General features: G+C 37.0%; 57 protein-coding genes (2 of these 57 cut by a window edge). 21 read left to right on the top strand and 36 right to left on the bottom strand.

What is annotated here, in order from left to right:
- Both JOE44_RS12175 and JOE44_RS12170 read right to left on the bottom strand, forming a co-directional pair.
- A protein-coding gene (locus tag JOE44_RS12175; protein WP_209785795.1) for a pitrilysin family protein crosses the window boundary here: on the bottom strand, nt 1-933 show its 5' end (the start). Its footprint begins 1,113 nt before the window's first position; only the first 933 of its 2,046 coding nucleotides appear in the window; it begins with the start codon at nt 931-933; its stop codon lies beyond the left edge, outside the window.
- Nucleotides 934-985: 52 nt separating this feature from the next.
- Nucleotides 986-2,299 (bottom strand): pitrilysin family protein, encoded by a 1,314-nt coding sequence (locus JOE44_RS12170; RefSeq protein WP_209785794.1) that lies wholly within the window; start codon nt 2,297-2,299, stop codon nt 986-988.
- Between the two features lie 342 nt (nt 2,300-2,641).
- On the opposite strand from JOE44_RS12170, the gene JOE44_RS12165 reads away from it, so the two are divergent.
- Together JOE44_RS12165 and JOE44_RS12160 are read left to right on the top strand one after the other, a co-directional pair.
- On the top strand, nt 2,642-4,972 hold the full coding sequence (locus JOE44_RS12165) for a UvrD-helicase domain-containing protein (protein ID WP_209785793.1): 2,331 nt from the start codon (nt 2,642-2,644) through the stop codon (nt 4,970-4,972).
- A gap of 414 nt (nt 4,973-5,386) precedes the next feature.
- A complete protein-coding gene (locus JOE44_RS12160) occupies nt 5,387-8,155 on the top strand; it encodes a TonB-dependent receptor (RefSeq protein WP_209785792.1) in 2,769 nt (922 codons plus the stop codon).
- 224 nt (nt 8,156-8,379) lie between these two features.
- On the opposite strand, the gene JOE44_RS12155 is transcribed toward JOE44_RS12160, so the two are convergent.
- The 5 genes from JOE44_RS12155 to JOE44_RS12135 form a co-directional block, all read right to left on the bottom strand.
- Nucleotides 8,380-10,221: a carbon starvation protein A gene (locus tag JOE44_RS12155; RefSeq protein ID WP_245169770.1), complete on the bottom strand. Its 1,842-nt coding sequence runs from the start codon at nt 10,219-10,221 to the stop codon at nt 8,380-8,382.
- A 194-nt stretch (nt 10,222-10,415) separates the two neighbouring features.
- Nucleotides 10,416-11,450: an alpha/beta hydrolase gene (locus tag JOE44_RS12150; RefSeq protein WP_209785791.1), complete on the bottom strand. Its 1,035-nt coding sequence runs from the start codon at nt 11,448-11,450 to the stop codon at nt 10,416-10,418.
- 20 nt (nt 11,451-11,470) lie between these two features.
- Nucleotides 11,471-11,854 (bottom strand): DUF3037 domain-containing protein, encoded by a 384-nt coding sequence (locus tag JOE44_RS12145; protein ID WP_209785790.1) that lies wholly within the window; start codon nt 11,852-11,854, stop codon nt 11,471-11,473.
- Nucleotides 11,841-12,614: a HipA family kinase gene (locus JOE44_RS12140; protein WP_209785789.1), complete on the bottom strand. Its 774-nt coding sequence runs from the start codon at nt 12,612-12,614 to the stop codon at nt 11,841-11,843. The genes JOE44_RS12145 and JOE44_RS12140 overlap by 14 nt, the downstream gene beginning before the upstream one ends.
- Before the next feature lie 15 nt (nt 12,615-12,629).
- The gene (locus JOE44_RS12135) at nt 12,630-13,886 is read right to left on the bottom strand and encodes a PKD domain-containing protein (protein WP_209785788.1); all 1,257 of its coding nucleotides are present in this window, start codon (nt 13,884-13,886) and stop codon (nt 12,630-12,632) included.
- 61 nt (nt 13,887-13,947) lie between these two features.
- Between JOE44_RS12135 and JOE44_RS12130 the strand changes: the two genes are divergently transcribed.
- Together JOE44_RS12130 and JOE44_RS12125 are read left to right on the top strand one after the other, a co-directional pair.
- Nucleotides 13,948-14,790, top strand: a complete 843-nt coding sequence (locus tag JOE44_RS12130; protein WP_209785787.1) for an alpha/beta fold hydrolase — start codon at nt 13,948-13,950, stop codon at nt 14,788-14,790.
- Nucleotides 14,791-14,839: 49 nt separating this feature from the next.
- Nucleotides 14,840-15,343, top strand: coding sequence for a hypothetical protein (locus JOE44_RS12125; RefSeq protein WP_209785786.1), 504 nt, complete (start codon nt 14,840-14,842; stop codon nt 15,341-15,343).
- 144 nt (nt 15,344-15,487) lie between these two features.
- On the opposite strand, the gene JOE44_RS12120 is transcribed toward JOE44_RS12125, so the two are convergent.
- The 10 genes from JOE44_RS12120 to JOE44_RS12075 form a co-directional block, all read right to left on the bottom strand.
- Nucleotides 15,488-16,312, bottom strand: coding sequence for a flavin reductase family protein (locus JOE44_RS12120; RefSeq protein ID WP_209785785.1), 825 nt, complete (start codon nt 16,310-16,312; stop codon nt 15,488-15,490).
- A gap of 60 nt (nt 16,313-16,372) precedes the next feature.
- Nucleotides 16,373-16,780: a GxxExxY protein gene (locus JOE44_RS12115; RefSeq protein WP_209785784.1), complete on the bottom strand. Its 408-nt coding sequence runs from the start codon at nt 16,778-16,780 to the stop codon at nt 16,373-16,375.
- 30 nt (nt 16,781-16,810) lie between these two features.
- Complete coding sequence (gene fahA / locus JOE44_RS12110; protein WP_209785783.1) at nt 16,811-18,058, bottom strand: fumarylacetoacetase; 1,248 nt, start codon at nt 18,056-18,058, stop codon at nt 16,811-16,813.
- A 53-nt stretch (nt 18,059-18,111) separates the two neighbouring features.
- The gene (locus JOE44_RS12105) at nt 18,112-18,573 is read right to left on the bottom strand and encodes a hypothetical protein (protein WP_209785782.1); all 462 of its coding nucleotides are present in this window, start codon (nt 18,571-18,573) and stop codon (nt 18,112-18,114) included.
- 71 nt (nt 18,574-18,644) lie between these two features.
- A complete protein-coding gene (gene hppD / locus JOE44_RS12100; RefSeq protein WP_105684476.1) occupies nt 18,645-19,775 on the bottom strand; it encodes a 4-hydroxyphenylpyruvate dioxygenase in 1,131 nt (376 codons plus the stop codon).
- Nucleotides 19,776-20,011: 236 nt separating this feature from the next.
- Nucleotides 20,012-20,803, bottom strand: coding sequence for a hypothetical protein (locus JOE44_RS12095; protein ID WP_209785781.1), 792 nt, complete (start codon nt 20,801-20,803; stop codon nt 20,012-20,014).
- Between the two features lie 139 nt (nt 20,804-20,942).
- Complete coding sequence (locus JOE44_RS12090; protein ID WP_209785780.1) at nt 20,943-22,217, bottom strand: acetyl-CoA hydrolase/transferase family protein; 1,275 nt, start codon at nt 22,215-22,217, stop codon at nt 20,943-20,945.
- Nucleotides 22,218-22,477: 260 nt separating this feature from the next.
- Entirely contained in the window at nt 22,478-22,645 is a 168-nt protein-coding gene (locus tag JOE44_RS12085; protein WP_209785779.1) for a hypothetical protein, read from the bottom strand.
- 215 nt (nt 22,646-22,860) lie between these two features.
- The gene (locus JOE44_RS12080; protein ID WP_209785778.1) at nt 22,861-24,372 is read right to left on the bottom strand and encodes a succinate CoA transferase; all 1,512 of its coding nucleotides are present in this window, start codon (nt 24,370-24,372) and stop codon (nt 22,861-22,863) included.
- Between the two features lie 172 nt (nt 24,373-24,544).
- Nucleotides 24,545-25,696 (bottom strand): homogentisate 1,2-dioxygenase, encoded by a 1,152-nt coding sequence (locus JOE44_RS12075; RefSeq protein WP_209785777.1) that lies wholly within the window; start codon nt 25,694-25,696, stop codon nt 24,545-24,547.
- Nucleotides 25,697-25,818: 122 nt separating this feature from the next.
- On the opposite strand from JOE44_RS12075, the gene JOE44_RS12070 reads away from it, so the two are divergent.
- Both JOE44_RS12070 and JOE44_RS12065 read left to right on the top strand, forming a co-directional pair.
- Entirely contained in the window at nt 25,819-27,888 is a 2,070-nt protein-coding gene (locus JOE44_RS12070; protein WP_209785776.1) for a TonB-dependent receptor, read from the top strand.
- A complete protein-coding gene (locus tag JOE44_RS12065) occupies nt 27,885-28,346 on the top strand; it encodes a thioredoxin fold domain-containing protein (protein WP_209785775.1) in 462 nt (153 codons plus the stop codon). The genes JOE44_RS12070 and JOE44_RS12065 overlap by 4 nt, the downstream gene beginning before the upstream one ends.
- Before the next feature lie 318 nt (nt 28,347-28,664).
- Here JOE44_RS12065 and JOE44_RS12060 read toward each other — a convergent pair whose 3' ends face one another.
- Nucleotides 28,665-29,135, bottom strand: a complete 471-nt coding sequence (locus JOE44_RS12060) for a cupin domain-containing protein (RefSeq protein ID WP_209785774.1) — start codon at nt 29,133-29,135, stop codon at nt 28,665-28,667.
- A 3-nt stretch (nt 29,136-29,138) separates the two neighbouring features.
- A complete protein-coding gene (locus JOE44_RS12055) occupies nt 29,139-30,128 on the bottom strand; it encodes an NADP-dependent oxidoreductase (protein ID WP_209785773.1) in 990 nt (329 codons plus the stop codon).
- Between the two features lie 92 nt (nt 30,129-30,220).
- On the opposite strand from JOE44_RS12055, the gene JOE44_RS12050 reads away from it, so the two are divergent.
- A complete protein-coding gene (locus JOE44_RS12050) occupies nt 30,221-30,598 on the top strand; it encodes a helix-turn-helix domain-containing protein (RefSeq protein WP_105684557.1) in 378 nt (125 codons plus the stop codon).
- Between the two features lie 307 nt (nt 30,599-30,905).
- Here the strand turns inward: JOE44_RS12050 and JOE44_RS12045 are convergent, their stop codons facing one another.
- From JOE44_RS12045 to JOE44_RS12030, 4 genes are all read right to left on the bottom strand, one after another.
- Nucleotides 30,906-31,760 carry a glycine betaine ABC transporter substrate-binding protein gene (locus JOE44_RS12045; RefSeq protein ID WP_209785772.1) on the bottom strand — a complete coding sequence of 285 codons (855 nt, stop codon included), beginning with the start codon at nt 31,758-31,760 and terminating at the stop codon, nt 30,906-30,908.
- A 1-nt stretch (nt 31,761) separates the two neighbouring features.
- Nucleotides 31,762-32,589, bottom strand: coding sequence for a proline/glycine betaine ABC transporter permease (locus tag JOE44_RS12040; RefSeq protein ID WP_209785771.1), 828 nt, complete (start codon nt 32,587-32,589; stop codon nt 31,762-31,764).
- 1 nt (nt 32,590) lies between these two features.
- Nucleotides 32,591-33,841, bottom strand: a complete 1,251-nt coding sequence (locus JOE44_RS12035; RefSeq protein ID WP_209785770.1) for a glycine betaine/L-proline ABC transporter ATP-binding protein — start codon at nt 33,839-33,841, stop codon at nt 32,591-32,593.
- Between the two features lie 530 nt (nt 33,842-34,371).
- Entirely contained in the window at nt 34,372-34,737 is a 366-nt protein-coding gene (locus JOE44_RS12030) for a DUF1304 domain-containing protein (RefSeq protein WP_105684465.1), read from the bottom strand.
- Nucleotides 34,738-34,800: 63 nt separating this feature from the next.
- Between JOE44_RS12030 and JOE44_RS12025 the strand changes: the two genes are divergently transcribed.
- The 3 genes from JOE44_RS12025 to JOE44_RS12015 all read left to right on the top strand — a co-directional run bounded on the left by JOE44_RS12025 (nt 34,801) and on the right by JOE44_RS12015 (nt 36,319).
- The gene (locus JOE44_RS12025) at nt 34,801-35,373 is read left to right on the top strand and encodes a Crp/Fnr family transcriptional regulator (protein WP_105684464.1); all 573 of its coding nucleotides are present in this window, start codon (nt 34,801-34,803) and stop codon (nt 35,371-35,373) included.
- 63 nt (nt 35,374-35,436) lie between these two features.
- Nucleotides 35,437-35,868, top strand: coding sequence for a DoxX family protein (locus JOE44_RS12020; protein ID WP_245169769.1), 432 nt, complete (start codon nt 35,437-35,439; stop codon nt 35,866-35,868).
- Nucleotides 35,869-35,875: 7 nt separating this feature from the next.
- Entirely contained in the window at nt 35,876-36,319 is a 444-nt protein-coding gene (locus tag JOE44_RS12015; RefSeq protein ID WP_105684462.1) for a carboxymuconolactone decarboxylase family protein, read from the top strand.
- 485 nt (nt 36,320-36,804) lie between these two features.
- Here the strand turns inward: JOE44_RS12015 and JOE44_RS12010 are convergent, their stop codons facing one another.
- The 6 genes from JOE44_RS12010 to JOE44_RS11985 all read right to left on the bottom strand — a co-directional run bounded on the left by JOE44_RS12010 (nt 36,805) and on the right by JOE44_RS11985 (nt 41,739).
- Nucleotides 36,805-37,773 (bottom strand): cyclase family protein, encoded by a 969-nt coding sequence (locus JOE44_RS12010; protein ID WP_209785768.1) that lies wholly within the window; start codon nt 37,771-37,773, stop codon nt 36,805-36,807.
- Nucleotides 37,774-37,990: 217 nt separating this feature from the next.
- Nucleotides 37,991-38,974, bottom strand: a complete 984-nt coding sequence (locus JOE44_RS12005; RefSeq protein WP_209785767.1) for an aldo/keto reductase — start codon at nt 38,972-38,974, stop codon at nt 37,991-37,993.
- A gap of 212 nt (nt 38,975-39,186) precedes the next feature.
- On the bottom strand, nt 39,187-39,942 hold the full coding sequence (locus JOE44_RS12000) for a type 1 glutamine amidotransferase domain-containing protein (RefSeq protein ID WP_209785766.1): 756 nt from the start codon (nt 39,940-39,942) through the stop codon (nt 39,187-39,189).
- Between the two features lie 2 nt (nt 39,943-39,944).
- Nucleotides 39,945-40,238: a putative quinol monooxygenase gene (locus JOE44_RS11995; RefSeq protein ID WP_209785765.1), complete on the bottom strand. Its 294-nt coding sequence runs from the start codon at nt 40,236-40,238 to the stop codon at nt 39,945-39,947.
- Between the two features lie 2 nt (nt 40,239-40,240).
- Complete coding sequence (locus JOE44_RS11990; RefSeq protein WP_209785764.1) at nt 40,241-41,125, bottom strand: NAD-dependent epimerase/dehydratase family protein; 885 nt, start codon at nt 41,123-41,125, stop codon at nt 40,241-40,243.
- A complete protein-coding gene (locus tag JOE44_RS11985; RefSeq protein WP_105684457.1) occupies nt 41,122-41,739 on the bottom strand; it encodes an NAD(P)H-dependent oxidoreductase in 618 nt (205 codons plus the stop codon). The genes JOE44_RS11990 and JOE44_RS11985 overlap by 4 nt, the downstream gene beginning before the upstream one ends.
- Nucleotides 41,740-42,443: 704 nt before the next feature.
- Here JOE44_RS11985 and JOE44_RS11980 point away from each other — a divergent pair.
- Both JOE44_RS11980 and JOE44_RS11975 read left to right on the top strand, forming a co-directional pair.
- Nucleotides 42,444-43,190 carry a metallophosphoesterase gene (locus tag JOE44_RS11980; protein ID WP_209785763.1) on the top strand — a complete coding sequence of 249 codons (747 nt, stop codon included), beginning with the start codon at nt 42,444-42,446 and terminating at the stop codon, nt 43,188-43,190.
- 40 nt (nt 43,191-43,230) lie between these two features.
- Nucleotides 43,231-44,127, top strand: a complete 897-nt coding sequence (locus tag JOE44_RS11975) for a LysR family transcriptional regulator (protein WP_209785762.1) — start codon at nt 43,231-43,233, stop codon at nt 44,125-44,127.
- Here the strand turns inward: JOE44_RS11975 and JOE44_RS11970 are convergent.
- Entirely contained in the window at nt 44,104-44,571 is a 468-nt protein-coding gene (locus tag JOE44_RS11970; protein WP_209785761.1) for a GNAT family N-acetyltransferase, read from the bottom strand. The two genes, JOE44_RS11975 and JOE44_RS11970, sit on opposite strands and share 24 nt — an antisense overlap.
- Nucleotides 44,572-45,006, bottom strand: coding sequence for a GNAT family N-acetyltransferase (locus tag JOE44_RS11965; RefSeq protein ID WP_209785760.1), 435 nt, complete (start codon nt 45,004-45,006; stop codon nt 44,572-44,574).
- A gap of 305 nt (nt 45,007-45,311) precedes the next feature.
- On the opposite strand from JOE44_RS11965, the gene JOE44_RS11960 reads away from it, so the two are divergent.
- The 3 genes from JOE44_RS11960 (at nt 45,312) to JOE44_RS11950 (ending at nt 48,128) form a co-directional block, all read left to right on the top strand.
- On the top strand, nt 45,312-46,187 hold the full coding sequence (locus JOE44_RS11960; RefSeq protein WP_209785759.1) for an aldo/keto reductase: 876 nt from the start codon (nt 45,312-45,314) through the stop codon (nt 46,185-46,187).
- A 172-nt stretch (nt 46,188-46,359) separates the two neighbouring features.
- Nucleotides 46,360-47,418, top strand: a complete 1,059-nt coding sequence (locus tag JOE44_RS11955; protein WP_209785758.1) for a nitronate monooxygenase — start codon at nt 46,360-46,362, stop codon at nt 47,416-47,418.
- Between the two features lie 95 nt (nt 47,419-47,513).
- Nucleotides 47,514-48,128 carry a hypothetical protein gene (locus JOE44_RS11950; RefSeq protein WP_105684449.1) on the top strand — a complete coding sequence of 205 codons (615 nt, stop codon included), beginning with the start codon at nt 47,514-47,516 and terminating at the stop codon, nt 48,126-48,128.
- A gap of 50 nt (nt 48,129-48,178) precedes the next feature.
- Here the strand turns inward: JOE44_RS11950 and JOE44_RS11945 are convergent, their stop codons facing one another.
- Genes JOE44_RS11945 through JOE44_RS11930 form a run of 4 tightly spaced genes read right to left on the bottom strand, consistent with a single transcriptional unit; the run spans nt 48,179 to nt 51,439 of the window.
- On the bottom strand, nt 48,179-49,516 hold the full coding sequence (locus tag JOE44_RS11945) for a Mur ligase family protein (protein ID WP_209785757.1): 1,338 nt from the start codon (nt 49,514-49,516) through the stop codon (nt 48,179-48,181).
- A 6-nt stretch (nt 49,517-49,522) separates the two neighbouring features.
- The gene (locus JOE44_RS11940) at nt 49,523-49,960 is read right to left on the bottom strand and encodes a hypothetical protein (RefSeq protein WP_105684447.1); all 438 of its coding nucleotides are present in this window, start codon (nt 49,958-49,960) and stop codon (nt 49,523-49,525) included.
- Between the two features lie 15 nt (nt 49,961-49,975).
- Complete coding sequence (locus JOE44_RS11935) at nt 49,976-50,782, bottom strand: lysophospholipid acyltransferase family protein (protein WP_105684446.1); 807 nt, start codon at nt 50,780-50,782, stop codon at nt 49,976-49,978.
- Nucleotides 50,783-50,809: 27 nt separating this feature from the next.
- Nucleotides 50,810-51,439 carry a CoA pyrophosphatase gene (locus JOE44_RS11930; protein ID WP_105684445.1) on the bottom strand — a complete coding sequence of 210 codons (630 nt, stop codon included), beginning with the start codon at nt 51,437-51,439 and terminating at the stop codon, nt 50,810-50,812.
- A gap of 480 nt (nt 51,440-51,919) precedes the next feature.
- Here JOE44_RS11930 and JOE44_RS11925 point away from each other — a divergent pair, with 480 nt between their 5' ends.
- The 6 genes from JOE44_RS11925 to JOE44_RS11900 all read left to right on the top strand — a co-directional run bounded on the left by JOE44_RS11925 (nt 51,920) and on the right by JOE44_RS11900 (nt 57,331).
- A complete protein-coding gene (locus JOE44_RS11925) occupies nt 51,920-52,738 on the top strand; it encodes a hypothetical protein (RefSeq protein WP_209785756.1) in 819 nt (272 codons plus the stop codon).
- Between the two features lie 118 nt (nt 52,739-52,856).
- Nucleotides 52,857-53,255, top strand: coding sequence for a hypothetical protein (locus JOE44_RS11920; RefSeq protein WP_209785755.1), 399 nt, complete (start codon nt 52,857-52,859; stop codon nt 53,253-53,255).
- A gap of 7 nt (nt 53,256-53,262) precedes the next feature.
- On the top strand, nt 53,263-53,997 hold the full coding sequence (locus JOE44_RS11915; RefSeq protein WP_245169768.1) for a curli production assembly/transport protein CsgE: 735 nt from the start codon (nt 53,263-53,265) through the stop codon (nt 53,995-53,997).
- A gap of 11 nt (nt 53,998-54,008) precedes the next feature.
- The gene (locus JOE44_RS11910) at nt 54,009-54,419 is read left to right on the top strand and encodes a curli production assembly/transport component CsgF (protein WP_209785754.1); all 411 of its coding nucleotides are present in this window, start codon (nt 54,009-54,011) and stop codon (nt 54,417-54,419) included.
- 24 nt (nt 54,420-54,443) lie between these two features.
- On the top strand, nt 54,444-55,808 hold the full coding sequence (locus tag JOE44_RS11905) for a CsgG/HfaB family protein (RefSeq protein ID WP_209785753.1): 1,365 nt from the start codon (nt 54,444-54,446) through the stop codon (nt 55,806-55,808).
- 11 nt (nt 55,809-55,819) lie between these two features.
- Nucleotides 55,820-57,331: a carboxypeptidase-like regulatory domain-containing protein gene (locus JOE44_RS11900; RefSeq protein WP_209785752.1), complete on the top strand. Its 1,512-nt coding sequence runs from the start codon at nt 55,820-55,822 to the stop codon at nt 57,329-57,331.
- A gap of 293 nt (nt 57,332-57,624) precedes the next feature.
- Here the strand turns inward: JOE44_RS11900 and JOE44_RS11895 are convergent, their stop codons facing one another.
- Nucleotides 57,625-57,671, bottom strand: partial view of a response regulator transcription factor gene (locus JOE44_RS11895; protein WP_245169767.1) — the end only. 604 nt of this gene lie beyond the right edge of the window; only the last 47 of its 651 coding nucleotides appear in the window; the start codon falls outside the window, past its right edge; it ends in the stop codon at nt 57,625-57,627.

Genomic DNA, 57,671 nt, shown 5'->3' with positions numbered 1-57,671 from the left:
CATGAAAAGTCTTGCTTCACCACCTCCACCAAGGATATAGTTGGCAATGGTAGCCGGGAAGTAGTTGGCATCTTTCATTTTCAGGGTGTTCAGGTTGTTTAATGAAACAACAGACTGTACTGCTGAAGGAACGTCCACTACATTGATCTCTGTTTTAGCAACATTCGAAGCCGGCTCTAATTGAGCGATAGGAGTGTTTGCTTTTTTCCAGCCGCTGAAAGCTTTTTCGATCAAAGGTTTTACCTGATCAAATTTTACATCTCCAACGATTACTAAGTAAGCATTATCCGGAGCGTAGTATTTTTTATAAATATTTTGAACGTCAGCTAACTGAATTTTATTGATTGATTCAACGGTTTCAAACTCACCTCTTGAAGTATTTTTTCCGTACATCAAAGCTTTAGAAACTTTTTGTGCGATAGAAGAAGCATTTTTTTCTTCAGATTTTAATCCTTCAACAGCTCTTTCTTTAGAGTTTTGAATTTCTTCAGCAGAGAATTTAGGATTAATGATCGCATCAGCCATCAAATTTAAAATTTCAGGGAAATATTTTGAAAGAGAATTGGCAGAAGCTCCTCCCGAAGAAAAATTAAGATTTGCGCCAAGGTAGTCTACTTTTTTGTTGAAATCATCTTTGCTGATGTTGGTGGTTCCATTTTCGAACTGTTCAGCCATAATTTCGCTTACTCCGGTTACAGCTCCTTCATGGTATGGAGGTCTGTCCATAGAAAGGCTTGCACTTACTCTTGGCAGTTTGTTGTTCTCTACTACCATTACCGTAAGACCGTTGCTTAGCTGGAAAGTTTTTGGCTTCGCTATGTTAATCGCAGGAGTAGGTCCTGGTTTTGGCATGGCATTAAGATCTATTTTTTGTGCTGAAACCATTCCTGTAAAGAAAAACGCTGCAGCTATATATGTTAATTGCTTTTTCATTTGTAAAAATTTAATTTTTGATAATCATATGGTAACCTAAAAGTTGAAATAATTACTTTTTCTCAGGTACGTAATTAATGATTATTCTTTGGTTGGAATTAAGATACTTTTTAGCTGCATTTTGAAGATCCTGTCTGGTGATAGATCTGTAAATGTCGATTTCTTTGTTGATCAAATTCGTATCACCCATCAATACGTGGTTGGTTGCCAATGAAGCAGCGATTCCCTGAATGCTTGAATTAGCATTTACAAATTGGTTTTCGTATTGGTTTTGAAGTTTTTGGTAATCTTCCTCAGAAATTAAAGTAGTCTGAAGCTTTTTGATTTCAGCATCAATATCAGTCTGTAAAGCCTGTTTCGTAGTTTGTCCCATTGGAATCGCGAAGAAGGCAAAAATACTGTAATCTTCAAGACCCTGGTTGAAAGCAGCTACCTGAAGTGCTTTTTTATCCTGGTCTACTAATTTTTTATATAAAACGGATGACTTACCACTGCTTAAATAAGAAGAAAGCATATCTAAAACATACACATCTTTTTCTTTGTTAGCCGGAGTTCTGTATGCGAAAACATAAGCCGGAAGCTGGATATTCGGATCCGTAGCAGTAACCTCTTTTTCCTGTGTGATAGGAGTTTCTTTCGGGTAATCTTTTGGATAAAGTGTTCCTTTTGGAATCCCTCCGTAATACGTTTCAATCCATTTTTTAGTCTGCTCAGGTTTGATGTCTCCTGCTACAACTAAAGTTGCGTTATTCGGAACGTAATACTTTTTGTAGAATGCCTGGAATTCCTCCAGTTTCGCTGAGTTCAAATCTTCCATAGAACCAATTGTTGGCCAGTTGTATGGGTGATTGGTAAATAAATTTTTCTGAATTGTTGTGAAAAGATTTCCATAAGGCTGGTTATCCATTCTCAATCTTTTCTCTTCTTTTACAACTTCTCTCTGTGTATCCACCCCAATCTGGTTGATTACAGCCTGACGCATTCTTTCAGCCTCCATCCAAAGTCCTAGTTGCTCATTGTTGGAAGGGAATGTTTCATAATAATACGTTCTGTCATTAGTGGTATTGGCGTTGTTTTGCCCTCCGTTTGAAGAAACGATTTTGAACCATTCTCCTCTCTTGATGTTAGGAGTTCCTTCGAATAAAAGGTGTTCAAAGAAGTGAGCAAAACCAGTTCTGCCTTTTACTTCATCTTTTGCACCTACATGGTACATTACACCTGTTGTTACCACCGGCGCCGAGTTATCCTGATGAAGAATTACGTGAAGACCATTGGGAAGGTCATACTCTTCGAATTTGATTTGCTGTGCATTCAGCATTAGCCCGAAGAAAGCTACGGCAGCAGCAGAAAGAAGTCGCTTTTTCATAAAATTTAGAAATTGTTTACCAATTAGTATGAAAAGTGAATTAAATGTTACAAAATGAATAGAAATAGATAGGTAAATGTGAGTGGTGAATGGTGAATTTGCTTCGCTTGTGAATTTTTTGTTACGGGATTCGGGTTGTGAGATTTAAGGTTGCCAATAATTATTGTAGAGAAATTTTTTAATCAATGGGTAATCATTCACGATTCACTTGCGAAGCAAAATTGACCATTGACAAATAATCCCACGATCCAATCCTGGTACTCAAAATTTTGAACTTTTCTATGAAAGTTTGAATTCTGCTCTGAATACCTTAATTTTGTGTTCCCAAAAATTTTTTGCTGTATGGACTATTTGAAAGGACTCAACGAATCACAATATGAAGCCGTTACCTCTTTACAAGGACCTTTGATGGTGCTTGCCGGAGCAGGTTCCGGGAAAACGCGTGTATTGACTATGCGTATCGCCCATTTAATTCACAATGGAATAGACCCTTTCAATATCCTGGCGCTTACCTTTACCAATAAAGCGGCACGTGAAATGAAAGACCGTATCGCAAAAGTAGTAGGAGACAGCAATGCAAGAAGTCTTTGGATGGGAACTTTTCACTCCGTTTTTGCCAGAATTTTAAGAATTGAAGCCCACTATCTGGGATATCCTTCCAACTTTACCATTTATGATCAGCAGGATGCCCTTAATGTGATCAAAAAAGTATTGAAGGATATGAATATTGATGCTGATCTTTATAAACCTAAAAAAGTTCAGGCCAGAATTTCAACGTATAAGAATAACCTTATTACAGTAAAAGCTTACTTCAACAATCCGGAACTGATGGAAGCAGATGAGAAGGCGAACATGAAATTCATCGGACAGATTTATCAGAAATATGTGGATCAGTGTTTCAGAAACGGATCTATGGATTTTGATGACCTGTTGCTGAAAACCAATGAATTATTGACCCGTTTTCCTGAAGTGCTGGCAAAATATCAGGATAGATTCCGATACATCATGGTAGATGAGTACCAGGATACCAACCACTCTCAGTATCTTATCGTAAAAGCTTTAGCTTCAAAATTTGAGAATATCTGCGTGGTGGGAGATGATGCACAGTCTATTTATTCCTTCCGTGGTGCGAATATCTATAATATCTTAAACTTTAAAAAAGATTATACTGATGCCAAAACGGTATCATTGGAACAGAATTACCGCTCTACACAGAATATTGTAAATGCGGCTAATGTAGTCATTGCAAAAAACTTACAGCAGTTTAAGAAAAATGTATTCAGTGATAATGAAGAAGGAGATAAGATTAAAATATACCGATCTCTTTCCGATGCTGATGAAGCCAATTTCGTAGCAGGAAATATCTGGGAACTTCGTAACCGTGACCAGAGAAAGTACAGCGATTTTGCCATTTTATACAGAACGAACTCTCAGACCCGTGCTTTTGAAGATGCGCTGAGACGTAAAAATATCCCCTATAAAGTGTATGGAGGACTTTCTTTCTACCAAAGGAAAGAAGTAAAAGACCTTATTGGTTATCTTCGTCTTCTGATCAATGAAAATGATTCTGAAGCTTTAATGAGGATTATCAATTATCCTGCAAGAGGAATTGGGGAAACCACTCAGAATAAGCTGATCGTTTTTGCGGATGCTCACAATATTGCGGTTTCAAAAGTTTTGGATAATCTTCCGATGTACGCACCTCAGTTAGGTCTTAACAACGGAGTTTTAAACAAACTGAATGACTTTTGGTCAATGATCAAGGCTTTTCAGGTATTGCTGAAAACAGAAACGGCTTACAGTGTTGCGATGGAAGTGGCAAAAAGAAGCGGTTTAATCAAATTTTTAAAAGATGATCAGACTCCTGAAGGAATTTCCAGAGTAGAAAACGTACAGGAATTGATGAACTCTATGCAGGGATTCATTGAAGAACAGATGCAGCTGGAGGATGGAGATCCTAGCCTTTCTAATTTCCTTGAGAACATTGCTCTTTCCGCAGATACTCAGGATAAAAACCTGGAAGATGATATGGTTTCTTTGATGACGATTCACCTTTCAAAAGGGTTGGAATTCCCGGTAGTACATTTGGTTGGGCTTGAAGAAAACCTGTTTCCTAGTTTTATGAGTTCTGCTACCAGAGAAGATCTGGAAGAAGAGAGAAGATTATTTTATGTAGCATTGACAAGAGCTGAAAAACAAGTATTCTTTTCATATGCTGTTTCGCGTTTCCAATGGGGAAAAATTACCGATGCAGAGCCTTCAAGATTCTTAAGTGAAATTGATGATGAATATATTGAATTCCTTAATCCTGCTTTGGAAAAAAGGTTTATTAATAATTCAGGAGTAAGATCCAATATCTTTGATGAGCATCCTTCCGAAATGAAATCTTTCAAAAAGGTTGAGAAAAAATCAATTGACAGAGGAGATACATCGAAACCGGCACCGGAAGTCAGAAAGTTGAAACCCGTAAGCACTGCTAAAATTATCAATCCAAGCGGAGCTTCTTCTCAGGATATTGAAGTAGGAGATAAAGTGAGACATGACCGTTTTGGGATAGGGGAAGTTAGTTTTCTGGATGGAACAGATCCTCAGAATATCAAAGCAAAAGTTATTTTCATCCATGAAGGAGAGAAAAACCTGATCCTGAAATATGCGAAACTGACTAAGATTTAATTTCAGAACAAAACAATATAAAACGAACGGATTCAATTTTTGGATCCGTTTTTTATTTAAACGTGAAGTTCGCAATGTTGCTCTCACACTATGTATATTTTTCATTCACGAAAGCGTTTCACTTAGCAGAGATGATTTTCCTTGCTGAACGAAGTGCCGTTGCGATCGTAAAATAATCACTAAATAAGAATTTCTTTGCGCTCATAGCGTTTTTTCAATATTTATTTTACCGTTAACCTTCCATAAAACAATGTTTTTTATGAATGTTTCCTTAAATTATCATAACTTTAAGTGAGGGATAGAAAGAAACAATAATAGTTTTTTACAAAAACAAAGTCTATCTATTTTGTAGACTAATAAATAAATTTTACATTTGCACCTTGTAAAAACATAAATGTTATCAAATTCTAAACTATGAAAAATAAGAAAACTATTCTTTCGGCCTCTGTTTTATTTTTCCTCGGCGTATTTACTTACGGACAGGAAAAAGACAGCATAAAAGCAAATAAAGACACCATAAAAACCAATACGGTAGAAGAAGTAGTCGTATTGGGTTCAAGAGCTGGAGCCAGATCTAAAGTAGACAGCCCGGTTCCTGTAGATGTATTCAATGTGAAAGAATCTTCAATCATCCTTCCGCAAACCAATATCGGACAGATTCTGAATGCGGTAGCGCCTTCTTTTACTTCTACTATTCAGACTAATTCCGATGGAACGGATCATTTGGATCCTGCACAGCTGAGAGGATTAGGACCGGATCAGGTTTTGGTTTTGGTGAATGGGAAAAGAAGACATACTTCAGCATTAGTGAATGTAAACGGAACACCCGGAAGAGGTACTGTAGGAACCGATTTGAATGCTATTCCGTCTTTCGCTTTAAACAGAATTGAAGTATTAAGGGACGGTGCTTCTGCACAATACGGATCTGATGCTATTGCCGGAGTAATTAACCTTGATCTGAAAAGAGACACCGGAAAACTGGCAGGACAGATTAGCTATGGAGGAAATTTAACGCCAACGGCTAATGACCATACAGGAGATTTTGACGGACAGAATATTCAGCTGGATTTGAACTATGGTAATAAAATAGGTACTAAAGGAGGTTTTTTTAATATTACCTGGTCTTCACAGTTCAGAAACCCAACATACAGAGCAGGAACTGAAAGTGGTCCTATTTATAATGCTTATAACGCCATTGAACAACGTGCTTTGAATGACGGAGTGAATCTTTCTTCTCTTTTTACAAATATCAACAATACTCCCAATTCACAACAGCTTGTAAATTATGTACATCAGTATGCGCAAAATGTAAGCTATTTCTCTCCGGATCTGCAAAATTCAATCCAGGGAGCCAATACCATTTCTGCGTTACAAAATGTTTTGAAATCGGCAAATTTCACCAGAGATCAGCTTAATTATATCACAGATCAGGAGCTGGCTTACAGAGGACAGACGAGAAAGGATTTTAATATGCAGGTAGGACAGTCTAAGCTTAATAATCACCAGCTTTTTGTGAATGCTGAAATTCCTGTAAGTGACAACTGGAAAGTGTATACTTTTGGAGGATATAGCTTAAGACACGGAACTTCCGGAGGGTTTTACAGAAGACCAAGCGAAAGCAGAACCTTTACAGGGTTATATCCTAACGGTTATCTTCCGCAGATCGGAACAGATATTCAGGATATTTCATTAGCAGCCGGGATCAAAGGGAAATGGGACGGCTGGAATATTGATTTCAGTAATACTTACGGACAGAATTCCTTTACCTATAATATTCAGAATACAGGAAATACCTCTTTGCGTTTTGCTTCACCAAGAGAGTTTAATGCGGGTGGACTGCGATTTTCTCAAAATACCATCAATTTAGATTTCTCTAAAAAATATGATGTATGGGAAGGAATCAACGTAGCATTTGGAGCTGAACACCGTTATGAGAATTTTAAAATTACTCAGGGTGAGGAAGCTTCCTATGCAACCTATGATGTTTCCGGAAATGTATGGAACGGAAATTCCGTGAGACCTACAGATTTCTTCGGAGCAGCGCTTCCCGGGGGATCTCAGGTATTCAACGGGTTTAAACCTGGAAATGCCGTAGATAAAAACAGACAGTCGGTAGCAGCCTATGCAGATGTTGAATTTAATTTTACCAACTGGTTACTGGTAGATGCTGCAGCGAGATATGAAAACTATTCGGATTTCGGATCGACTTTCAATTATAAACTGGCTTCAAGAATCAAGGTAGCCCCTAATTTCAATGTGAGATTTGCAGGTTCTACAGGGTTCAGAGCACCATCTATTCACCAGATTTATTATAACGTAACGTCTACATTGTTTACGAATAATCAACTTCTGGAAGTAGGAACTTTCAGTAATGATTCGCAGCTGGCAGGATTGCTGGATATGCCAAAACTGAAGCAGGAGACTTCAAAATCGGCAAGTGTAGGATTTACTTACAGAATCCCTGCTGTTGGACTTAGCTTTACTGCAGACGGATATTTCACGAGAATTGATAACCGTATTATTCTTACTGACCAGTTCCTGAGAGCAAGCGTTCCTCAGAAAGCACAGGAAGCTTATGATCAGTTAGGAATCAATGCCGCACAGTTCTTTACCAACGCCATTGATACTGAAACAAAAGGTTTAGATGTGGTAATCTCACATAATGCAAGATTCTCAGGATTTAAACTGGATAATAATTTTGCCATTAACCTTAATAAAACCAAGCAGGTAGGAGATATCCATTCTGCAGGACTTTTACAGTCGCCACAGCTTGAGAAAGTATACTTTTCTGAAAAATCAAGAGTGTATCTGGAAGAAGCCGTACCGAGAGTGAAAGCCAGTCTTTCGCACACGCTGTCATGGAAGAATGCAACTTTCTACCTGAGAAATACCTATTTCGGAAAAGTAACAGGCGCTGATATTATTGATGTGAATGGAGACGGAATCATTGATTTTAATGAGCACCAACCGATCGGAGATAAGATTATCACTGATTTATCTGCTGCTTATCAGTTTACTAAAAATGTAGGACTGACCTTAGGGGTAAATAATTTGTTTGATATTTATCCAACAAAAAACCTTACCGCTTCTACTAATAACGACCAATTCATCTATTCACGTTCCACTTCACAGTTTGGACAGAATGGAAGGTATGTTTTCGCAAGACTTAATTTCAATTTTTAAATAAAAACAAAAGATAATGCTTAAAAAAAACAGTTCAGAAATCCTGAACTGTTTTTCTTTATTTAATATGAATTAAACTTTTATTTTTGAACCATTAAGATGTAATAAGAGCTTAAGAGTATTAAGATAAGCTTCGCTTTTAGCTTAAGAATCAGAAAGATTCATCTTAACTATACTTATTTCTTTAATCATCCTAAATAGTTTTTCTTTATAAAATTTGAATTTTATCTTTCTACCAGCTCCTTCACGGGTTCACCATAATGATCAATTTCCGTGGTGTTGATTTTAAGCAGCTGATACCACTTGATGAAAGCTCCTATAAATACAACAAGCATAAGAGCCATTGCTGTTGCTGCTAAAACTGCGAGTAAATACTGTCCTTTTGGAATATAAATAGCGGTCACCTGAATATAGCCCGCCCAGAATGTAATTCCAGCCATAAAAACGCCGGGAATAGCCGAGCATAAAGCATATTTTCCTCTGTTCATCCTGATCAGCATTGTTGTACAGACAATGAGTCCGCAGGCTGCCAATAGCTGATTACTGATTCCAAATAATGGCCAGATGCTGTTTACATTTCCGGTATACACCAGATATCCCCAGGCAAAAGTGAAAAGAATACTGCTGATAATAATTCCCGGAATCCAGTTTTTATCATTGAATTTTGGAACTACTGACCCCAGCATTTCCTGTAAAAAGAAGCGTCCCACCCTTGTTCCCGCGTCAATAGCGGTAAGAATAAATACTGCTTCAAACATAATGGCGAAATTATACCAATAAGCTGTCAGCTGATCCATGTACGGGATTTTATTGAAAATATGAGCCATTCCTACAGCCAGAGATACAGCACCTCCGGTTCTGCCATAAAGATCAATCCCAATTTTCTGTGAGTAATAATCAATATCTACTCCGTGTAGTGACGGATGGGCTGCAAGAAATGAATCATAAGCTTCTTTTGGAGTATTGATGGCAAAATAATCACCAGGCATTAGCGTACAGGCAGCAATAAGTGCCATTAAGGCTACAAAACCTTCCACAAGCATTGCTCCATATCCAACGAAAAGAATTTCTCTCTCTTTGTTAAGCATTTTCGGAGTGGTTCCTGTTGCAATCACAGCATGAAATCCGGAAATAGCACCACAGGCAATTACAATGAAGATAAAAGGAAGTACAGGGCCGCCAATAATAGGGCCGCCACCATTCACAAAAGCTGTAATCGCAGGCATCTGTATCGTAGGATGAATAACAATTACCCCGATAGCCAGCATAATAATAGTTCCGATCTTTAAATAGGTTGAAAGATAATCTCTAGGAACTAAAAGAAGCCAAACCGGTAATACAGACGCAATAAAGCCATACAAAGGAATTGCAATTGAAATTGTTTTAATATCCCATGAAAATAAACCATTCATCGTAGGATTCTGCATGAGCGTATGTCCCCCGATAATTCCGGCAATCAGGAGGATTCCTCCAAGGATACTGGCAAACAGAACACTGTTCTTTTTATAACGCATAATCAGTCCCATAATGATGGCAATGGGCATGGTAATTACAACGGTAAAAAGAGACCATGAAGCCTCATGCATTGCATTGATACAAGCCAGAGACAATCCTGCCAATGTGAGAATCAAAATAAAAAGGATGGCAAAACCTGCTACAGTTCCTGTTGTTTTTCCGATTTCTTTAGAGGCGATAGTCGCAAGACTCTGTCCTTTATGCCTTACTGAAGCAAAAAGTACGATCATATCATGTACTCCGCCACCCAGTACGCATCCTATCAGTATCCATAAAGCGCCGGGAAGATATCCGAACTGTGCTGCAAGAACAGGCCCTACCAAAGGTCCGGCAGCAGCAATAGCGGCAAAATGATGTCCGAAAAGTACATTTTTATTGGTTGCAACATAATCTTTACCATCTGCAAATTCCACGGCAGGGGTGGTATTCTGGTCGTTAAGCCGGAGGACTTTATTGGCAATAAAAATACCATAGAAACGGTAAGCTATCGCAAAAATAAGAACAGATACAAATATGAGAGTAAGCGCATTGATATTGTTTAAAGATTCCATATTGCTTATTTTTATTGATAAATAACTAATTGATTGGTGTTTTTGTTGTTAATAATTTAAATAATAGCCAAGGTAATTAATTCTCAATGAAAAAATATCAATATGTATATCAATCTAGCAAATTTGTTGTCGAAATGTATTTTATTGTATTGATTTGTAGTTGTTTGTATTATGATTTGACAGGTGAATGTATATTACTTCTTTTGTGAAAGAACAAAATCTACCATTTCATCAGTAATTTTGTCCAGATAAGCTTTATCAGTTGTTCCAAAACCATGTACTCCGCCATCAACGACGATCAGGGAGTTCTGTATTTTGGCTCTGTTTAATTTTCTGTGAAGTTTTTTAGATTGGTTTAACGGAACAATTTTGTCATTATTGCCCTGAACAATTAAAGTTGGAACTCCTTCCGAAACAAAATTAACTGGAGATAGGGTTTTAAGGTAATCAATAGCTCTGTCCTGATCTTTTCTGATATCATATCCGGAAATTCCTTTCACCAGATTTTCCTGTAAACCGACAATCTTTTTTGACATCAACCCGATCATTCCTACCGGAATTGTTCCTAGTCTTGTATGGAAAAGTTTGTTGAGATCAGCAGGACCATAATGATCAATTACATAATTTACTTTGGCAGAATAAGACGAAAGCTCCGGACTTCCCAGATAGGTATTGTCGGGAGTATAAGCCGCCATCAGGGAAAGGTGAGCTCCAGCTGAAGCTCCGAACAGACCTATATTATGGGTATCGAAATGATATTTATCTGCATTTTTTCTTACCCATCTGATAGCATCTTTGGTATCTTCCAGAGGCAATGGAAAATGAGTACTGTCATTCAGCAGTGTATAATTAATGCTGATCACGGCATATTGCTTTGCCAATAATTTTTCAACAGTGGTTTCCAGATAATTGTCTGCATGAACTACTTTATCGCCTTCAATCCATCCGCCTCCATGAACATAGATCAGTACAGGTATTTTTTCAGTGGAAACATTTTTAGGAATATATAAATCCAGAGCAAGAGGTTTTCCTTTTTTATTGGTTTTATATACAATATCCTCAGACAGATTGGCTATATTAGGAAGTACTGTACTTTTTACTGGAGGTGTTTTAACCTGTACTTGTGAAAAGTTCTGGGAAAAAAATAAACTAGAAAAACCTAAGAATAAAACAAAAAACAGGTTTGTAAAAAACCTGTAGATTGATATGTTGTTTATCGATGAATTCATAATAAATTTTTAAGGATGTGTTATTTTACTAACTCCTCAAAAAGCTTACCAAAAGTAGTATTCAGATCTTTAGATTTCCCCGGATGAGGTCTTGAGGTCTGTACCACAGAACTTCTTACAGCCGTAAGCCAGCGGAAGCGTTCCGGAATATCCAGAAAAGCAATAGGCCCGCCATCTTTATCTCCATTCGCAATTTTCTGAAAGCTTTCCAGATTGTGGATAATATCATCATAATCAAGCTTACTGTGCATCAGTTTGAATTTGTCCGGACACAAATAGAATTCCGCTTTGATGAATTTTTCTTTCTTAGAAAACATCACCAGTCCGATATTGAAAAACTCTTCTCTTTCAACTTTGGGCACCAGGCGTATTACCGCATATTCATATATTTTATCCTCTTGCATTTTTCGCTTCGTTTACAAAGATTTGAGAATTTTCTAATCTGGTTTTCATAAATTGAAAATAGATCTCACGGATTTCATCGGGTGTTTCATCGGCATCATTCCAATGCAACCAGTCTTCAGGAATCATATTGACAATTTCTCTGAAAAGAGCATCATTCAGGATTCCATGAGCAAATTGATCTGCTTCGTCAAGCATTTTTGCTTTAGGAAGAAGAACATGGTCTTTCACATATTTGAAAGGTGTCTTTGCTGCTGCATCAAAATTCTGCCATGAGTGGTGGAAATAGAATGAAGCACCATTATCAATGATCCAAAGTTCTTTATGCCACATGAGCATATTGGTGTTCTTAAAAGTACGGTCGATGTTGGTAATGAATGCATCCAGCCATACTATTTTTGAAGCCAGGAGCGGATCTACACTTACTCCCGGGTCATAGGTAATAGAACCGGAAAGATAATGCAGCCCGAGATTCAGGCCTTCAGAATGTTTCAGAAGATCCTGTATTTCTTCATCGGCTTCCGTTCTCCCAAAATCAGCATCAAGATTTACAAAAACTAATTCAGGAATTTTAAGTCCTAAAGCTTCCGTAATCTTTCCGCCTATAAGTTCGGAGATCAGCATTTTTACTCCATGGCCTGCACCACGGAATTTTAATACATACTTGAAATCATCATCAGCTTCTGCCAGGGCGGGAAGAGATCCTCCCTCTCTCAGTGGCAGAATGTAACGCATCACGGTTACAGTTCTTAAATTCTGCATGAAGCAAAAATAAGGTTATTTTTTAATTATTTTTTTAGTGAACTCCTTTTCATCTGTTTTATATTGAAGGAAATAAACTCCACTCGTTAAATGCTGAAGTGAAATACGGTAGCCAGTCTCTGTCTTATTCAAATGATAAGGCATGATTTTTCCTGAAGCTTCAGTAAGTGAAATTACTTCAAATTTCTTTTTAGAAACAATGTCAATATGTTCCAGAGCCGGATTTGGATAAATTTGAATTCCATTCTCCATTAGTGTTTCTGTGGTATTTAATGTGCTTACAACCACCAGTTTCGTTTTGGTCGTAGTCGCTCCACACGCATCTGTTGTAAGTTTTACATTATAATTTCCGCCTGTAGTATAGGTGTGTGCCGGATTTTCCAGGGTAGAAGTCGTTCCGTCACCAAAATCCCATGAATAGTTGGCTGCATTCTGTGTGGTATTGGTAAATTGAACGGTTCCTGCTCCATTCATCTGATAGGTGAATCTGCTGTGAACATCATTGTTCGTTACATACCATTTACCAGGCTGATTATACACCTCTGTTTTAACAATATCTTTAATCAATTGAGCATGTGCCGGACTAAGGTTCCCGTTAAAAGGAATTTGTGTGGGATCTTTTTTAAATATAATAGTGTAAAATGTATATGCTGCAGCCATAGAACCCATGTAACTCGGATGTGATTCGTCCTGATCATACAATTCAATAGTCGGATTCTGTTCTCGGATCGTTCTCCAAACCTTGCCTACGGGAGAGATAATCCCTTCATTATTCATTGCCATTTCCATGTAGCGTGCATAGATCAAATCATCCATTCCCTGATATGTACAGACTGACGGCCAGCCCGGGCAGATGGTTCCATCTCCATTTTTACGGCCCCAGGTCATATAAAATATTACATTTCCACATGCATTTGCATTTTTAAAAAGATTTGAAAGTTGAAGAGCAAAAGGATATACCTCGTTTTGAACCTGAGAATAAGGAAATGATGGCAGCTGGCTTTGTTCCTGCAATACCACGTAATCCCAGTTTCCTTGATTCATGTCTGAAGCAACATTGGGATTATTGGCATGGTTCTGTAGGGTAGCACCTCCCGGAGTCTGGCTATGATGTTCCAGTACATCTCCGTTAGAAGCCGCAATACTTTGGATAAGCCCGGGCAGATTATTAACATACGTGTAGCTGTTTCCAATAAAGAAAACCCTTTTGGTGGTCTGACTGAGGAGTAAAGAAAAAGTAATTAAAAATAAAAAAAGTAGAGTTTTTTTCATAAATTTCAGTTTAGATTATGGTTATAAATATAAATATTATTAAACAAAATTTAATTATATTATGAATTTGATTATTGAAAAGAATATATACTTAGAAAATAAAGAAACAAAAGGTTTTCTTGCTGATATTTTTTATAAAGACACCACAGAAAAACTTCCCCTGATCATATTTGTTCACGGATATAAAGGGTATAAAGATTGGGGAGCCTGGAATCTGATGGCTGAAAAATTTGCAGAAGCAGGTTTTTTCTTCGTTAAGTTTAATTTTTCCCATAATGGAACTACGGTTGCTGATCCGCTAGACTTTGCAGATCTTGAAGCCTTTGGTCATAACAATTATTCTAAAGAGCTTTCTGATCTTGGTGTGGTCATTGATCATTTTAGTGGGAATCCTCATGTGGATGGGGAAAAGATTGTTTTGATAGGACATAGCAGAGGAGGAGGGATTTCTATTATTAAAACCTTTGAAGACGAGAGAATCAACGGATTGATTACATTGGCCAGTGTAGATACTCTAGATCGTTTTCCAAAAGGAGAAGCTTTTGAGAACTGGAAAAATAATGGAGTATATTATGCGCTGAACGGACGTACGAAGCAGGAAATGCCTCATTATTATCAGTTTTATGAAGATTATGAGAATAATATTCATCGTTTTGATGTAGAGCGGGCTACAGAAATGGCTAAAGCTCATATGTTGATTATTCATGGAACAGACGATGAAGCGGTAGAGGTGAAACAGGCGGAACACCTTCATATTCTTCACCCGAATTCTGAACTGTTTCTGATTGAAAATGCCAACCATACCTTCGGAGCAAAAGAACCATGGACAGAAAAAGATCTACCAAAGGATCTGCATACTGTAACCGAAAAGTGTATTGATTTTATCAAGGAAAAATTGAAATAAAACAGATAAAATGCCGTTATTATAAATTAACCACCATATCAGTATAATTATGAAAAAAGTTATTGCGGGCGCATTTGCGCTTACATTGTGTGTCGTTTCCTGTAAAAAAGAAACTAAAACAGAATCTTCAACAAGCATAGATACTCTGGCTACAGTAATGCCTAAAGATTCCGTGTCCACTCCAAAAAATGACTCTGTTGCACCACCACCTTCTGCTACATCTGCTCGGATTATTACTAAAAATGTAGGGAAATATCCTCATGATATTAAATTTTTTGAAGATAAAAGTATTACAGAAAGACTGAAAAAGTTGGTAGGAGCTCAATATGATGAAATGGTAAAGAATTTCAATGTAGAAAGTCCTGTGGCTTCGGAAAATGGAATTTATAAACTGACAGGATGTAAGCAGCACGACTGTCCAGGATATGCTACAAGTATTTTTTACGATGCTAAAAATGACAATCTGAATGTTTCCATTGATAAAAATGGTAAGATAACAGACTTTGCTGAAAAAGGAAAAATTGTTGTTTCCGAAGCATTGAAAGCGAAGTAGTATAAGTTGGGAAGCTGGAAGATAGAAGCTGGGAGCTATTGACGTTTTTCCTATCTATTGAAATCAAATATCTATGGACTTCCAGCCTCAAGCTTCTGGCTTCCCGCATACAATAAAAAAGAGCCTGAAATTTCAGGCTCTTTTTTATTGTATAGTGAGTAAAACCCACGCTTCTTCAACTTTGCTGTCCAGAAGTAGTTTCTGAACCTCTATGTGAATGTTTTCATCAGCATGGAAGTTACCCGCAGGTAACACCTCTGTATTGGCAAGCATCCCAAGATCGTTTCCTGTAAATACTTTGCTGTATTTGATAGAATCAGGCAGCAGATCAAAACCAATTCCTTTTGTGACCAAAGGTTTCGGTACTTCAAAAAGGCTGTTTTCATTGCTTCTGGAATACCAGTTGCTGCCTAAACGGGCTACCATATCCAGTTTTTTCTGATCCAGATTTCCTGCTTCATTCAGATATTCTTCTCTGATGTGGATTTTCTGAACTTCACAGATCACCAGATTTCCGGCACCACCCTGATCTCCCAATGGTTTTACCTCTAAAACTTTACATTCAAAGTTGACAGGACATTCTTCAATCAGTTTAGGCTGTACAAAATCTGCATCCTTCATGGTAAGTCCGGATTTGATAAATTCATTGACTCCGGTTTCATATTCTGTAGAAGCTAAAGATATCTGTTGTACAATTGGGAAATTCACTGTTCCAATGACTACTTCGGGTACTTCAAGAACATTTTCCAGTGTATGTTTAGTCGTATTGTCACGAACTCTCCTTGATGGTGAAAAGATCAGGATAGGTGGAACAGTACTGAACATATTAAAAAAACTGAACGGAGATAAGTTATTATTGCCGTCTTTATCTACAGTGGAAGCCAGTGCAATCGGACGTGGTGAAACGGCAGTCTGCATGATGGTCTGTAGTTGTACGGAGGTTATCTCGGAAGGGATTACTGTTTTCATATTTTATTTAACCACAAAAGGCACAAAAGTTTTAAGTAAAATAGCTTTAATCTTTAAAGTTTAAAAAAGCATATCATAATATTGATTCACAAAGGTTTCCTGTCCTTCGTAATATAGATTTTTTACATTAAAATTGACTAAAATGCCTTTGGGTTTCTTCATTAAATTAATATAGTTAAGAAGTTGAGCTTTATGAATATCATTAAGCTTTGCCACTGACTTTAATTCTACCACAATTAAGTCTTCAATTAAAAAATCACAAAAGAAATCACAGTTAATTTCTTTTCCTTTATAATGTACCGGAACTTTCAATTCGGATTTAAAATTAATATTTCTTAATCTAAATTCTTCTTCCAGACATTTATGATATACGCTTTCCAATAAACCAGGCCCTAAAACTTTGTGGACTTCTATACAAGCACCATTTATTTTATAGGTAAGATCTGTTAAATATGACTGCGTAATCATAATTCCTTTTGTGACTTTTGCGGTAAAAAATTAAAGGGTTGGAATAATTTTACCGGAAACTTCTCCGAAACCTACTCTTATACCGTCTTTTTCAGCCCATGCTTTCATGGTAACCGTATCATTGTCTTCGATGAATTTTCTTTCTTCTCCGTTGCTTAATGATAAAGGATTCTGTCCTCTCCATGTAAGCTCAAGCATAGATCCGAAAGATTTTGGATCACTTCCGGAAATAGTACCGCTGGCATATAGGTCTCCTACTTCTACATTACATCCGTTTACGGTGTGGTGTGCCAGTTGCTGGGTCATATTCCAGTACATGTGTTTGTAGTTGCTTTCACAGATCAGGTTCTGATCTCCGTTTTCAGGCTGAATATATACCTCAAGGTTGATATCGTAGTTTTTATCACCTTCGAATTTTAAATACTCCAATACTTCAGGATCCTGAGTTGGAGAAGTTGTTCTGAATGGTTCCAAAGCTTCAAGGGTAACTACCCATGGAGAAATAGATGAACCGAAGTTTTTGGCAAGGAAGGGCCCTAGTGGAACATATTCCCATGACTGGATATCTCTTGCAGACCAGTCGTTGAAAACTACCATTCCGAAGATGGCATCTTCAGCATCTTTAGTAGAGATACTTTCTCCCATCTCTGTATTTCTGTTGAGGATGAAAGCCATTTCCAATTCAAAGTCAAGCTGTTTGCAAGGTCCGAAAACAGGTTTCTCCACATCTGCAGGTTTCATCTGACCTTTCGGACGGTTGATCTCAGTTCCGGAAACTACGATAGAAGAGGCTCTTCCATGGTAACCTACCGGTAAATGTTTCCAGTTTGGCAATAGAGCATTTGCAGGGTCACGGAACATTTTTCCTACGTTGGTAGCATGTTCAATGCTACTGTAGAAATCGGTGTAGTTCGGGATGTGAACAGGCATCATCATTTTTACTTTATCCAGATCATAGAAAGCTTCTTCAATGGTTTTCTGATCTTTTGATAAAATAGACCCTTCCTGTAATAATGTTTGAATTTTGGTACGAACAGCATTGGTAACCGGTTTACCCAGTTCGATAAATTCATTGATGGTATACGCTTCAAAAACATTGTCGTCTAATCCTTCAATATCTTCAAAATAACCAAGATCGTACAACGTAGCAAGATCAATTACCTGATCTCCGATTCTTGTACAGCATCCGATATATTCTTTGTTAAAAACTGCGACTCCGAAAGGAATATTGTGTATAGAAAAATCCGAATTTGAGGAATAGTCTACAAATGATTTCATAAGTTTAGATTTTAGTTAGATTAAAGATCCTCCAGAGTAATTCCCCGGAACATTTATTTTGTCTTTTTTGAGTAAGATGCTTCATCAATCCATCTGTCTCTGGTATTGACATCGATGAGGTACAGAATATTATCCTGTTGTGTCAGCAATAAGGTTTTGGTGACAGGCATTGGGATTTTTTTATTTTCAAGCATATCTGCCCGTAAAGAAATAATATTTTTTTTTCTGATAATATCTCCGGTGAAAACATTAGAGCTGGTTTCTCCTGTTGCTTTATCATCGAAAACTTCTACATAAGTGGCATTATTCCCTTTGATTATAATAAAGTCCCGTTCTGTATGATCGGCTTCATCTTTAATGAAAACAAACTTTTTGTTGTCAATATTTACATTTTCAAGATGCTGATTGATGCCTTTTCTTTGCTCAAGTCGATTAAGGATTTCATTCAGGGTTCCATACTGAGCTTGAAGTCCCAGTGTTCCCAGAAGGAAAATTCCTATTAAAAGTTTTCTCATATAGTGTGTTTTATAAAAAAGTTTTGCCAGAATACTGTATCCTGACAAAACTTATATTTTTTAATGTAAAATTAAAGATTACCTCTTCTTTCCTGTTCTCTCTCTAATGCTTCGAACAAAGCTTTGAAGTTTCCGGCACCAAAACTCTGTGCACCGTGTCTTTCAATAATTTCGAAGAATAGAGTAGGACGGTCTTCTACGGGTTTTGTAAAAATCTGTAACAAGTATCCTTCTTCATCATGATCAATAAGTATACCTAAATCCTGAAGTTTTTTAAGATCTTCATCAATATGACCTACTCTTTCAGGAACCATATCGTAATAAGCCTCTGGTGGAGCAGAAAGGAATTCAACACCACGTTTTTTCAATTCCGTTACGGTGTGGATAATATCTTTCGTGGCTACAGCAATGTGCTGTACCCCTTCACCTTCATAGAAATCAAGGTATTCTTCTACCTGAGATTTCTTTTTACCCTCTGCGGGCTCGTTGATAGGGAATTTTGCATATCCGTTTCCGTTTGACATTACTTTAGACATCAATGCAGAATATTCTGTGTTGATCTGCTTGTCATCAAAAGAAAGGATGTTTACAAACCCCATTACTTTTTCGTACCATTCTACAGTTGGGATCATTCTGTTCCAGTCAACATTTCCTACACAGTGGTCTACATATAATAAACCTGCTTCTTCAGGCTTATAATCACTTTCCCACTTTTCATATCCAGGCATGAAAGCTCCGTTGTAATTTTTTCTTTCCACAAACATGTGAACGGTTTCTCCATACGTGTAGATACCGGACATTCTTACCTCACCATGCTCATCAGTTAACGTTACAGGCTCTAAATAAGGTTTTCCTCCTCTTTTAGTTGTTTCTTCGAAAGCTGCATAAGCGTCATCTACCCAAAGTGCCAAAATTTTTACTCCGTCACCATGTTTTTTTACGTGCTCGCTGATAAGAGAGTCAGACTTTAGTCCGGTAGTTAATACCAATCTGATTTTTCCCTGTTGAAGCACATAAGATGCGCGGTCTCTTACTCCTGTTTCAGGACCGGCATAAGCTACAGACTGAAAACCGAAAGCGGTTTTGTAATAATGGGCAGCCTGTTTTGCATTTCCTACATAAAACTCAATATAATCTGTACCGTTAATCGGTAAGAAATTTTCTGCTTGAGCTATTTTCTCGGCAAATGTAAGTGTTGACATATTTTCTCTTTTACTTTTATTTTATTGGTATGCAAATTACAAAATTCTTAGATATCGCGAAAATATTACCACGGATTCATTGAATATATTTAACATAACGTTAAAGAAGAGTTTACTTAAGTATATTTAAGTTTCTTAAGTTTAAAATAGGCTGACTACATTTGTTATACAAAAGACAAATGAAAAAAATATTTCGAAACATGAAAGCCGTAGAGAGTATCTACGGCTTTCTTATTTTAGATAGTCTCAATTTTTCTGTTGAGCATTCCTGCATCGGGATTATAATTATCCCAGATCTTCCAGGTGTTATTTATTTTTTTTATAAAATAGATTTGGGTACTCAGCTGATTCACAAAATGTTCCTCTCCTGTTTCTCCCACTTTGAAGAGAAGATTCCAGAATTCCTGGGATTCTAATATTTTTTTATCGGGCTCATCGGTAACAACGTGTATATCAAAAACTTCGTAGTTGGATCTGTTGTTTTTGGTTACCAGATGAAAATCTTTATCACACAGCTCTTTACTGAATTGTGAAGCCCTTTCCAAAAAAGGAGAATCATCAAACACCAGACCTTTTAAGATTTCCGTATTATGGGTGGGAAACAGTTTGTAAAACTCAAAAGCTGCTGCACAGTAATCGTACACCATCTGGGTAAGATAGGACTGATCATCAGTTTCCTCATCGCCCTGTTTCTTGTATCTTATCGTAAGAATATAATCGTTAAGGTCCTTGTATCCTAAAAAAATACATATTTTATCCAGTGTTTTCAGAAACCTGAGATCACTATGGGTTTTATCCTGGTAATCGTTTTCAAAAAAACGCTGAAGAGTAACATGGGAAATCGTATTTCCAATTTCAAATTTCTTTCCTCCTTTCAGTTCCTCTGCTTCAGAAAGCTCATCCTTAATAATTTCAGAAAGAATAATATAATGGCTTCTCTTCCATTCATTCACATTCCCCAAAACAGAATTCCTTACCTTGGAATGCTTTACCACTTCTTCTCGTATCGAATTATATATAGTTTTCAATTTCCTTGTTTTTGAAAGAGTTTTATCAAATATACTGCCAAATTATTAATGTTTTTTGATCATTATATGGTGATGAATTCAAAATTTATTTTTAAGTCCCCGGTTAAAAAACCGTTTTGAGGTCTTTTATGATTGATTGTCAATGTTTAAATCTTTCAAAAGCAGCTCTCTCCAGCATTTCTCTGTCATCCGGGTGGGCTATACTGATGAGCTCCTGTGCTCTCTGGCGGAGATTTTTACCATACAGGTAAGCTGTTCCGTATTCAGTAACGACATAGTGGATATGACCTCTGGTTGTTACTACACCAGCTCCCTGTTTAAGAAAAGGAACGATTCTGGAAATTCCTTTTTTCGTTCTTGCGGTAATGGCTATGATAGGTTTTCCATCGTCACTTAAAGCGGCTCCACGCATAAAGTCCATTTGACCTCCGATTCCGCTGTATTGCATGGTTCCGATAGAATCTGCACATACCTGTCCCGTAAGGTCTATTTCAATGGCGGAATTGATGGCTACCATTTTCTTGTTTCTCATGATATTGATCGGGAAATTGACTTCACTTACATCTCTGAACGCAAACACGGTATTGTCATCCACATAATCATAGAGTTTTCGGGTTCCGAAACAGAAACTTGTTATGGTTTTGTTATCGTTGTAGCCTTTGTGCTTATTGTTGATTACATCATCCTGAATAAGGTCGATAACACCGTCACTCAGCATTTCTGTATGGATTCCAAGGTCTTTATGGTTGGTAAGACATTTCAAAACAGCATCTGGAATTGTACCAATACCCATCTGAAGGGTAGATCTGTCTTCAATCAGCTCAGCAACATTTTTTCCAACAAGCATTTCTTCAGGCCCAACTTTTGAGCCATAGTCTACTGTTGGAAGCTCTTCTTCATGCCAAACGAGTTTGTGGATTCTGCTGATATGGAGCATCCCGTCACCATGGGTTCTGGGCATTCTTGGATTGACAATGGCCACAATAATCTTGGCTGTATCCACGGCTGCTCTTGCAATATCCACAGAAGTTCCCAGTGTACAGAAACCATGTTTATCCGGTGGAGAAACTGTGACGATCGCTACATCCAGTGGTAAAATATTTTTTCTGAATAAAATAGGAATTTCACTTAGAAAGACAGGCACAAAGTCTCCTCTGTCAGAATTTACAGCATCACGTACAGGAGTGGAAACAAATAATGAATTGATGAAAAAGCTGTCTTTGTACTGGGGTTTTGCAATTTCCACATTTCCCTGCTGGGTAATAGAAACCATTTCCACATTTTGTAATCGTCCAGCCTGTCTTGCCAGTTCATCAATCAGATAATTGGGAGTACAAGCACTGCCGTGGAAAAATACACGGTTTCCACTTTTTATCGTATATATTGCCTCTTCTGCACTGATGTAATTATTCATATTTTATCTTTTTTAAAAGGGTGTTAAGAGTATTTTTCTGCCTCAAAAAATACTTCTATTCTTTCAAAGATAATCTTTATAATAATACATTTTCAAATATTTTAAAGATATTGGAAAGACATTTATCATATAGGATGGATGGAACTAAACTAAAAAATAAAGAACCAAATGCATTGGCATTCAGTTCTTTTTGTTTATCATTTTATTGTAAGAATCTTACAAATATTTTAAGTGTATGATAATTATATTTTTATCATGTATTATAAACCATAAAGTCTTTTACATACGCATACCGTATGAGTCGAATTTTCCGGATTATAGCAAAAATCTTCAGGAAATGCTTCTACAAACTGATTCATAAGTTGAATACAAACGACACGTGTTGGATTATCTCCTCCTTTTACATTTTTCAGCTCGTTTCTCTTCATTTTTTTAAGATTTTTCATAAGTTATTATTGTTTTTAGTTTTTCCTACTCGTATAGCTTTTCGGAGTACGCTTTTAAAATCTTTTAAATTTAAAAATTAATTCCGAAATATATAATTTATTCCAAAAAATAATTATTTATTCTTAAAAAAACCGCCATTAAACTTAAATAAAGTAAATGGGCGGTTAATTATTTTTAAACTTTGCTTAAAAGCGGGTTAAAGGGCAGTTTCAACAGCTGTTTTCTGCTTCATACTTCCGGTTTCTGAAAATCGAATATGCCAGCTGAAAGCTTCCTGCAGCAAATGAGGAGTATGACCTCCTTTTTCGCAGGCTCTGTCGAAATAAGATTGTAATTCTTCTTTATAGTCCGGATGAACGCAATTGTCGATAATATTTTGTGCTCTTTCTCTCGGTGCCAAACCTCTTAAGTCTGCCAATCCCACATCTGTTACCAGAATATCCACATCATGTTCTGTATGATCGGTATGAGATACCATTGGGAGAACGTGAGAAATATTATTGCCTTTTGATGCTGCCTGAGTCACAAAAATACTTAAATAAGCATTTCTTGCGAAGTCTCCGGAACCTCCAATTCCATTCATGATTTTTGTTCCTCCGATATGGGTAGAGTTTACGTTTCCATAAATATCGAATTCAATAGCAGTATTGATGGCTATTACTCCCAATCTTCGGATCAATCCCGGAGTATTGGAAATATTCTGAGGTCTTAGAACAAATTTGTCTTTATATTTTGAAAGATTTCCCAGGACTCTTTCATAACATTCCTGAGATACGGTAATGGATGATGCGGAGGCGAAACTCAGTTTACCGGAATCTATCAGATCAAATGTACTGTCCTGAAGTACTTCGGAAAACATCGTCAGATCATAAAAATTACTGTCTTTGAATCCTGTAAGAACCGCGTTGGCTACTTTACCGATACCTGCCTGAAGAGGAAGCAATCGGTCTGTAAGGCGTCCCAAAAGAACTTCATTTTCAAAGAAGGCAAGAAGGTGTTTGGCGATGGCTGTTGTCTTTTCATCCGGTTCTGCGATATCTGCCGGGCTGTCTTTACGATTGGTAAATACAATAGCCTCAATTTTTTCAGGGTCAACAGGAATGCTTTTTCGCCCGATTTTGTTCCATGAGGCAACAATAGGAATAACATTTCTGTACGGATAATCTTCTGCCTGGTAGATATCATGGATACCATATACTTCTTCAGGAACCTCTGTATTGATTTCAATGATGACTTTCTTAGCCAAAGCAGCAAAAGTCACGGAATTACCTACAGAAGTGGTCGGAACAATGCTTCCGTCTCTTTCAATATAGGCAGCTTCAATAATGGCTACATCTATGCTCTGAAGATTTTTGGTGTGGAGAAGCTCGGCACTTTCGCTTAAATGCTGGTCGATGAAGAGAATCTCACCGCTGTTAATTTTGTTTCTTAAGATTGGATCTACCTGAAACGGCATTCTTTTCTTCAGAACATTGGCCTCTGCCAGTTTCCCGTCGGTGCCGTGTCCCAGTGAAGCTCCGGTCATCAAAGTGACTTTCAGGTCTTCTGTTTTTCCTCTTTCTGCAAGTGCCGGCAAAATAGCCTTGCTGTCACCTGCTTTTGTAAAGCCGCTGGACCCAATGGTCATACCGTCTTTAATGATTTTTACAGCGTTTTCAGCTGTGGTTACCTTTTGGTGTAAACTTTCTAATCTGATTCTTTCTAACATGTAATATTGATTTTGTTTTAAACCACCATTACTTAGGATGCGTTATGAAAAATAATGATGGTTAAATATGTTAACCATACCTTACAAATTTACAAAAAAAGACGCTTTAAATAAAGGATTTAAAGCGTCTTTTGTATGTATTCAGTAATACTTTTTTGATAATTTTACTGTTTTATTCTAACCATGAAGTTTTATAAGAAGGATCTTCTACTTTTAAAGCTTCTTCAGTAATTTTTAAAGGACGGAAAGGGTCTACCATTACGGCATATTCTTCCGTGAATTTTTTACCGATACTTCTTTCCATAGCACCAGGGTGAGGTCCGTGTACAATTCCTCCCGGGTGAAGGGTGAAATCCATCAGATCAATATGGTTACGGCTCATGAAATCTCCTTCTGTATAGAACAATACCTCATCAGAATCAATATTGGAGTGGTTGTATGGTGCCGGAATTGCCTGTGGATGATAATCATACATTCTTGCGCAGAATGAACATACTACGAAATTATGTCCTTCAAAATTCTGGTGAACCGGTGGTGGTTGGTGAATTCTTCCGGTAATCGGTTCGAAATTTTTAATATTGAATTTATAAGGATAAAAATAGCCGTCCCAGCCTACCACATCGAACGGGTGAGTAGCATAGATGAAGTCGGTAATCTGGTTTTCTTTTTTAACTTTAATCAGGAATTCTCCTTTTTCATCGATAGGTTCTTTATAAGTAGGAGCAATCATATCTCTCTCACAGAATGGAGAATGTTCCAATAGCTGCCCGAATTCATTTCTGTATCTTTTCGGAGTATAAATAGGAGAATGGCTTTCTAATACAAAAAAGACTGTATCATCAGATTTCAGTTCTACCTGATAAATGGTTCCTCTCGGAATAATAAGATAATCTCCGGTTACAAATTCAAGATCACCTACAAATGTTTTTAAAATCCCAGTTCCGTTATGAACATACAAAAGCTCATCACACTCAGCATTTTTGTAGAAATAATCCATCGATTTTCTTGGCTTTGCCAATCCCATTTTCAGATCGTTGTTCATCAAAAGGATCTTTCTGCTGTCCATGAAATCGTCTTCAGGAGTGACGTTCATTCCCTTAAACATTCTCGGAGCAACATTTTTTTCCACAGCGATTTTGGGAGTAACATCTTTCGGTTCACCGATAGATTTAATCTGAGTAGGGCGGTGGATATGATATAACAGTGAAGAAATACCATGGAAGCCTTCTGTTCCGAAAAGCTGCTCATAGTAAAATTTATCTTCCGGAGACTTAAAGATCGTATGCCTTTTTGGTGGGATATTTCCCAATTGATGATATCTCATTTTACTTTGATATGTAGTTTCTCAAATTTAATCATTTTTCACGAATTGGCTCAACCTATATTTTTAGATTAAGTTTTGTATTTGAAAAATAATTGTTAGATTTGTCTAACAATTTTAATTTCATGAAACGAATATTATTTTCTATTACTTTTTTATCAACCTATTGTTTTGCGCAGGAGACAGACAGTTTGAGTTTACAACAGACTAAAAATCTGGATTCTGCAAAAGTTATGAAGAGGGAATTCAAGACAAGTAACATTGAGGATGTAGTGGTTACCGGTACCATAAAACCGATGAGCAGGTCTAAAAGTCCTGTTGCCGTAGAGATCTACAGCCAGAAATTCTTTCAGAAAAATCCTACTCCCAGCATTTTTGAGGCGATTGCGATGGTAAACGGAGTAAAACCTCAGCTGAACTGTTCCGTGTGTAATACGGGAGATATTCACATTAACGGATTGGAAGGACCTTATACCATGATTCTGATTGACGGAATGCCAATTGTAAGTTCACTATCTACAGTGTATGGCCTGAGTGGGATTCCCAATAGTCTGGTAGACAGGATTGAAGTAGTGAAAGGGCCAGCTTCGTCAATTTATGGCTCTGAAGCAATGGGAGGAGTGATCAATATTATCACCAAAAATGCTTTGACTGCTCCTAAATTAAGTGTGGACCTGATGACATCGAGCTGGTTTGAAAATAATCTGGATCTTTCTACCAAGTTTAATGTAGGGAAGAATGCCGCTTCATTATTAAGTTTAAATTATTTCAGTTTTCAGGAAAGAATAGATCAGAATAAAGATAATTTCACGGATGCCACTTTACAAAGCAGAATTTCCGTATTCAACAAGTGGAACTTTAAGAGAAAAGAAAACAGACAGGCAAGTTTTGCTTTGAGGTATCTGTATGAAGACCGTTTTGGTGGAGAAATGCAATGGAATAAATCTTTCCGTGGAAGTGATGAAGTGTATGGAGAAAGTATTTACACCAACAGGGCAGAAGTTTTTGGTTTGTATGAATGGCCAATGAAAGAGCATATCGTGACTCAGTTTTCTTATAATTATCATGATCAGAACTCTTTTTATGGATCCAATCCTTTCAATGCAACACAAAAGGTAGCTTTTGTACAGACCTATTGGGACAGAAGCTTCGGAAAGCATGATATCACGGCCGGGCTTACTTTCAAAAGAACTTTTTATGATGACAACACTCCGGGAACTTTAGCTTCAGACGGAATTACCAATGCTCCGATGAAATCTCCAATCTGGGGAGCTTTTATCCAGGATCAGTGGGAGATTAACGATAAAAATACTTTGTTGCTTGGATATCGATATGACTATGATAAAGTACATCATTCTGTACATTCACCGAGATTAGCATGGAAGTTTTCACCCAATCCGTATCACACTTTACGTTTTAATTTTGGAACAGGATTCAGAGTGGTGAATTTATTTACTGAAGATCATGCTGCACTGACAGGCTCAAGGGAAGTTGTGGTAAAATCTGATCTGAAACCGGAAAGATCGGTGAACGGAAACCTGAACTATATCTGGAAAATCCCTGTAGGAAACCGAATGGTGAATCTTGATGCATCTGCATTTTATACTTATTTCAGTAATAAAATTGTGGGTGATTTTGATTCAGATCCTAATAAAATTATTTATGATAATCTTCACGGATACGGAATTTCAAGAGGTGCTTCTTTGAATGTGGATTTTAGTTTTCAGTTTCCGCTGAGTGTTAATCTGGGAGTGACTTACCTGGATGTATATCAGAAATTTGATAATGAGAATCAAAAAACACAACAGCTGCATGCTCCAAAGTGGAGTGGAACGTATAACCTGACATATAAGTTTCCAAGTAATCTGACTATAGATTTTACAGGACAATTTTACGGCCCTATGAGGCTTCCGGTCCTGGTGAATGACTATCGCCCTGAATATTCACCATTGTATTCTTTGGCTAATATCCAGGTGTCCAAGAGTTTCAAATCAGGATTTGAGGTGTATTGCGGGATGAAAAATTTATTCAATTTCAGGCCTAAAGATCCTTTGATGAGACCATTTGACCCATTTGATAAGCATGTTGATGATCCTATCAACAATCCTAATCATTATACTTTTGATACGGCGTATGGCTATGCTCCGATGCAAGGGATAAGAGGTTTTCTGGGAGTAAAATATACTTTAAAATGAAAAAATTAGCTTTATTTTTAATGTTAGTGCCCTGTTTTTATCTGTCACAGATGAAGACAGGCACTTTTTCTGATCTTGAGGTTCAGCAGAAAGAAAATCCTAAACCGGTTGTAATCCATCTTTATACGGAATGGTGTTCGGTTTGTAAAATTGAGTCCTTCCGTTTAAGTAAAGATAAAGAGTTGGTTAATATGATCAATGACCATTTTTATTTCGTCAATTTTGAGGCAGAGAAGACAAAGGAGAAAATCCACTTTCAGAATCAGGAGTTTGAATATCTGCAAAATGGAAATTCCGGAATTCATGAATTGGCACTGGCGTTGTCAAAGAATAAAAACCAGCCTGTTTATCCTTTGTGGGTATTTCTGGATAAGCATCAGAACTTAGTGTATTATCAGGAAGGGCAGATGACGCCTGAAAAAATGAAGCAGAAGCTGTTGGAGATTTCTGCTTTGTAAGGTGGGAGATTTTGTTGGAAAACGCAAAGGCGCAAAGTTTTTTTTCTTTTCTTATGTTTTAAGGCGTAAGGATTTTATCTGCGATAAAATTGTATATTCCTAATACTTTATAGATTATTCCTTGCTGAAAATCTTTGATTTTCTACGCTTTAAAAAACAAAACATTATTTATTTTTATTGCGCCTTTACGTTTTTCTAACCTTGCAAAATCTTATTTTTATTTCCCACAGATTACACAAATGCCACAGATTTTTTGGCTTGTTGAACTTTTAAAATTTGTGAGAACGATCCCAATTTTTAAATAATTAAATCTTTTAATTAATTATCTGCATCAATCAAAACTGCCAGCTGAATACAAGGTTCATCAGTACGGTTGCTCCATGCATGATTGGTGCCTCTTTGTATGACGATATCTCCCGGTTTCAGAAGCGTTTCTCCTTCTTCCATGATGAGATAGAGCTCACCGGAAAGGATGATGATATAATCCAGTGTTGGTGTTTGATGCATCATGGGGTGAGGTTCATTCTTTTTCCATTCTACTCCTAGATCTTTATCCGGAGGGACAACAACATATCGGAAATAAGTACCGTTTTTAGGAGTTTGAGGAAATCCGGTATTGGGAATTTTCGTTTCAAGTTCTAAGCTGGCCGGCATTTTCTGTGTATTCCATACATCTGAAATAATAAGTCCGGGAAAATGTTCCACAGCGTTTTCTACCTGTTGGTCTTCAATTATAATCGATTTTCCTTCTTTAATTCCAGTTACGATTCGTCTTGGTATTTTGTTCATAGATTAATGTTTCATAATAAGTTTATGCCCTTGCGTCTGATTATTTTTTAATATAGAATGTGCCTGCAAAACGGTATCCAGAGAAAGGTTTCCCACGAGTTTATGCTGAGGAGGAAGAATCGTTCCGTTTTCAATAAGTCTTTTTATTTCTAGTAAACTGTTTTTATAATACTCATATTTTTTTATCATTCCATAGGTATAATTGGAGATATTCATGATCAAAGTTCCCTTGTTGAACAGCATTTCATGAGCATCTTTAGTGACTAAAGCGGTCACATCCACATAAGTTGCGTTAATTTTTAAAACTTCGGCCGTCACTTCAGACATAGAGTTTCCAACCAGATCAATTCCAAATTCAAAAGGCTGATTGTTATTGGCTTTTAATATGTTTTCAATAAGATTTTCCTCTCTGTAATTAATGATTTGATGATCTTTCAGACCTAATTTGAGAAGCATCTGCCTGTTTTCTTCACTGCCAACGGTTGCAATAACCTGTCGGATATTATGTGCCAGTAAAAATTTAATCAGAAATGAACCCACACCTCCGGCTGCACCTGTCACAAGGACAGTATTTTCCGGATTTAATTGTAAGCGTTTAAAGATCTGCAAAGAAGTAAGTCCTGCTGAAGGAATAGCAGCTGCCTGTTCAAACGAAATATTTTTTGGTTTAAAGGAAACAATGGCTTCAGGAACAGCAATATATTCAGCGTAAGTACCATTGCTTCCCATAGAGCCGCTGCCACAATATACTTCATCACCAATATTGAATTCTGTAACTTCGGAACCTTTATCTATTACAATTCCGGACAATTCTCTTCCTAATATCGGGGAACTGATCAGTTTCCGTTCCAATTCATTTTCCAGCATCTGATAATCGATGGGGTTGAAACCACTTGCTTTAATCTGGATTAAAACTTCATTGCTTTTGGGTTTGGGCTGTTCTGTAAATCCGTCCTCCAGTTTTCCGTTTTTATTTAAAATAACTGCTTTCATATGTTTTTATTTGATACACAAATGTAAAGAGGGAATAGTTTATATTTGCTACTAGTTAACCAATGGTAACTAGTTACCTTCATGAAACTATTATGGCAAAAATCATTGAAAACGGTATCGAAAGAGAGGCAAGCTGTACAGAAGAACTGTTTGCGATGCGCGACAGCCTTGATGTGTTAGGAGGAAAATGGAAACTGATGATTTTACGGTATCTGACCAACAGGCCGGATCAGATGATTCATTTTAAAAAGCTGGAACGAAGTATTGAGGGAATTTCTGCTAAAATGCTGAGCAAAGAATTAAAAGAACTGGAAACCAATCTTCTCATCACCAGAACCATTCAGGATACGAAACCTATTACGGTAACTTATGCGGTGACCGAGTACGGGAAATCTGTATTTCCTGTCACAGAAACATTGGTCAATTGGGGAATACTTCATCGGGAAAAAATTAAAGAATCAATGGGGTAGTTGTGAGATATTGGAAAACGCAAAGACGCTAAGTTTTTTCTTTTCTTATGTTTTAAGGCGCAAGGATTTTATCTCCGATAAAATTGAATGCTGTTTATTTATTTTATAAAACCTTTGCTGAAAATCTTAGATTTTCTTGCGCCTTACAGCAGTATATTATTAAATTTCTATGCGCCTTTGCGATTACTAATAAATATTGCTTCATAGAAAAAAGTCAAAAGAATCTGCGTGTTCTTCTGTCGCATAGATGAAAAAATCCCCAGACCCAAAGCAGGGTTGAGGATTTTAAATAATACCAAATTGTTTATTAATTTTTATCTAACCATAAATTTACCAGTTCAGAGTGATCTTCCACCCATTGTTTAGCGGTAGCTTCTTTATTTTTACTCTGTTCCATTTTCATTAAAAGATCAGACATATTTTCATCATCAAAATGAAGTCTGGAAAAGAACCTGGCCAGCTCCGGATGATCCTTCACAAAACTTTTTCTGGAATAGGTTTTAATCTGCTCAGCTTCACCAAATATCTTTTTAGGATCATCAAGAAATTTAAGTTTCATTTTGCCGAATATCCAGTGAGGCTGCCATCCGGTTACCACAATCCATTGTTTACGTTGTATGGCGTTTTGCAATTCGGTGATCATGGCAATGGTAGAGGAGTTGATCTGTTGGTAATCCAGCTTATAATCAATAATAGCTTTATCCGTTCCGGTTGTTAATCCGGCTCCTTTTTCAATTCCTATGATTCTGTGGCTGAATTGCTCCTGATGCTGATTAAGTTCTTCAATGGAATTAACAGGGACGTATTCCGGAACGACCAATCCTATACGGCCATTGTTGTAATTGGTGCCAATATGGGTTAATCCCGGGAATTTTGCCAGTTTTTTAGCATGTGTATAAGGAAGCCAGACTCCCATGAAAAGATCTGTATCTTCATTATTCATTGAAGCCATAATCATATCGGTAGACGCTTTTTGAATTATAACATGATAACCCTGTTTATCCAGAATGGCTTTGGCAACATGCGTCATGGCAACATCTTCTGCCCAGCCATCTACCATTCCTATGGTGATGTATTTGGAGTTTTTTATATTTTCACACGAACTTAATGCTGTAAATATTAACATTAAAGCGGGTAAAAACATATATTTAAATTGTTTCATCTTATTGCTTTTTCTTTACAAATCCCTGAGTAATACGGTCGAGGATAATGGCTAAAATCACAACGGATAATCCACTTTCAAATCCTAATCCGATATCCAGATTATTAATACCTTCCAATACTTTTTCCCCTAAACCTCCTGCGGCAATCATCCCTGCGATAACTACCATGGATAAAGATAATAGTATGGTTTGATTGATTCCTGTTAAAATAGTTTTCATGGCTAAAGGAAGTTCTACCTTGAAAAGGATCTGACGGTTGGTAGCTCCAAAAGCTCTGGCTGCTTCCACGATATCTTTCGGAACAGCTTCTATTCCCAATGTTGTTAATCTTACCGCGGGCGGCATGGCAAAAATGATGGTTGCAAAAGCTCCCGGAACTTTACCGATACTGAAAAACAGAACGGCAGGAATCAGGTAAACAAATGCCGGCATCGTCTGCATCAAATCCAGTAAAGGACGAATGATTTTGTCTGCTATTGTGCTTTTAGCCGCTAAAATTCCCAAAGGAATAGAAAGAATAAGAGCTGTAATGGTGGAAACAAAAATAAGGGCCAGTGTTTCCATGGTTTCTTTCCATAGTCCCATTAAAAATATTAAACTTAATCCGGCAGCCGTTACCACAGCAATTCCTTTTCCTGCCTTCCATAATGCCAGCAGGGTAAAGAAGAGAATGATTACATAAAAAGGTGTGTTTGTTAAAACCCATTCAATCCCCATAATAGAGGCATTTCCCAAATGTTTTATGACATCAAATACAGGTTTTCCATTTTCTGTGAGCCAATTGATAGCAGTTTCTACATATTGACCTATATCTATAGTTTTATTCATCTTATTGATTGTTTGCGATTTCTTTTAATTCAATGATTTCTTCTTCGTTAAACTTGGTCGCTTCTATGATGAGAGATAGTTGGGTAACAAGACCTAAGAATTTATTGTCTTCATCAATTACTGCGATGGCTGATTTACTTCCGGAAATCAATGGCAGCATTTCTTCTACGGTTACCTCTGGATAAACTGAAGGAACATTGCTGTTGATAATGGATTCCACTGTAGGTTCTTTCTTTTTGGCAATTCGGACAACGTCATTAAGCGTTACAAACCCCAGAAATTTATTCTGAAAATCTACAACAGGTAGGTTTTCCAGTCCTGTGGCTCTCATTTTTCTTAAAGCTCCTTCAGGACCGTCTTTTCTGAAACGTACCACTGTAGCTTTGTCGAACATTAAAGATCTGGCTGTAATAATTGTTTTACGGTCTACTTTCTCTACAAAGGCTTTTACATAATCACTTGCAGGATTGGTTAAGATCTCTTCAGCTGTTCCTATCTGTTCTATGACCCCATCTTTCATAATGACGATACGGTCTCCAATTTTAATGGCTTCGTCCAAATCATGGGTAATAAAGACAATGGTTTTTTGTAATGTATTCTGCAGTTCAAGCATCTGATCCTGCATTTCAGATTTGATCAATGGATCCAGTGCGGAGAAGGCTTCATCCATAAGCAGTACTTCCGGGTCATTAGCTAAAGCTCTTGCCAATCCTACTCTCTGCTGCATTCCTCCGGAAAGCTGGGAAGGATACTGGTTCTCAAAACCATTCAACCCTACAATATCCAGGGCTTTCTGTGCTTTTTTATCACGGGAAGCTTTGTTTTCCCCTCTAATTTCAAGTCCGAAACCAGCATTGTCTAAAATAGTATGGTGGGGAAGTAATCCGAATTTCTGAAATACCATACTCATTTCTGTTCTTCTTACTTCCAGCAGTTGTTTATTGTTTTTACCGGTAATATCATCGTCATTGATGTATACTTTTCCGGAAGTGGGTTCGTTCAGTCTGTTGAGGCAACGAAGCAGAGTAGATTTTCCACTTCCCGAAAGTCCCATGATAACAAAAAATTCTCCTTCATAGATTTCAAAACTGGCTTTGTTGATTCCGATGGTACAGCCTGTTTTTTCAAGAATTTCCTTTTTGGAAAAACCTTTGTCCAGAAGTTCCTGTGCCTTTTCTTTGTTTTTACCAAAGATGATGGTTAGGTCTTCCACTTTAAGTTTTACTTTTCGAGTGTTTTCATTTTTTTCCATATTCAGAATTTTTCAATTAATAATTTGATATAATATATTGTACACCAATTTATTATATACATTTAGCATTCGTTGTTCTGCTGATGACGATAGGATAAAATAATTTGCTAAGCCTTTAGTGATAAAAGCTTTAAACAAAAAAATAACAGCATAAAGACCTGCCGGCCTTATGTTTATTTTAAATATTTCAATAGATTATACTCTAGAAAAAGAGTGTATCATGTAAAAAGAAGCTAATCTTTTACATAGATTCTACAATTAAATTACTGATGAGGTAATTACAGATATGTGTACTGAACAACTTGAATGGCTACATTTAATCAAAATGCTTGCCAGCATCAAAAAACTGTATATCAATTTTTTATGACGCTGCAAATTTACGAATTTTATATTAAATGGATTTTTTAGGCTGTAATATATTGATTTTCAGTATTGTTTTAAAGTTGTGTTTCACAGGAATTTCTTCTCTTATCATTCTAGTTAAGAGAATATTGATGTGAGAAGAAACTTTGACGATATTACCCGTAAGACTATTTCAATAAGACGGCAATAATGGCAAGGATAGCGGGTAAAGCCTGAACGAAGAATATTTTTTTAGTAGCCGAAATTGCTCCATATATTCCTGCTACGGCTACACATCCTAAAAAGAACAGCGCCACATTGGTTTGCCATTGCGGATCTTTAATCAAAAATGACCAGATCAGTCCGGCTGCCAGAAAGCCATTGTAAAGTCCCTGATTGGCTGCTAATCCTTTGGTAGGTTTAAACATCTCCGCAGGTAAAGCTGCTTTGAAAACTTCCTTTCCTTTGGTTTCCCAGGCAAACATTTCCATCCAAAGAATATAAATATGTTCCAGTGCAACGATTGCGATCAGAATTTTAGCAACGATTTCCATAATAAATATTTTCTCATTGTAAAACTAAAAAAATAAAGTTAAGTTTGAGTATTAATTTCTAAGATGGACTCATTCAAATCGCATTTAAATAAATTTATTACCATAACCGATGAGGAATTTGTTTCCATCATGTCTTTTTTTCAGGTTCTTGATGTGAAAAAGAAACAAAATCTGGTGCTGGAAGGAGAGGTTTGCCGAACGATGTATTTTGTGTTGAAAGGATGTTTGAGAAAGTTCTTCATCAACGAAAAAGGAGTGGAGCAAACTACCGAGTTTGCCATTGAAAACTGGTGGATTACAGATACATTTGCTTACGAAAGACAAATACAGACAGATTTTTCAATACAGGCAGTAGAGCATTCTTCTATTCTGGTAATTGATCTGGAGCGTCAGGAAGATTTATTAAAAAAACATCCTGTGATGGAAAGGTATTTCCGGATGGTCTATCAAAGGGCATATGCTGCTTCGGAACGGAGAATCCGTTATTTGTATGAGATGTCCAGAGAAGAACTTTATATGCATTTCAGTACTTTATATCCGTGGTTTATCCAAAGAATTCCTCAATACCTGATTGCTTCCTTTTTGAATCTTACTCCGGAATATCTGAGCGAAATCAGAGCAAAATTACGATCTTAAACCAGTTTAAGATTTTTACGAATAAGAAACCGGAAATTTGTCATGTTATTAAAAGCTAATGCAATGACAGATCATAAAAATCAATTTCCGCAACTCTTTTTAAGGCTGGCTCTTGCCGTTACAATGCTTTCTGCGGTGGCAGACCGATTCGGATTATGGAGCAAAGAAAATTCGTCATGGGGAAACATGGAGAGTTTTAAAGAATATACAAGACAGCTGACCTATTTCCTTCCGGAAGCTTTGAGTACAGTCTCAGCATATGCTGCGACGTTATTAGAAATTCTTTTCCCTTTAATGCTGGTTTTAGGATTTAAAACAAAAATAGCAGCATATGGAAGCAGTATTTTACTCTTGATTTTTGCGATATCCATGACCATTGCATCAGGGCCAAAAGCTCCACTTAACTATTCCGTGTGGGTAGGAAGTGCTGCAGCGCTTTTACTGGCAGTACAACAACGTTATTCTTTAAGTATAGATCAATTAACCCAAAAATAATAATATTATGAGCGCAAGATTGAATATTGCAACAGTAGATTCAGCAGCTTACAAAGCGATGATGGGATTAGAAGGATATTTACAAACCACTTCTTTAACCCATATTCAGAAGGAATTAATTAAAATCAGAGCTTCACAGATCAATAAATGTGCTTTCTGCCTTGATATGCATACAAAGGATGCTATCAAATATGGTGAAACGCCTCAGAGAATTTTTATTCTGAACGGATGGACGGAAGCCAGAGAATTTTTCACAGAAGAAGAACAGGTACTTTTAACAATGACTGAGGAGATTACTTTGATCAGCCATCAGGGGCTTACTGAGGAAACTTTCCAAAAAGCAAAGTCATTTTTTGATGATAACCAGATTGCTCAGATCATTATGGCTATCGTAACAATCAATGCATGGAACAGAATTGCAGTAAGTACTCATCTTCCGATTGCAAAATAGTGAAGTCTGGAAGCGGGGAGATGGGAGATGGATGTTAATGAAGACTGCATCATCTACGGATGTTTACTTTATTTAAAAAAACGGCCTTTCAAATTTTTGAAAGGCCGTTTTGATGTAAGATACAAAGTGACAGTGTAATACGGTTTGGGTATTAATTCTAAAAATAAATCTAAGGTTCATTTTATTTTTTAAACGGAATTACCTTGTCTCTTTGTTTCTCGGATATAAAAGTTGTTTTAATTTTACCTAACCACAAAAGTGACAAAAGGTTTCATTTTAAAACACTTGAGTTCACTTAAGTAAGTGTAAAATGATACCGCAGAAAAGTTCACACAAGATGAAAATCAAAGATTTTCACAAAACTTAGGTGTACTTATTACGCATAAGGCCTCGTTCTGAAAAAACTTAAGTGTTTAAAACTTTTGTGCCTTTTGCGGTTAAAATAATGAGTATAAAAGTTTAAACAAACTCATACTGTATTTAATTTAATAAATAGCCACAGGATTTACATTCACCTGAGTAGAACCTACATATAAAGGCTGTCCCAGTACGAATAAAAATTCCCAGATTTTTTGTTTAACCAAAGGACGGCTGTCAATCAGTTCCAGGTTATAGATTCCTTTTTTAGCCAGCATAAATTGATTGATAGGGAATTCTTCTTTACTTTTTGGGTTGGGATATACTTCGGAAGCCCAGGTGTCACCGCCAAAAGCAACAATTCCCTGATCGGCAAGCCATTTTGCGGCATCCATTCCGATTCCCGGTTCTGTTTCAAGAAATTGCTGGTTATTTTTACCAATCAATTCAAGCCATCCGGTATTAAAAAGAACGATATCACCTTTTCGTAGGGTAAGTTTCTGTTTCTTTAAAACGGATTGGATATCTTCTACGGTAAATTCTGTTCCTCCCGGCACAATAGATTTTCCATAATGAGCCGTCATGTCAAGAACTACACCACGGGTAACGAACGGAGGTACTTTTTCAACACCCAGTTTTTTTACCCCTTCTACGGTTACAAAGTCTGTGGCTTTATTTCCATTGTAGTACATGTTATCAATCCCGATATGCCCGATACCGTTTAGTTGTGTTCCTACTCCGGTCCATCCGTTGACCAATTCGTCATTGAAGGTGAATTTATTGGGACCTATGCTTTTTCCGGCCTGTTCTCCGGGCTGAATATTGTATAAATTGAAGCTTCTGTGTCTGAAAGCGGGAAGGTTTTTATCAATAGGAACGGCAAGGGCTAATGTTTTACCTTGTTTTACTAAACCAAGGGCTTGTTTTACCACTTCAGGAGTCAGTAGATTGGCCGCTCCGATTTCGTCTTTTGCTCCATAAGCAGATGGGTACCATGACTGGTCTTCCGGGTTTACCAGGGTCTGAGCTCTTAAAGCAACGCTGCTAATAGTCAACAGAGTTGCTAACCCGAACATTTTGATCAGATTATTTTTCATTTTTTGTAAGGTTTGGGATTGGGGAAGGGAAGTGGGAAGCTGGAAGAGGGAAGTTTTATTATTGTATTGATAATTAGCAGGCTTCTATTGCACTATTCTGTAGATAACAGAGAGATTCCTCCTTCGTCGGAATGACAATTGAAGTTAATTGTAAACCAATCTATTTATTATCCGGCATCAATAACTTCCAGCCTCCTTCTTCCAGCTTCCAGCTCTATTAAATTTCGCTCAACGCTGAATTGATAATGTTCAGTTCTTCCTGTGAAAGGTCAATCGACATTGCTTTTGCATTCTCAATAGCTTGCTGTACATTTCTTGCGCCTGCCAGTACCACTGTAATAGCGGGTTGCAGAGTAGTCCATCTTAATACCAATTGAGAAAGGCTGGCTCCTTTTTCCTGAGCGATTGGTTCAATTTTTTCTAAGAAAGTTTTCACTTTATTCAAATCAAACTGAGAGAAATATCCGTTTCTGTGATCGTTATCCTTCAATTGAGTTTCTTTGAAATATTTACCGGTCAAAAGACCTCTTTCCATTGGGCTGTACACGATAATTCCTGTATTGTTTTCTAAAGAATAAGGAACAAGATCGTTTTCAATAGCACGGTTCAGCATGCTGTAAGAAACCTGGTTGCTGGCAAGCTGTAAAGTTCTGTTAGCTTCTTCCATCTGAGCTACGCTATAGTTGCTTACTCCTGCGGTACGGATTTTTCCCTGCTGAATTAAAAGTTCCATGGCTTCCATGGTTTCGGAGATAGGAGTTGTACTATCCGGCCAGTGAAGCTGCAAAAGGTCAATATAATCCGTTCCTAATCTTTGTAAACTTTCTTCAACTTCTTTGATGATATTTTCTTTAGAAGCTAATTTATAAACGGGAATTGTTTTTCCTTCGTCTTCTGCATCGAAGAAAAATTCTCCTTTGCCATTGTTACTTCCATCCCATACCAATCCGAATTTTGTTAAAAGCTGGATTTTTGAACGGTCTTTTCCTTTGATTGCTTCACCAATCATTTCCTCGCTTAATCCGAAACCATAGAAAGGTGCCGTGTCAATAGAAGTTACGCCATGATCCAATGATGCGTGAATAGAATTAATAGAATCCTGCTTTTCATTACCGCCCCACATGTTTCCTCCAATAGCAAAAGCACCGTGTGTGATGGTTGATAATTCTAAATCGGTATTTCCTAATTTTCTATATTCCATTTTGTTTGTTTTAAAATTGTTGTATTAAACCACCCCGTCAAAAATTCTTTGAATTTTCGCCACCCCTCCGGATGAGGGGAATTCTCGCCGTTTCAATTGCAGCATTCGCGAAAATCGTAGATTTTCAAAAACTTAAGTGTTCTTATAACAGCCAATATGATAGCTTTATTTACTTAAGGGTTAAAAAAACTTTTGCGACTTTTGTGGTAAAATTATTTGTTATGTAATTCTTTTAAAATAGCTTCTCCAACGCTCTTTGCTGATTGTGGGTTTTGTCCTGTAATAACTCTTTGATCTGCCACTACATGATTCTGCCAAAGCCCTGATTTTTCAAATTTTGCTCCTCTTTCTTTCAGTTTATCTTCCAGTAAGAAAGGAACAACGTTGGTTAATTTTACTTCAGATTCTTCTTCATTGGTAAAAGCATTGATTTTCTTTCCGTCCACAAGATATTTCCCATTATTCAGTTTGATATTCACAAGCCCTGCAGGACCATGACATACACCTGCTACAATACCTCCGTTTTCATAAATTTTTGAAGCGATATCTGCCAGTTCCTTATTGTCTGCAAAATCCCACATCGCTCCGTGTCCTCCTGCATAAAATACCGTTGAATAGTCTTTTGGATTCACCTGAGATGGAGTCATAGAATGATCCATCTTGTTTTTGTATTCTTTGTTTTCCCAAAACTCCTTGTTTACAGGATCTTTCAAATCAAATCCGTCTACCGGAGGAGTTCCTCCTTTTGGACTTACAAAATCAATTTCATATCCTGCTTTGTGAAGGACTTCCCATGGATGAGAAACTTCCCCCAGATAATATCCTGTATCTTCACTGGTACTTCCTTTTTTATCATGGCTGGTTACGACAAATAAAATTTTCTTTTTCATATTTTTTGATTTTTTGGTTTGGGCCTGAACGAATCCTATGGTAAGGATTGCCAGTACTAACAACGCTAATTTTTTCATGGTTAAATACTAATACTATTTGTAAGATAAATCTGTGGCTTCTCCTGAAGTTTTTCGTCTACCAAAGCTCCGAAAGCCTGGATGTAAGGCTGCTGATTATGCTGAGCCAGTCCTTCTTCATTTTTCCAGATTTCATAGAAAACGAATTCATTTTTGTCTTCAATTCCCTGATGTAAGCTGTAAAGTTCACAAGCTTCTTCTTTTCTTGTTTCTTTTACCATGTTCTGAAGAACTTCCAATACTTCTGTCTGATGTTCTTCTTTGGCTTTTATAATGGCTGTAAGATGAATTTTCATAATTAAATAAAATTTTCAATTGAGTTATAGATAGGTTTCCAATCCAGTTCTGTTCTGGCTTTGTCTGCGCTGCAAATACTGTTAGATGCAAAGCCGAAATAACCTCCTGCAGGACCGAATTTATTAACAGCATCCTGTATGCTTAAGGATTTTGCAGGTTTAAGATTGTATTTTTTACTGATGTTTTCTGCAATATTTTTTATGGATGACGAACCATTTTCAGCATAATAAATGGAACCTCCTTTTGCTTTTTCCAATGCGAGTACATATAAATCTGCCAAATCTTCAATATGTAAATTAGACCAGATATTTTCCCCTTCTTCAAAATAAACGCCATGTCCATTTTCCTGAGAAAAATTAACGAGAGCCGGGATCTGAATACTGTCTTTTTTAATGCCTAAGCCTTTACCATAAACCATTGTAGGAACAATAACGATACTTCTTATATCTTTTTGTATAGATTGCAGTACATAATTGTTGATCAGTACTCTTGATGCCATTTCCAATCTCGGAGTTAATGGAAAGTCTTCCGTATAAACGAAATTACTTCTTTTACCATTTTCTTTACCACCGAAAATAGCTGAACCTGAAGTGAATATAAAAGTTTTATGACTTCCTTCCAGTGCCTTGATAAAGTTGTCTGCAGCATAGGCATCATCTGCGGAATCGGCATTATGGATGACTGCATCCACATCAGCAACAGCCGTTTTTATAAGGTTTTCATTATGGATATCTCCTACAATAGCCTTGATTCCCAATGATTCCAGTTCCTGTACATGCGCTTCATTACGTACCAGCCCTGTTACTTCATAATTTTTGTCCAGCAGTTTCTTTGCGATAGTTCCGCCAATATAGCCGGTAATTCCTGTGATCAGTACTTTTTTCATGATACGAGTTCTGGTTTTAATTCTTTTTCAAAAACAGTTTTCACATGGTCTCTGTAGCGTTTCATATCACGTTCTACATTGGCATTTTTCTCTACATCATGGAAGTGGAAACTTTCCATTTTTTCTAAAGATACAAAAGCATTCATTCTGTGGAAACCAAATAAAGGACCTTCATCTACACTTTTTTCACTGAAAAATTCTCCGGGAAGCGTAAAGGCTGTTGCAGGAGCATTCCAGCTTGTAGTCAGCATATACTTTCTGCCACCAAGCATTCCTCCTGTACCATAATTGATCTCCGGATTTTCAGCATTTCTTCCGTCACTCATATAAATTCCTTTGGCATGACCTGCTGTGAAAACTTCGTCAATGTATTTTTTCAATCCGTTGGGAAGCTGAAACCACCAGATAGGAGTATGGTAAATGATGTAATCTGCCCACACAAACTTTTCTACTTCTTCATTTTTATCATAATTTTCGCTTACATTGGTGATCTTTACTTCTACGTTACCCAATTCTTTAAGAACTGCTAATGTATTTTCTGTAATAGTCTGATTATATTTTCCTCCGGAATGTCCGAAATTCTGTCCTCCGTTGATGATTAGTACTTTTTTCATTTTTTTATGATTGTTTAAATTTTACTCTGCAAAGTTAGAATGGATGTTTGTATAATAAAAATAATATAAATTATAGGAAAGTATTATTTAAATTATAGTTTTTGATTCAAGGTTTTGAGTTTAAGTTGAAGATCGAGAGTGAATGGTGAATAGTCAATAGTCAATCCGCTTCGCTTGTGAATTTTTATGAGTATACCGATTCATCATTGACTTTACGCAGCAAAAATTGACTATTGACAGCATTAATGGTGAATAGTCAGTTCGCTTCGCTTGTGAATTTTTGTAAGTATGCCGATTCACCATTGACTTTGCTCAGCAAAAATTGACTATTGACAGCATTAATTGTGAATAGTCAATCCGCTTCGCTTGTGAATTTTTATGAGTATACCGATTCATCATTGACTTTACGCAGCAAAAATTGACTATTGACAGCATTAATGGTGAATAGTCAATCCGCTGCGCTTGTGAATTTTTGTAAGTATGCCGATTCACCATTGACTTTGCTCAGCAAAAATTGACTATTGACAGCATTAATTGTGAATAGTCAGTTCGCTTCGCTTGTGAATTTTTATGAGTATACCGATTCATCATTGACTTTACGCAGCAAAAATTGACTATTGACGGCACTGATGGTAAAATGTCATATCATATTTGAACTGAAATTTCTGTCTGTCGTGTAAATTTGTCTAACAAATTGAAGGACAATGATACAGATAGCCGTTTTTAGTGATGTGCATGGAAACCTTCCTGCACTGGAAGTTGTACTGAATGATATTGAGCAGAGGGGAATCCGGCAGAAATTCTGTTTGGGGGACCTGGTGGATTTTGCACCCTGGGGAAATGAAGTGATTGAGAAGATTAGAAGTTTAAACATTCCTTGTCTGATGGGAAATCACGATGAAAGGATTGCTTTTGATATTCCTGTTGTCCCTTTGTCCAAGCATTCTGAAGAAGAAACCAATGCCAGATTTGTTGCGATAGATCACTCTAAAAAACACATTTCAGAACCGAATAAAAAATTTCTTACTGAGCTTCCTTTTCATTTAAAATTAAACTATAAAACAGGGAATAAGCACTGGAATATTCAATTGGTTCATTCCAGCCTTGAAAGCAATGACACTTACTTATACGAATCAGAAAATGATGAGGTTTTTAGGGTAATGCTGGAAAGGGCAGATGCTGATCTGATGGTAATGGGACATACTCATTTATCTTTTAAAAAACAGTTTGAAAATGATACCTGGGCTGTCAATTGTGGTTCCGTAGGCCGTTCTAAAGAAGAAAACAGATTGGCTTCCTATTTAGTATTGACTTTAGATGAAGAAAAAATTACCCCGGAAATTGTCCAATTATCCTATCCGATTGATGAAACTGTCCGCCAGATAAAGGAAAGCGGGATTCCGGATTATTATGCTTCCTTTCTGAAGAATGAAAATGTATTAATATTATAATTATTTTGTAATTTTGCATTATAATATTAATAATTAAGTCATGGTTAACTTAGAATGGTATCGTACTTTTAAGGCGATCTATAAAACCGGGACATTGACAGGTGCTGCGGATGCTTTATTCATATCACAGCCGGGAGTAAGCCTTCATTTAAGCTCATTGGAAGCTTATGTAGGTTATAAGCTGTTCGACAGAACCGGTAGAAAAATGATTCCGACAGAACGTGGGAAAGTATTGTTTAATGCAGTAGCTGAACCGATTACCAAGCTGGAAGATGTAGAAAAGAATTTTCAGAAGTCTACTGAGAAACATACTCCTACAATCAGCGTGGGTATGTGTTTTGAGACTTTTCAGACTACCCTTGAACAATATGTTTCTTCATTACCCTTTAATCTGATTATCAGTTTTGGAGAATATCCTGAAATGCTGGATCAGCTGGATAAAGGAATTCTTGATCTTATCATTACCCCGAAAAAAGGGTCTTCACCTAATATTGAGCATGAAGCGTTCTCTTCAGAACAAATTATTCTGGTAGGAGGAAAAGATGTGGATAAAGCAGCTTTCAATAAGGTTTTAAAAACAAAAGATGCCGAACAGATAGAGGAATGGCTGAAAAATGAAAAATGGTACGGAACCACCGGAGACATGGAACATCTTTTCCAGTACTGGATATTGAATTTTGGTCATAAACCCAATTTCCGTCCTAATTATATCGTTCCTAACATGAACTCAATAATCCGCTGTCTGAAAGGTGGAACAGGATTAGCCGTTGTTCCAGATTTTCTATGCAGAAATGATATTGAAAACGGTGATATCCAGTTGATTTGGGAAGGAAAGAAGAAATTTGAAAATACGCTTTACTTCGGTTGTCGCAAGAAAACCAATTATCAAACTGAAATAGAACATATTAAAGGATTATTCCGCAAGGTGATGGCTTAATAAAACCATATCTATCATCTGTAAACCGTTTTCATAAATAGGTGCTGGATAATTTTCAATAAAGAAATTCTTCAGAATTCCACTTTTAATGAAACCGTTTTTCTCATAAAATCTGATCTGTTGGAAACCGGTATCCGATGTTCCAACAGTCAGTGTTTTATAATGATTTTCTTTCGCAATTTCTTTTGCCTTATCTATCAGGATCGTTCCAATACCTTTATTTCTGTAGCTTTCAATGACAGCAATGTTTTTAATTTCCAGTTCAGTATGGGGCTTCTTGTACAACGCCATTACAGCGATGTTTTCAGTACCGTCATGTAAAAGATAGATCTCAGAACTAAAAATATATTGATTGATAGCTTCTCGTGTTTCATCAGCCAGAAGCAGTAAATGATAAGGGATTTCTGAATCCGAATTTAGCTTGTTGAAGGTGAAATTTTCCATTTACAGGCTCATATGGATAAGTGGATACTCTTTTCCTGAACCATCTTTTTCCGATCTTCCGATTTTTTTGAAGCCCATTTTTTCATAAAACCCGATCGCCTGAGGATTTTGCTCATTCACATCTACTTTGGTCAATCCCGTTTTCTCTTTCATGAACTGATAAAGAGTTTTTCCATAGCCTTTTCCACGAGTGTCATTGTGAATGAAAAGCATTTCCAGATTGCCCTCTGCTACGGATGCAAATCCTTCAGCTTCGTTGTCTTCAGTAATTAAATAGACTTCCAGGTTAGGAAGATAGTCTCTTGGAATGACCTCTTTGAAATAATTGAAATCCTCTTCAGCAAGAAAATCATGAGTGGCTTTTACTGCTGATTCCCATATTTCCATAATTCGAGGATAATCCTCTGCATTTGCCAGTCTGATGTATTGTGACATGATGTTTAATTTAAACAAAAATAAAGAAAATAGCGATGGTATACCAGCAGGAACATAATTTTGCAACCAGCAACCAGCAACCAGCAACCAGCAACCAGCAACCAGCATCCAGCATCCAGCATCCAGCATCCAGCAACCAGCAACCATCAACTAGCAACAATCATCCAGCAACCAGCAACCAGCAACTCAAAACTGCAATTACCTAACAATTTTCTAACAGGAACAGTAAAATTGGTAGGCAGAATTTCCGATTTTTTATTGCAAATTTGTTTATCACTTTATATTAATCATTAAAATAAAGACTTATGCAAAAGAAAACCTATACAGGACAACCTGTGGTAACCTTAAATAATGGAGTGGATATTCCGGCTTTAGGCTTTGGAGTATGGCAGATGGAAGATCTGAAAGAATGTGAAAATGCAGTAATCAAAGCTATTCAAACAGGATATGGAATGATTGATACTGCTGCTATTTATCAGAATGAAACAGCGGTAGGTGCTGCCGTAAAAAATAGCGGTGTAAACAGAGATGAATTGTTTATCACATCAAAAGTATGGGTTCAGGATCATGGATATGAAAAGGCAAAAAGTGCTTTCCAGAGAACATTAGACAGATTGCAGATGGATTATCTTGATATGTATCTAATCCACTGGCCGTATGGAGATTTTCTGGGAACGTGGAAAGCTTTGGAAGAGTTATATCATGAAGGGAAAATTAAAGCCATTGGGGTGTGTAATTTTACCGTCGAGAAACTTGAGGAATTGAAGGCTAATTCAACCGTTTTACCCGTTATCAATCAGATTGAACTGCATCCTGTATTCCAGCAGAGAGAATTACAGGTATATGACAGAGAAAATAATATCGTAACTCAGCCCTGGAGCCCGCTAGGAAATGGTAATGCCAACCTTTTAAGCAATCCTGATCTGAAAGCGATTGCTGAAAAATATGGTAAAACTGTAGCTCAGGTCATTCTGAGATGGCACTTACAGGAAGGCTTTGTTGTAATTCCGAAATCTGTGACCCCTTCAAGAATCGAAGAAAACTTTAATGTATTTGATTTTGCGCTGACAGAGGATGAGATGAATGTTGTACGTTCCTTAGATACCGGAAAAAGATTATTCTTTGATCCTAAAGATCCGGAATGGGAGCAAAAAATGTTAAATTCCGTAGCGGATATTTAATAGAAATAAAAAGTAAGAATACTCCCACAGATCTCACAGAAAACACAGATTGTAATCTGTGAAATAGTGAAAACTGTGGGAATTGTATTTTCATTCAGGGTGAGGAATATCATATCCTGTTGAAAATGAAGTGTTCCTATTTTTTGTACCTTTTTAATAAAAAATAATTGTTATGATTTGGCCGGAAACAATCAGCAGTAAACTAGGAATAGAATATCCTGTTATTCAGGCTCCGATGTTTGGAGTGAGCACCGTCCAGATGGCTGTTGCAGCTGCAAAAGCAGGCTGTCTCGGATCACTGGCACTGGCTGACCTTTCTGCAGATCAGTCTGTTGAATTGATCAGAGAGATGAAAAAGTTGACAGATAAACCTTTTGCTGCTAATATATTTGTTCATCACATTCCGGAAGTGACTGATGCTTTAAAAGAAAAGTATGGTAAAACTAAGCTTTTTATTGAGCAGCTGGCAAAGGAAAATGCGATTGAAGTACATCTTCCGGATCTTGAAGAAATCAGTGTAAACGGCTACCATGATCAGGTGGATGCCATCATTCGGGAAGACTGTAAAATTTTAAGTTTTACTTTCGGAAATCTCGATGATCAGAGTATTCAGAAATTAAAAGAAAACGGAGTTACTCTTATCGGAACCTGTACTTCTGTGAGAGAAGCTTTATTACTTGAAAATTCCGGTATTGATATCATTTGCGTTCAGGGAATAGAGGCCGGAGGGCACAGAGGAAGTTTTGAAGCAGAAAATATTCCGCAGATCGGAGGATTATCTTTGCTGTCACAGATCTATGAACAGGTAAAAGTTCCTTTGATTTATGCCGGAGGGATTTATGGAGCGAAGACATTGCAGGCTGTTAAAGAGTTAGGAGCACAGGGTTTTCAGGTGGGCAATCTTTTACTGGCTTCTCAGGAAAGTGCTTTGCAGCCTTTTGAAAAAGAAAGATTGAAAAAAGTAAGAGAAGAAGAAATTGTTCTGACGAAGAGTTTTTCCGGAAGGTATGCCAGAGGTGTGAAAAATCAATTTATAGAAACAGTTGAAAATTCAGAATATATTTTACCTTATCCTTACCAGAACAAACTGACCAATGCCTTGCGTAAAGCAGCAAAATCTTTGCAAAATCCGGAGTTTGTAGGAATTTGGGTAGGACAGTCTATCCATCCATATAGCGAACTTTCTACAGAAGAAATTCTGAAAAAACTGATCAAAGAATGTGAAAGATAAATCTGTATGTTTTAATTTGATGATAATTTTATATTTTCGTACATCAATATCATTGATCTGCCCCAATATAAAACTAAAACCAATAAAAAACATCCATGAAATATTCAGAAGGAATTAAGAGATCACTTCCATTCGGGTATCTTTTTCTCGTTATAATGGGAATATTAAAAGAAAGTGTCTTCTACTATCAGATCAATATTAATATTCTAAAATATTCAACAATAATGGACATTCTGATAAGCCCGATTGCTACTTTAACGGCTCATCCGGTTATCCTGATTGCCCTGATTGTTATCGTCGTATTTTCATTTGCTTTTCCCTCTTTTTTATCCAAACAGGCCAATAAAAATAAACGTTGGGCATTCCAGATGGCATCTCTCAAAGGACATGAAAATATGAGCAAAGAGGCTATTGAGAATCATTTTACCAATATGTTTGTGAAATTTCTCGCCATGATGCTACTGTCTTTCTTTGTGGGAATAGGTTGGGGAGAAGGGCTTGGGCTCACCAGAAAGATAAGGGAGAACAAGCTTAAATATGACTATAAATTAAACTATGGTGATGATAGCTTTGAGCAGGTACATCTGATAGGATCGAACAGCATGTATTATATTTATCTGGCAAAAGGAAATAAAACGATAAAAATAGCACCGTTGGGCTCCATAAAGAGTATTGAACTGACCAATAATAAAAAGTTAAGCGACAATTAGAAAGCATACTTCATAAAAAAGCTTCAGAAATAGAATCTGAAGCTTTTTTATTATTTTGTTAAATCAAGACCGCCGAAATTTCCGGAACTCATCATTAAATAAACACCGTTTGTTTTATCTAATGTATTCCAGTAGGCGTGAAGATCCTCAGCATTCGTGAAAACTCTTAATTTTTCATTCTTGAATTTTTCCTTGATAAACTCAGGAGAAATAGGTTCCATTCTCTTGATCTTCAAAGCATCTTCAGAATAGAAAACAATGGCTTCTTCCAGACCATCCATGGCGTGGTCATATTGTTCAAGGAAAGCCGGATTTAAGCTGGAATAGGTATGAAGCTCCAGAAATCCATATTTCTTATCATTTTTAAATTGCTCTGCAAATGCTTTTACCGCAGCCTTTACCTTACTTGGTGCATGCGCAAAGTCTTTGTATAATATTCCTTTATCTTCTCTTTCTACTTTTTCAAGACGTTTGGATGCTCCTTTGAAGCTCATAATCGCCTCATAGAAATCTTCATCCATAATGCCAAGCTGACGGCAGATATGTCTTGCTCCTTCAAGGTTCAATAGGTTGTGGGCTCCAAAAACAGAAAGAGGAACATCTCCCATTTCGGTTTTTAAATATACTTTACCATTATTGATTTCGTATTCAGGAGTTTTGTAAGGGATTTTTCTGAAATAGTTCTCTGCATTTTCCACTACTTTTACTACTTCAGGATCTTCTTCGTTGTATACCAGAACTCCACCGGCAGTAATACTTGCTACAAACTTTCTGAACTGATCGATATAATCATCAAAGGTCTTGAATACATTGATGTGATCCCATGCAATACCGCTCATTAAAGCGATGTTCGGCTGATACAGTAAAAATTTTGAACGAAGATCGATGGGAGAAGATAGATATTCATCACCTTCCAGTACCATGAAATCATTATCCTGAGTCAGTTTTACCATACAGTCGAATCCTTCAAGCTGAGCTCCTACCATAAAGTCTACATCTTTCTGATGGAAATTCAACACGTGAAGAATCATTGAAGTAATGGTAGTTTTACCATGTGATCCTGCAATGACCACTCTTGTTTTGTTTTTAGACTGTTCGTATAGAAATTCAGGATAAGAATATATTTTCAGCCCCAGTTCTTTTGCTCTTGCCAACTCTGGATTATCCTGATGGGCATGCATTCCAAGAATAACTGCATCAATATCCTGAGTAATTTTTTCCGGGAACCAGCCCATTTCCTGAGGCAGAATTCCTTTCTTTTCCAATCGGGATTTTGAAGGTTCAAAAATAGCGTCATCAGAACCTGTCACCTGATATCCTTTGTCTTTTAATGCGATCGCAAGATTATGCATGGCGCTTCCGCCAATGGCAATGAAGTGGGTTTTCAATTGTATTTACTGTTTTTTAACATTAGTAGTAATGATCTGCTGGAAAGCCTCAATAATATTGTTCCAGTTGGTCTGGTAATTCGGAATAATCATACTGGCATCCGTTTTACTGCCTTCATTAGGACCTTTCTTGATATTGATGGAAGTGGAAATATTGTCGTACAATTTTTTACGGTCTTCCTGTATTCTTCTGAAATTATTCTGAGAAAGAACCTGATCCAGTTTTTTTAAATCTTCATCAGAAATTTTAAAATCCTGTTTGTATTTCTTTCCCTGTCCTTCAAAAGAGTAGTGTACAGTATTCCCTTTTATAAGCAGGTTTTCATAAACTGGAGCATAGCCACCGCTTTTCGAATAGCTGATATCAAAATCCGAATATATCTTTTGGCTGTTGCATGAAACTAATACTATGATTGCGAATAAGATTCCAAGTATTTTGTTCATAATTTTTAATTTACTTTAATTATTTGAGTCCTTTTGTTCTAATTTTTTAGCTTTAAGTTCTTCATCATAACTGTGTAATACATTGAAGTCTTCTGTCTGCTCAATGGCAGTCATAATCTTCAATAAAATTTCCGGTGCTTTTTCATTATCATAATCAATATCCAGAGGAGCTTTGAATTCCATCGTAGGTTTTACACCGGTTACCTTTACGCGGAGTCCTTTTTTATCAAAAGCTCTTCTGAAGCCATTTATTTTGATTGGAATCACAATGGGGCGTTGGTTTTTTACCAGTTTGGCAGTTCCTCTTCGTCCCTGTGCAAAAGCCGATGTAGTTCCTTGAGGGAAAGTAGCTACCCAGCCATTGTCCAATGCTTTCATAATATTATCTACCTCACTCATGTCTACCATTCTGTTGACATTTTTACCTTCAGCTCTCCATGTTCTTTTTACCGTTACAGCGCCTGCAATTTTGAATATCTTGGGAAGAATACCTTTGTTCATGGTTTCTTCAGCCGCTACATAGTAAAAATCAATCTTTGGATTCAGTAGATAGATCGGGTTTTTTATCGTATTTAAATATCCGTTATTTACAGCACAGAAGGCATGATACATGGCCGCCACATCTGCAAAATAGGTCTGATGGTTGGATACAAAAAGTACGTTAGAGTCCGGAAGATCCACAAGGTGTTCTGTACCGGTTATTTTTAACTTATTAAAGCCGTTGAATCTTCTGTATGATACAACTCCTAAAATAAAAATAATAAACCTTTTCAAAAAATAAGGTGTTCCGAATGCATCGGTGAAAATATTTTTCTTCGCCATCTCTCAATTAAACACGGTAGTGCAAAGTTACATTTTTTTCAGCAACTGACTGAATTCACTTAATATCATCGCTGTAGCACCCCAGATAATGTATCCGTTGAAATTAATCACCGGAACGTCATGTCCGCCAGCACTGGGTAAAGCCATAATTTCCGGGGTATCCGACAGGTTTAAAAAGGAAGTGATAGGAAATTCTATTGTTTCCACAGCTTCCGTCTGCTGAAGAACAAAGGCCGGGTTCTTTTTTGTATAAGAAATGTAGGGATATACATAGAAATTGCTTGGCGGAATATAAATAGGAGACATTTCTCGGATAATCCTTACATAATGTTTATCTATTCCGATTTCTTCAGAGGTTTCCCGAACCGCTGTTTCAGCAAAATCACTGTCCATCTCCTCACGCTTTCCTCCAGGCAGGGATATCTGCCCGCTGTGTCTGTCGTGTTCATTAATGGTTCTTTGAATCAAGGGAAAATACCACTCGTTGTCTTTCAGATATAAAACAATATTGACAGCTGCAAATTTGGGATTTTTTGACAATACTTCATCATAAGTGAAAACGGGACGGTAGGGAGGCGAGAATACTCCATGTGCGTGTTCACCGGGAAGTTCCACGCTTTTTATTTTTCTCAATAAATCTTTTCCAAAATTTTCCATAGCTCAAATTTAGCAATATATCTTGAAGAAATAAATGCCTTAACATTAATTAACCTATGAGAAAGACGGCATTGTAAGCGGAAATCTTTGCTTCTTAAACCCAATGATATATCGTTAATGATAAAACAGAACATATTTCAACTTTTAAATGTTAATTTTTAATTCAAAATTGATTTTTGGTTGTGTAAATAAATTTGAGCAATAGTTCTGCCCAAAGCTTAAAACCCTGTACTGTGATGTTTTAAAAATGTAAAATCCCGGATTTATTCAGAAAAAATCATCATTGAAGAAAAATTAATATTCACCACTAATGGATTTTATTGAAAATCAACAAGTTGTGATGGGGTTTTTCCGTAACGGTAAATAATGACCTGCCGAACTGGAAACCGTGATTTTCAAAATTTACACTTTGATGGTGGTTTTTCATTTTGTCGGGGAACCTACCTTTGCCTTACTATTAACCAATTAATTTTTACTAAGATGAAAAATTTACTTACAGGTGTACTTACACTATTCGCAATGAGTTTCGGATTCGCACAATTCAATATTGATGTGACTACTCAAACAGGAAACTTAAATGTTGCTACAGTAGACCAGACAGGTCTTTTGAACATTAATTCTCTAACACAAACAGGGAATCGTAATATGGCAGATATTGACCAGGTAGGAATTTTAAATGTCAATAATGCACAAAGTATCGGAAACAGAAACTCTATAGATGTGGATCAGGTGGGTATTGGAAACTCAAATGAAGTGATGCAGTTAGGAAACAGAAACTCTGCTTCAACATGGCAGCTTGGAGTACTTAACTCTACAGAACAAACTCAGATTGGAAGAAGAAATGAAGCCTCTTCTGTACAGGTTGGATTAGGTAACTCTGTCCTTCAATATCAGGATGGAAGAAGAAATGATGCTTCTGCTATCCAGGTAGGTATTGGTAATGATGCTTATCAAATTCAGCTGGGAAGAAGAAATGATGCCAGTGCCCTTCAGATAGGTACTAATAATGTTCTTGTTCAGTATCAGGATGGTAATGATAACAGTGCTACTCATGCTCAAGCCGGAACAGGTAATATTGCCGCTTCAGTTCAGGTAGGAGATGATAACACCTCTGTAGGATTACAGGTAGGTAATGCCAACCAGCTTTATCAATTCCAGATAGGAGATTCTAACACTGCTATTGACCTTCAGATGGGTAACGGTAACTTTACCTGGGTAGCACAAAGCGGAGATGGCCATATCCATGTTGGAACTCAGATGGGTAATGGAAACTCAATGATTGTGAATCAGTCGAATTAAGCCCTATAACAAAATACTGTAAATCTTAGAAATTGTAAAGGAGAAACTGCAGTGTTTCTCCTTTTTCACCTTCGATTTTCTCCGGTTTGTTATTCATGTAATTTTAATAAAATGGGCTATGTTTAACTTGAGATGGAGTGTTTTGGCTCTTTTCACCATGTTGCCACTACATGCACAGGAAATAGACTGGGATAAGGTAAACAGTACTACAATCTTTAATCTTATAGCCAGACAGCAGACTGATCAGAGTTCTTATGGATCCTATATCATTCAGATAGGAGATTATAACAATGCCGAACTTTCCCTTAACGCCCGAACGAATATTTTAGTAAAACAGCTGGGAGATTTCAATACCCTATATTTTATCAATTCATTTACAGATAAAGAAACAAAAGCTGCCATTACTGCACAGGGAAACAATAATATTACTGATGTTACAGGAAGCAACAGTATTTCGGATGGAATTCAGATTAATGTAAAGGGAGATAATAAAACAGTCTTCATGAGAAATTATTAAAACACAGATGATGAAACTTTTATATTCCCTTAGCTTGGGTACTTTTTTTAGCTTCCTGTCTGTATGGACATATGGGCAGGAAGATAAGAAAGTAAACGCCAGGATAGAGAGCAGTCTCCTTGAAAACCAGGTCAGGTTAAAAGCAGTTGTAGTTAATAACACTGCAATGTATAAAGAACTGAATTACCTTTTGGTTTCTATTAAAAAAGGAAATGGTGGAAATCTCTCCAACAACCAGCAGAGTGGTAAATTTTCCGTCAATCCCAATGAAGTAAAGGTATTATCGGAAATCAATGTGAATCTAGAATCAAAAGATGCTCTTAAAGCCTTCCTTTATATCAGGGATGAAGAAACCCAGAAGCTGATTGCCAAAGACAGTCTGGAACTGAACAGCGACCTTTTTAAAAAAAAAACAGCTAAGATAGAAGAAGATGCTGCTTACGAGCTCAGAGGACTTACTATTGATGAGACGAAAACCAAGGTGGGAAAAGACTTTTATGACATGTTTTACATGCAGTACAGCCAGCTTCCTGATAAGAGCAGTAGTGTTATTACTATTACAGAGCTCCCTCTTCGTGGAACAAGCGGCCAGATTACTATTCAGATGGAAGATAAAATTATTTACAGTTTTATGACCAATCCGGCAGAAGATTATTTAAAAGAACAGTTGAGCTACAGCTTAAAATATATCAAAGAATTTAATGCCAAGAAAAATCTTATAAAAAATGAATTCATCTATTAAAAATGTCCGCCATGAAAACCTTTATCATTATTTTGACCTTTATTGCGGGTATTTTCTACGGAAAATCTCAGCAGCTCGTCTATAAGCCGGTAAATCCAGCTTTTGGAGGAGATACCTTCAATTACCAGTGGCTTTTAAGCTCTGCTAATGCACAAAACCCATTTGATGAAAAAAATGATTACAGCAATTTGCTGGATCGTGTGAATTCCCTTGATAGTTTTACCCAGAGTCTTAACAGACAGATCCTTAGTGAGCTTTCAAGAAAACTGTTTGATGAACAGTTTGGTGATGGAAACATAAAACCCGGAAATTATCTCTTCGGATCCCTTTATCTACAAATTACCAATACTAATCAGGGACTTTTAATCAATATTTTGGATACCAGTAATGGCGATCAGTCCGAGATCGTAATTCCGAAATAGGAAATAACTAAAAATAAACTTACCATGACAACCTACACTTATACCAGAATCTTTTTCTGCACCTTCCTGCTATGCATTCTGCAGGCCTGTAGTTCAATATTTGGTTTACCTTCGGATCCCGAAAAACCAACAATGGGAGAGGTTACTTCTTCTACCGCAGAATTAAAAAATCTTCCGCTTCCCAAAGAGAAGATTGTAATAGGAGTCTACAAATTCAGAGACCAGACCGGCCAGTATAAACCATCTGAAAATGGAAATAACTGGAGTACGGCAGTTCCTCAGGGAACCACTACCATTCTCATAAAAGCCTTAGAAGACAGCCGCTGGTTTATCCCTATTGAAAGGGAAAATATCGCCAATCTTCTCAATGAAAGACAGATCATCCGTTCCACCAGACAGGAATATATCAAGGATGCAGACAAAAACAATCAATCACTTCCTCCTCTTTTATACGCTGGGATTCTTCTCGAAGGCGGCGTTATTTCTTATGACAGCAATATTCTGACCGGAGGACTTGGAGCAAGATATTTCGGTATCGGAGCTTCCACACAGTATCGCCAGGACAGAATTACCATCTATCTTCGCGCTGTCTCTACGCTGAACGGAGAAATTCTTAAAACGGTTTATACTTCTAAAACCATTCTCTCAACCAGTGTTAACGGAAGTTTTTTCAGATATATTGATACGGAAAGACTATTGGAGGCTGAAGTAGGGCTTACTCAGAATGAACCCGTTCAGCTCGCTGTAACAGAAGCTATCGAAAAAGCTGTAAAAGCCCTCATTGTAGAAGGAATCAGAGATAAAATATGGGGGAAAGCAATAGATGACAATGGCGGTTATCAAAGTTTAATCAATGAATACAACAGAGAGCAGGAGCAAAATAATGACCGGGTGGTTGGAGGCAGATATCCACAGGATTACAGACAGAAAGTATCCGTATTTGCCAATGTGGAAGGACAGAAAGTTAAAGATGACTATGTAAGTTCTAAAATGAATGTGGGAGGAAAAATAGGATTCAAATACTTCCTTACTCCCTATCTTAATATGGAACTGAATGCAAGCTATTTTACGCTTGAAAACTCAAATATTGTGAAAAGAAATTACTTCGGTCCTGAAGTGAATCTGGAATACATACTTTTCCCGAAATACAGATTCAGTCCCTTCTTATATGGAGGAGCAGGAGCGATGTATTCAAAATATAAACCCCAATACAAAGCACAATTCGGTGGTGGGCTGGAATATATGATCAGCAAGAATTTCTCACTGAGAGCCTCTGCCCAATATGACCTTGGCTTCAAAGACGACTGGGAAGGCCTTGTAAATGGGAAAAGAAAAGATCAGGCTTTGCGCTTTGGAATAGGAATCAACTTTTACTTCGGAAACAAATAAAAACACGAACTATGAAAACTATAATTAAAATATTCAGCATATTCATCTTTGCTTTTTGTCTGTTTTCATGTAATGAAGACCTTGTAGAACAGGCTCAAACAGGAATGTTAAAAGGAAAAGTCGTAAAAAGAGGCAGTAATGTGCCGCTTTCTAATGTGAAGATATTTACGAATCCTACGACACAAACGGTGTTCAGCGGTACAGATGGTTCATTTGAAATCGCTGCCATGCCGGTAGGGAATTATTCTCTAAAAGCAGAACTTTCAGGATATATTACAAGCTTTCAGTCAGTCAATATACAAAATCAAAATCAGGTAGTAACGGTAGTTTTTGAGATGGATGATGATACTTCATTAAATTCTCCTCCCGCTACACCGCAGTTGCTAAGTCCGATAGATAACGCAGTAAATCAGCCTTTGAGCGTCGAATTAACCTGGAGCGCAACAGATCCCGATACAGCAGATGTATTAAGATACAGTCTGACAATTAAAAATAATCTTGACACTAATGTGATTCAGGTTAATGATTTGACAGCAAACCACTATACGCTTTCAAATCTGAAGTTTGGTGTAAGTTACTTCTGGCAGGTGTCTGTTTCGGACGGCATTCACCAGCCAGTTTTAAGCTCTATCAGTAAATTCACCACCAATACAGTGCCCGCTAACAGATATCACTATACTCAAAAACAAAATGGAAACTTTGTGATCATTTCCAGTGATGACCAGGGAAATAATTTCCAGTTTACCAGTTCTTCCTATAACAGCTGGCGACCCCGCAAAAACAATAATGCAGGTCTTATTGCATTCCTTCGTACAGAAGGTGGAAGCACCCATATTTATACCGCAAATCCGGATGGATCCAATCCTTTTAAAGTAACTACAGTTGCTGTTGCAGGCTTTAATAATTATGAAATGGATTTTGCATGGAGTACAAACGGTAAGGAACTTATTTATTCCAACTTTAATAAACTCTATAGAATTAATAAGGATGGAAGCGGCTTGAGCTTAGTATACACCACTCCGGACGGAAGTATGATCTCCGAATGTGACTGGAGCTACGACGGTAGTAAAATAGCATTGAAAACCAATGATTATAACGGATATAATACTAAAATTTATGTGATAGACATTAACGGAAGCGTTCTTAAAACGGTATTGTCAGGTACTGTAGGTGCCAGTGGAGGTTTGAACTTTTCTGTAGATGGACAGCTTCTTCTGTTTACCCGTGATGTCTCAGGATACCTGGACGGAAGTGGAAATTACCGTCAGCTGGATTCACATATCTTTGTCTATAATCTTGTTACAGATGCCGTGAGTGATATTTCTGCAGAAAGCGAAAAAGTAATGGGAACCAATGATCTCGATCCAAGATTCTCACCAAACAATGCCCAGATTATCTTCATGAATACCTCCAATGATAATATTTCGCAGAAAAATGTAATGGTCATTGACCTCAATAGTACGATGACGGATCTTACAAGGGCAACACTTTTCAGCAATGGAGAAATGCCGGATTATGAATAAGATATAGCGTTTAATGTTCAAAGTTCAATGTTTAAAGTTCAAAGTCCAAGGTTTTAGTTGTAAAGTGAGGTGAGAGATACAATCTGTACCCATTAGAGATCAATTGAGAAGTAATTACATACGTTTTTCATTGTTAAGTCTATTATTTCTCTGCCTCACTTTTTTACTGATGGGCTTTGATTATAGATAATAATAAAATTTCCCTCTGAAGGAAAATTGAAATTAAAATCAGAGGCAAAAAAAATTCCAGACTTTGCAAAGCCTGGAATTTTTGTGTGATTCATGGAAGTCTTTCAGTCGATGATGTGATTTTCTATCGCATATTTTACAATTCCGACTG

It is taken from the genome of Chryseobacterium sp. PvR013, assembly GCF_017833095.1.
GTDB classification, from domain to species: Bacteria; Bacteroidota; Bacteroidia; order Flavobacteriales; family Weeksellaceae; genus Chryseobacterium; species Chryseobacterium culicis_A.
Note: the sequence above shows the minus strand (reverse complement) of the source record. Positions and strands in the feature narration are given on the sequence as shown.

Bases quoted from the DNA above. Each gene is read 5' to 3' on its own strand.
- hppD (WP_105684476.1), bottom strand. From the start codon at position 19,775: ATGTCAACACTTACATTTGCCGAGAAAATAGCTCAAGCAGAAAATTTC.
- JOE44_RS12015 (WP_105684462.1), top strand. From the start codon at position 35,876: ATGAGCGCAAGATTGAATATTGCAACAGTAGATTCAGCAGCTTACAAA.
- JOE44_RS12150 (WP_209785791.1), bottom strand. From the start codon at position 11,450: ATGAATTCATCGATAAACAACATATCAATCTACAGGTTTTTTACAAAC.
- JOE44_RS12125 (WP_209785786.1), top strand. From the start codon at position 14,840: ATGAAAAAAGTTATTGCGGGCGCATTTGCGCTTACATTGTGTGTCGTT.
- JOE44_RS11965 (WP_209785760.1), bottom strand. From the start codon at position 45,006: ATGTCACAATACATCAGACTGGCAAATGCAGAGGATTATCCTCGAATT.
- JOE44_RS11930 (WP_105684445.1), bottom strand. From the start codon at position 51,439: ATGGAAAATTTTGGAAAAGATTTATTGAGAAAAATAAAAAGCGTGGAA.
- fahA (WP_209785783.1), bottom strand. From the start codon at position 18,058: ATGAAATCATTTGTAGACTATTCCTCAAATTCGGATTTTTCTATACAC.
- JOE44_RS12135 (WP_209785788.1), bottom strand. From the start codon at position 13,886: ATGAAAAAAACTCTACTTTTTTTATTTTTAATTACTTTTTCTTTACTC.
- JOE44_RS12165 (WP_209785793.1), top strand. From the start codon at position 2,642: ATGGACTATTTGAAAGGACTCAACGAATCACAATATGAAGCCGTTACC.
- JOE44_RS12140 (WP_209785789.1), bottom strand. From the start codon at position 12,614: ATGCAGAATTTAAGAACTGTAACCGTGATGCGTTACATTCTGCCACTG.
- JOE44_RS12170 (WP_209785794.1), bottom strand. From the start codon at position 2,299: ATGAAAAAGCGACTTCTTTCTGCTGCTGCCGTAGCTTTCTTCGGGCTA.
- JOE44_RS12060 (WP_209785774.1), bottom strand. From the start codon at position 29,135: ATGAACAAAATACCAAGACGAATCGTAACTGGAATTAAAGAAGGAAAA.
- JOE44_RS11910 (WP_209785754.1), top strand. From the start codon at position 54,009: ATGAAAACCTTTATCATTATTTTGACCTTTATTGCGGGTATTTTCTAC.
- JOE44_RS12065 (WP_209785775.1), top strand. From the start codon at position 27,885: ATGAAAAAATTAGCTTTATTTTTAATGTTAGTGCCCTGTTTTTATCTG.
- JOE44_RS12040 (WP_209785771.1), bottom strand. From the start codon at position 32,589: ATGAATAAAACTATAGATATAGGTCAATATGTAGAAACTGCTATCAAT.
- JOE44_RS11980 (WP_209785763.1), top strand. From the start codon at position 42,444: ATGATACAGATAGCCGTTTTTAGTGATGTGCATGGAAACCTTCCTGCA.
- JOE44_RS11900 (WP_209785752.1), top strand. From the start codon at position 55,820: ATGAAAACTATAATTAAAATATTCAGCATATTCATCTTTGCTTTTTGT.
- JOE44_RS12080 (WP_209785778.1), bottom strand. From the start codon at position 24,372: ATGTTAGAAAGAATCAGATTAGAAAGTTTACACCAAAAGGTAACCACA.
- JOE44_RS12145 (WP_209785790.1), bottom strand. From the start codon at position 11,854: ATGCAAGAGGATAAAATATATGAATATGCGGTAATACGCCTGGTGCCC.
- JOE44_RS12085 (WP_209785779.1), bottom strand. From the start codon at position 22,645: ATGAAGAGAAACGAGCTGAAAAATGTAAAAGGAGGAGATAATCCAACA.
- JOE44_RS11970 (WP_209785761.1), bottom strand. From the start codon at position 44,571: ATGGAAAATTTCACCTTCAACAAGCTAAATTCGGATTCAGAAATCCCT.
- JOE44_RS12115 (WP_209785784.1), bottom strand. From the start codon at position 16,780: ATGATTACGCAGTCATATTTAACAGATCTTACCTATAAAATAAATGGT.
- JOE44_RS12160 (WP_209785792.1), top strand. From the start codon at position 5,387: ATGAAAAATAAGAAAACTATTCTTTCGGCCTCTGTTTTATTTTTCCTC.
- JOE44_RS12025 (WP_105684464.1), top strand. From the start codon at position 34,801: ATGGACTCATTCAAATCGCATTTAAATAAATTTATTACCATAACCGAT.
- JOE44_RS11940 (WP_105684447.1), bottom strand. From the start codon at position 49,960: ATGAACAAAATACTTGGAATCTTATTCGCAATCATAGTATTAGTTTCA.
- JOE44_RS12000 (WP_209785766.1), bottom strand. From the start codon at position 39,942: ATGAAAAAATTAGCGTTGTTAGTACTGGCAATCCTTACCATAGGATTC.
- JOE44_RS11975 (WP_209785762.1), top strand. From the start codon at position 43,231: ATGGTTAACTTAGAATGGTATCGTACTTTTAAGGCGATCTATAAAACC.
- JOE44_RS12045 (WP_209785772.1), bottom strand. From the start codon at position 31,760: ATGAAACAATTTAAATATATGTTTTTACCCGCTTTAATGTTAATATTT.
- JOE44_RS11955 (WP_209785758.1), top strand. From the start codon at position 46,360: ATGATTTGGCCGGAAACAATCAGCAGTAAACTAGGAATAGAATATCCT.
- JOE44_RS12070 (WP_209785776.1), top strand. From the start codon at position 25,819: ATGAAACGAATATTATTTTCTATTACTTTTTTATCAACCTATTGTTTT.
- JOE44_RS12005 (WP_209785767.1), bottom strand. From the start codon at position 38,974: ATGGAATATAGAAAATTAGGAAATACCGATTTAGAATTATCAACCATC.
- JOE44_RS12020 (WP_245169769.1), top strand. From the start codon at position 35,437: ATGACAGATCATAAAAATCAATTTCCGCAACTCTTTTTAAGGCTGGCT.
- JOE44_RS11915 (WP_245169768.1), top strand. From the start codon at position 53,263: ATGATGAAACTTTTATATTCCCTTAGCTTGGGTACTTTTTTTAGCTTC.
- JOE44_RS12090 (WP_209785780.1), bottom strand. From the start codon at position 22,217: ATGAATAATTACATCAGTGCAGAAGAGGCAATATATACGATAAAAAGT.
- JOE44_RS12105 (WP_209785782.1), bottom strand. From the start codon at position 18,573: ATGAGAAAACTTTTAATAGGAATTTTCCTTCTGGGAACACTGGGACTT.
- JOE44_RS12120 (WP_209785785.1), bottom strand. From the start codon at position 16,312: ATGAAAACAGTAATCCCTTCCGAGATAACCTCCGTACAACTACAGACC.
- JOE44_RS11925 (WP_209785756.1), top strand. From the start codon at position 51,920: ATGAAAAATTTACTTACAGGTGTACTTACACTATTCGCAATGAGTTTC.
- JOE44_RS12075 (WP_209785777.1), bottom strand. From the start codon at position 25,696: ATGAGATATCATCAATTGGGAAATATCCCACCAAAAAGGCATACGATC.
- JOE44_RS11985 (WP_105684457.1), bottom strand. From the start codon at position 41,739: ATGAAAAAAGTACTAATCATCAACGGAGGACAGAATTTCGGACATTCC.
- JOE44_RS12010 (WP_209785768.1), bottom strand. From the start codon at position 37,773: ATGAAAAATAATCTGATCAAAATGTTCGGGTTAGCAACTCTGTTGACT.
- JOE44_RS12030 (WP_105684465.1), bottom strand. From the start codon at position 34,737: ATGGAAATCGTTGCTAAAATTCTGATCGCAATCGTTGCACTGGAACAT.
- JOE44_RS12055 (WP_209785773.1), bottom strand. From the start codon at position 30,128: ATGAAAGCAGTTATTTTAAATAAAAACGGAAAACTGGAGGACGGATTT.
- JOE44_RS12130 (WP_209785787.1), top strand. From the start codon at position 13,948: ATGAATTTGATTATTGAAAAGAATATATACTTAGAAAATAAAGAAACA.
- JOE44_RS11995 (WP_209785765.1), bottom strand. From the start codon at position 40,238: ATGAAAATTCATCTTACAGCCATTATAAAAGCCAAAGAAGAACATCAG.
- JOE44_RS12155 (WP_245169770.1), bottom strand. From the start codon at position 10,221: ATGGAATCTTTAAACAATATCAATGCGCTTACTCTCATATTTGTATCT.
- JOE44_RS11960 (WP_209785759.1), top strand. From the start codon at position 45,312: ATGCAAAAGAAAACCTATACAGGACAACCTGTGGTAACCTTAAATAAT.
- JOE44_RS11935 (WP_105684446.1), bottom strand. From the start codon at position 50,782: ATGGCGAAGAAAAATATTTTCACCGATGCATTCGGAACACCTTATTTT.
- JOE44_RS11920 (WP_209785755.1), top strand. From the start codon at position 52,857: ATGTTTAACTTGAGATGGAGTGTTTTGGCTCTTTTCACCATGTTGCCA.
- JOE44_RS12035 (WP_209785770.1), bottom strand. From the start codon at position 33,841: ATGGAAAAAAATGAAAACACTCGAAAAGTAAAACTTAAAGTGGAAGAC.
- JOE44_RS12050 (WP_105684557.1), top strand. From the start codon at position 30,221: ATGGCAAAAATCATTGAAAACGGTATCGAAAGAGAGGCAAGCTGTACA.
- JOE44_RS11950 (WP_105684449.1), top strand. From the start codon at position 47,514: ATGAAATATTCAGAAGGAATTAAGAGATCACTTCCATTCGGGTATCTT.
- JOE44_RS11990 (WP_209785764.1), bottom strand. From the start codon at position 41,125: ATGAAAAAAGTACTGATCACAGGAATTACCGGCTATATTGGCGGAACT.
- JOE44_RS11905 (WP_209785753.1), top strand. From the start codon at position 54,444: ATGACAACCTACACTTATACCAGAATCTTTTTCTGCACCTTCCTGCTA.